The sequence below is a fragment of the Nonomuraea sp. NPDC003707 genome (assembly GCF_053587055.1).
This window is the reverse complement of record NZ_JBSFNK010000014.1, coordinates 1-57671: the sequence shown is the minus strand read 5'-3', so window position 1 is coordinate 57671 and position 57671 is coordinate 1. Positions and strand designations below refer to the sequence as shown.

The 57671-nt window shown below is 70.7% G+C and carries 48 protein-coding genes (1 of these 48 running past the window's edge); 27 read left to right on the top strand and 21 right to left on the bottom strand.

Annotated elements, in window-relative coordinates:
* A protein-coding gene (locus tag ACWDRB_RS32575) for a purine-cytosine permease family protein (RefSeq protein WP_449900174.1) crosses the window boundary here: on the top strand, positions 1-1387 show its 3' portion. It extends 110 nt beyond the left edge of the window; 1387 of the gene's 1497 nt are visible here — the last part of the coding sequence; its start codon lies off the left edge, out of view; it ends in the stop codon at positions 1385-1387.
* On the opposite strand, the gene ACWDRB_RS32570 is transcribed toward ACWDRB_RS32575, so the two are convergent.
* Positions 1384-1875, bottom strand: a complete 492-nt coding sequence (locus ACWDRB_RS32570) for an Lrp/AsnC family transcriptional regulator (RefSeq protein WP_350738965.1) — start codon at positions 1873-1875, stop codon at positions 1384-1386. The two genes, ACWDRB_RS32575 and ACWDRB_RS32570, sit on opposite strands and share 4 nt — an antisense overlap.
* Positions 1876-2071: 196 nt before the next feature.
* Between ACWDRB_RS32570 and ACWDRB_RS32565 the strand changes: the two genes are divergently transcribed.
* From ACWDRB_RS32565 to ACWDRB_RS32530, 8 genes are all read left to right on the top strand, one after another.
* Positions 2072-3502 carry a gamma-aminobutyraldehyde dehydrogenase gene (locus tag ACWDRB_RS32565; protein WP_449900172.1) on the top strand — a complete coding sequence of 477 codons (1431 nt, stop codon included), beginning with the start codon at positions 2072-2074 and terminating at the stop codon, positions 3500-3502.
* A 13-nt stretch (positions 3503-3515) separates the two neighbouring features.
* Complete coding sequence (locus ACWDRB_RS32560) at positions 3516-4586, top strand: ABC transporter ATP-binding protein (RefSeq protein ID WP_449900170.1); 1071 nt, start codon at positions 3516-3518, stop codon at positions 4584-4586.
* Positions 4587-4604: 18 nt separating this feature from the next.
* Positions 4605-5792, top strand: a complete 1188-nt coding sequence (locus ACWDRB_RS32555; RefSeq protein WP_449900168.1) for a polyamine ABC transporter substrate-binding protein — start codon at positions 4605-4607, stop codon at positions 5790-5792.
* Between the two features lie 3 nt (positions 5793-5795).
* Positions 5796-6647, top strand: coding sequence for an ABC transporter permease (locus tag ACWDRB_RS32550; protein WP_350738952.1), 852 nt, complete (start codon positions 5796-5798; stop codon positions 6645-6647).
* Positions 6644-7429: an ABC transporter permease gene (locus ACWDRB_RS32545; protein WP_449900165.1), complete on the top strand. Its 786-nt coding sequence runs from the start codon at positions 6644-6646 to the stop codon at positions 7427-7429. Before ACWDRB_RS32550 ends, ACWDRB_RS32545 begins: the two co-directional genes overlap by 4 nt.
* Positions 7430-7464: 35 nt before the next feature.
* Complete coding sequence (locus tag ACWDRB_RS32540) at positions 7465-8859, top strand: NAD(P)/FAD-dependent oxidoreductase (RefSeq protein WP_449900163.1); 1395 nt, start codon at positions 7465-7467, stop codon at positions 8857-8859.
* Positions 8856-9752 carry an alpha/beta hydrolase gene (locus tag ACWDRB_RS32535; protein ID WP_449900161.1) on the top strand — a complete coding sequence of 299 codons (897 nt, stop codon included), beginning with the start codon at positions 8856-8858 and terminating at the stop codon, positions 9750-9752. Before ACWDRB_RS32540 ends, ACWDRB_RS32535 begins: the two co-directional genes overlap by 4 nt.
* Positions 9753-9882: 130 nt before the next feature.
* A complete protein-coding gene (locus ACWDRB_RS32530) occupies positions 9883-10806 on the top strand; it encodes a serine hydrolase (RefSeq protein WP_449900159.1) in 924 nt (307 codons plus the stop codon).
* A 723-nt stretch (positions 10807-11529) separates the two neighbouring features.
* Here ACWDRB_RS32530 and ACWDRB_RS32525 read toward each other — a convergent pair.
* The 3 genes from ACWDRB_RS32525 to ACWDRB_RS32515 all read right to left on the bottom strand — a co-directional run bounded on the left by ACWDRB_RS32525 (position 11530) and on the right by ACWDRB_RS32515 (position 13795).
* Positions 11530-11772 (bottom strand): hypothetical protein, encoded by a 243-nt coding sequence (locus tag ACWDRB_RS32525; protein WP_449900157.1) that lies wholly within the window; start codon positions 11770-11772, stop codon positions 11530-11532.
* A 258-nt stretch (positions 11773-12030) separates the two neighbouring features.
* The gene (locus ACWDRB_RS32520; RefSeq protein WP_449900154.1) at positions 12031-13245 is read right to left on the bottom strand and encodes a helix-turn-helix domain-containing protein; all 1215 of its coding nucleotides are present in this window, start codon (positions 13243-13245) and stop codon (positions 12031-12033) included.
* Between the two features lie 4 nt (positions 13246-13249).
* Positions 13250-13795, bottom strand: coding sequence for a flavoprotein (locus ACWDRB_RS32515; RefSeq protein ID WP_449900152.1), 546 nt, complete (start codon positions 13793-13795; stop codon positions 13250-13252).
* A 429-nt stretch (positions 13796-14224) separates the two neighbouring features.
* On the opposite strand from ACWDRB_RS32515, the gene ACWDRB_RS32510 reads away from it, so the two are divergent.
* Positions 14225-14635: a bleomycin resistance protein gene (locus tag ACWDRB_RS32510; protein WP_449900149.1), complete on the top strand. Its 411-nt coding sequence runs from the start codon at positions 14225-14227 to the stop codon at positions 14633-14635.
* A gap of 303 nt (positions 14636-14938) precedes the next feature.
* On the opposite strand, the gene ACWDRB_RS32505 is transcribed toward ACWDRB_RS32510, so the two are convergent.
* Genes ACWDRB_RS32505 through ACWDRB_RS32470 form a run of 8 tightly spaced genes read right to left on the bottom strand, consistent with a single transcriptional unit; the run spans position 14939 to position 24313 of the window.
* Positions 14939-16447 carry a DHA2 family efflux MFS transporter permease subunit gene (locus ACWDRB_RS32505; protein WP_449900147.1) on the bottom strand — a complete coding sequence of 503 codons (1509 nt, stop codon included), beginning with the start codon at positions 16445-16447 and terminating at the stop codon, positions 14939-14941.
* Between the two features lie 35 nt (positions 16448-16482).
* Complete coding sequence (locus ACWDRB_RS32500) at positions 16483-19365, bottom strand: BTAD domain-containing putative transcriptional regulator (RefSeq protein ID WP_449900144.1); 2883 nt, start codon at positions 19363-19365, stop codon at positions 16483-16485.
* Between the two features lie 7 nt (positions 19366-19372).
* On the bottom strand, positions 19373-20119 hold the full coding sequence (locus tag ACWDRB_RS32495) for an isocitrate lyase/PEP mutase family protein (protein WP_449900142.1): 747 nt from the start codon (positions 20117-20119) through the stop codon (positions 19373-19375).
* Positions 20116-20871 carry a cytochrome P450 gene (locus tag ACWDRB_RS32490; RefSeq protein ID WP_449900140.1) on the bottom strand — a complete coding sequence of 252 codons (756 nt, stop codon included), beginning with the start codon at positions 20869-20871 and terminating at the stop codon, positions 20116-20118. Before ACWDRB_RS32490 ends, ACWDRB_RS32495 begins: the two co-directional genes overlap by 4 nt.
* A 51-nt stretch (positions 20872-20922) precedes the next feature.
* A complete protein-coding gene (locus tag ACWDRB_RS32485) occupies positions 20923-21594 on the bottom strand; it encodes a DUF998 domain-containing protein (protein WP_350738927.1) in 672 nt (223 codons plus the stop codon).
* Positions 21591-22808, bottom strand: coding sequence for a glycosyltransferase (locus tag ACWDRB_RS32480; RefSeq protein WP_363963031.1), 1218 nt, complete (start codon positions 22806-22808; stop codon positions 21591-21593). The genes ACWDRB_RS32485 and ACWDRB_RS32480 overlap by 4 nt, the downstream gene beginning before the upstream one ends.
* 16 nt (positions 22809-22824) lie before the next feature.
* Positions 22825-23658 (bottom strand): DMT family transporter, encoded by an 834-nt coding sequence (locus tag ACWDRB_RS32475; RefSeq protein ID WP_355210037.1) that lies wholly within the window; start codon positions 23656-23658, stop codon positions 22825-22827.
* Positions 23659-23695: 37 nt separating this feature from the next.
* Complete coding sequence (locus ACWDRB_RS32470) at positions 23696-24313, bottom strand: DedA family protein (protein ID WP_350738918.1); 618 nt, start codon at positions 24311-24313, stop codon at positions 23696-23698.
* Positions 24314-24703: 390 nt separating this feature from the next.
* Between ACWDRB_RS32470 and ACWDRB_RS32465 the strand changes: the two genes are divergently transcribed.
* Positions 24704-25903: a sensor histidine kinase gene (locus ACWDRB_RS32465; protein WP_449900134.1), complete on the top strand. Its 1200-nt coding sequence runs from the start codon at positions 24704-24706 to the stop codon at positions 25901-25903.
* Entirely contained in the window at positions 25896-26837 is a 942-nt protein-coding gene (locus ACWDRB_RS32460; protein WP_449900131.1) for a hypothetical protein, read from the top strand. Before ACWDRB_RS32465 ends, ACWDRB_RS32460 begins: the two co-directional genes overlap by 8 nt.
* On the opposite strand, the gene ACWDRB_RS32455 is transcribed toward ACWDRB_RS32460, so the two are convergent.
* From ACWDRB_RS32455 to ACWDRB_RS32445, 3 genes are all read right to left on the bottom strand, one after another.
* Positions 26745-27386 carry a VC0807 family protein gene (locus ACWDRB_RS32455; RefSeq protein WP_350738909.1) on the bottom strand — a complete coding sequence of 214 codons (642 nt, stop codon included), beginning with the start codon at positions 27384-27386 and terminating at the stop codon, positions 26745-26747. The two genes, ACWDRB_RS32460 and ACWDRB_RS32455, sit on opposite strands and share 93 nt — an antisense overlap.
* Positions 27387-27599: 213 nt before the next feature.
* Positions 27600-28247 carry a leucine efflux protein LeuE gene (gene leuE / locus ACWDRB_RS32450; RefSeq protein ID WP_449900129.1) on the bottom strand — a complete coding sequence of 216 codons (648 nt, stop codon included), beginning with the start codon at positions 28245-28247 and terminating at the stop codon, positions 27600-27602.
* 34 nt (positions 28248-28281) lie between these two features.
* Positions 28282-29490 carry a serine hydrolase domain-containing protein gene (locus ACWDRB_RS32445; protein WP_449900127.1) on the bottom strand — a complete coding sequence of 403 codons (1209 nt, stop codon included), beginning with the start codon at positions 29488-29490 and terminating at the stop codon, positions 28282-28284.
* Positions 29491-29785: 295 nt separating this feature from the next.
* Between ACWDRB_RS32445 and ACWDRB_RS32440 the strand changes: the two genes are divergently transcribed.
* Complete coding sequence (locus tag ACWDRB_RS32440; protein ID WP_449900125.1) at positions 29786-31177, top strand: cellulase family glycosylhydrolase; 1392 nt, start codon at positions 29786-29788, stop codon at positions 31175-31177.
* Positions 31178-31279: 102 nt separating this feature from the next.
* Complete coding sequence (locus ACWDRB_RS32435) at positions 31280-34375, top strand: AfsR/SARP family transcriptional regulator (protein WP_449900123.1); 3096 nt, start codon at positions 31280-31282, stop codon at positions 34373-34375.
* Here the strand turns inward: ACWDRB_RS32435 and ACWDRB_RS32430 are convergent.
* Genes ACWDRB_RS32430 through ACWDRB_RS32420 form a run of 3 tightly spaced genes read right to left on the bottom strand, consistent with a single transcriptional unit; the run spans position 34348 to position 37600 of the window.
* Complete coding sequence (locus ACWDRB_RS32430) at positions 34348-35934, bottom strand: CocE/NonD family hydrolase (RefSeq protein ID WP_449900121.1); 1587 nt, start codon at positions 35932-35934, stop codon at positions 34348-34350. The genes ACWDRB_RS32435 and ACWDRB_RS32430 overlap by 28 nt on opposite strands.
* On the bottom strand, positions 35931-36692 hold the full coding sequence (locus ACWDRB_RS32425; RefSeq protein WP_350738893.1) for an ABC transporter permease: 762 nt from the start codon (positions 36690-36692) through the stop codon (positions 35931-35933). Before ACWDRB_RS32425 ends, ACWDRB_RS32430 begins: the two co-directional genes overlap by 4 nt.
* Positions 36689-37600: an ATP-binding cassette domain-containing protein gene (locus ACWDRB_RS32420; protein ID WP_449900118.1), complete on the bottom strand. Its 912-nt coding sequence runs from the start codon at positions 37598-37600 to the stop codon at positions 36689-36691. Before ACWDRB_RS32420 ends, ACWDRB_RS32425 begins: the two co-directional genes overlap by 4 nt.
* A 161-nt stretch (positions 37601-37761) precedes the next feature.
* On the opposite strand from ACWDRB_RS32420, the gene ACWDRB_RS32415 reads away from it, so the two are divergent.
* The 4 genes from ACWDRB_RS32415 to ACWDRB_RS32400 all read left to right on the top strand — a co-directional run bounded on the left by ACWDRB_RS32415 (position 37762) and on the right by ACWDRB_RS32400 (position 44688).
* The gene (locus ACWDRB_RS32415; protein WP_449900117.1) at positions 37762-39591 is read left to right on the top strand and encodes a M14 family metallopeptidase; all 1830 of its coding nucleotides are present in this window, start codon (positions 37762-37764) and stop codon (positions 39589-39591) included.
* 259 nt (positions 39592-39850) lie between these two features.
* Positions 39851-41428 (top strand): chitinase, encoded by a 1578-nt coding sequence (locus ACWDRB_RS32410; RefSeq protein WP_449900116.1) that lies wholly within the window; start codon positions 39851-39853, stop codon positions 41426-41428.
* Positions 41425-42837: a carbohydrate-binding protein gene (locus ACWDRB_RS32405; RefSeq protein ID WP_449900114.1), complete on the top strand. Its 1413-nt coding sequence runs from the start codon at positions 41425-41427 to the stop codon at positions 42835-42837. The genes ACWDRB_RS32410 and ACWDRB_RS32405 overlap by 4 nt, the downstream gene beginning before the upstream one ends.
* A 54-nt stretch (positions 42838-42891) precedes the next feature.
* A complete protein-coding gene (locus ACWDRB_RS32400) occupies positions 42892-44688 on the top strand; it encodes a chitinase (RefSeq protein WP_449900112.1) in 1797 nt (598 codons plus the stop codon).
* Here the strand turns inward: ACWDRB_RS32400 and ACWDRB_RS32395 are convergent.
* Complete coding sequence (locus tag ACWDRB_RS32395) at positions 44681-46252, bottom strand: molybdopterin-dependent oxidoreductase (RefSeq protein ID WP_397375761.1); 1572 nt, start codon at positions 46250-46252, stop codon at positions 44681-44683. The genes ACWDRB_RS32400 and ACWDRB_RS32395 overlap by 8 nt on opposite strands.
* A gap of 118 nt (positions 46253-46370) precedes the next feature.
* Here ACWDRB_RS32395 and ACWDRB_RS32390 point away from each other — a divergent pair, with 118 nt between their 5' ends.
* Positions 46371-47765: a hypothetical protein gene (locus ACWDRB_RS32390; protein WP_449900109.1), complete on the top strand. Its 1395-nt coding sequence runs from the start codon at positions 46371-46373 to the stop codon at positions 47763-47765.
* Here ACWDRB_RS32390 and erm read toward each other — a convergent pair.
* The gene (gene erm / locus ACWDRB_RS32385) at positions 47754-48578 is read right to left on the bottom strand and encodes an ErmE/ErmH/ErmO/ErmR family 23S rRNA (adenine(2058)-N(6))-methyltransferase (RefSeq protein ID WP_350738871.1); all 825 of its coding nucleotides are present in this window, start codon (positions 48576-48578) and stop codon (positions 47754-47756) included. The two genes, ACWDRB_RS32390 and erm, sit on opposite strands and share 12 nt — an antisense overlap.
* Before the next feature lie 359 nt (positions 48579-48937).
* Here erm and ACWDRB_RS32380 point away from each other — a divergent pair, with 359 nt between their 5' ends.
* The 8 genes from ACWDRB_RS32380 to ACWDRB_RS32345 are packed head-to-tail and all read left to right on the top strand — an operon-like array spanning position 48938 to position 56332.
* Positions 48938-49615: a response regulator transcription factor gene (locus tag ACWDRB_RS32380; protein ID WP_355210078.1), complete on the top strand. Its 678-nt coding sequence runs from the start codon at positions 48938-48940 to the stop codon at positions 49613-49615.
* Positions 49612-51045: a sensor histidine kinase gene (locus ACWDRB_RS32375; RefSeq protein WP_449900106.1), complete on the top strand. Its 1434-nt coding sequence runs from the start codon at positions 49612-49614 to the stop codon at positions 51043-51045. The genes ACWDRB_RS32380 and ACWDRB_RS32375 overlap by 4 nt, the downstream gene beginning before the upstream one ends.
* A gap of 24 nt (positions 51046-51069) precedes the next feature.
* Positions 51070-51606, top strand: a complete 537-nt coding sequence (locus ACWDRB_RS32370; protein WP_449900104.1) for a hypothetical protein — start codon at positions 51070-51072, stop codon at positions 51604-51606.
* On the top strand, positions 51603-52694 hold the full coding sequence (locus ACWDRB_RS32365) for a peptidoglycan-binding protein (protein ID WP_449900102.1): 1092 nt from the start codon (positions 51603-51605) through the stop codon (positions 52692-52694). Before ACWDRB_RS32370 ends, ACWDRB_RS32365 begins: the two co-directional genes overlap by 4 nt.
* The gene (locus ACWDRB_RS32360) at positions 52694-53356 is read left to right on the top strand and encodes an ABC transporter ATP-binding protein (protein ID WP_397375770.1); all 663 of its coding nucleotides are present in this window, start codon (positions 52694-52696) and stop codon (positions 53354-53356) included. The genes ACWDRB_RS32365 and ACWDRB_RS32360 overlap by 1 nt, the downstream gene beginning before the upstream one ends.
* The gene (locus ACWDRB_RS32355) at positions 53353-54549 is read left to right on the top strand and encodes an ABC transporter permease (RefSeq protein ID WP_449900099.1); all 1197 of its coding nucleotides are present in this window, start codon (positions 53353-53355) and stop codon (positions 54547-54549) included. The genes ACWDRB_RS32360 and ACWDRB_RS32355 overlap by 4 nt, the downstream gene beginning before the upstream one ends.
* 54 nt (positions 54550-54603) lie before the next feature.
* Positions 54604-55467, top strand: coding sequence for a hypothetical protein (locus ACWDRB_RS32350; protein WP_449900096.1), 864 nt, complete (start codon positions 54604-54606; stop codon positions 55465-55467).
* A 19-nt stretch (positions 55468-55486) separates the two neighbouring features.
* The gene (locus ACWDRB_RS32345; RefSeq protein ID WP_449900093.1) at positions 55487-56332 is read left to right on the top strand and encodes a DUF6597 domain-containing transcriptional factor; all 846 of its coding nucleotides are present in this window, start codon (positions 55487-55489) and stop codon (positions 56330-56332) included.
* On the opposite strand, the gene ACWDRB_RS32340 is transcribed toward ACWDRB_RS32345, so the two are convergent.
* Positions 56318-57319: an AI-2E family transporter gene (locus tag ACWDRB_RS32340; RefSeq protein WP_449900525.1), complete on the bottom strand. Its 1002-nt coding sequence runs from the start codon at positions 57317-57319 to the stop codon at positions 56318-56320. The genes ACWDRB_RS32345 and ACWDRB_RS32340 overlap by 15 nt on opposite strands.
* Positions 57320-57671 lie beyond the last annotated feature (352 nt).

Genomic DNA, 57671 nt, shown 5'->3' with positions numbered 1-57671 from the left:
CGCCACCTGCGTGCTCGGCGCCTTCCCCATCCTGTTCGGCCTGTCGTTCTGGCAGGGGCTGGCCGCGACCGTGCTCGGGCTCGTGGTCGGCGCGCTGATCCTGGCGCCGCTGTCGCTGTTCGGGCCCCTCAACGGCACCAACAACGCCGTCTCCTCCTCCGCCCACCTGGGCGTGCACGGCCGGGTCGTGGGCTCGTTCCTGTCGCTGCTGACCGCGATCGCGTTCTTCTCGATCTCGGTGTGGTCGTCGGGGGACGCGCTGGTCGGCGGGGCCCACCTGCTGGCCGGGCTGCCCGACACCGACCTGTCGTACGGCGTCGCGTACGCGCTCTTCGCCGTACTCGTGCTGATCGTCTGCGTGTACGGCTTCCGCTTCATGCTGTTCGTCAACAAGATCGCGGTCGCGGCGGCGTCGCTGCTGTTCGTCCTGGGGGCGTTCGCCTTCGCCGGGGACTTCGACCCGTCCTATCCCGGTACGCTCCCGGCCGGCGACCCGCTGTTCTGGCCGTCGTTCATCGGCGCGGCGCTGATCGTGTTGTCGAACCCCGTGTCGTTCGGCGCCTTCCTGGGCGACTGGTCCAGGTACATCCCGGCCATGACGCCGAAGTCCCGGGTGATGGCCGCGGCCTTCCTGGCGCAGCTCGCCACCATCCTGCCGTTCCTGTTCGGCCTGATCACCGCCTCGATCATCGCGACCAAGGCCGCCGACTACATGGACCCGGCCGCCCCCAACTACGTCGGCGGGCTGCTGGCCGTCTCGCCCGGCTGGTACTTCGTACCGGTCTGCCTGATCGCCCTGATCGGCGGCATGTCCACCGGCACGACCTCCCTCTACGGCACCGGGCTCGACTTCTCCAGTGTCTTCACCCGCTTCTCCCGGGTGCAGGCGACGGTGTTCATCGGCACGCTGTCGATCGTGTTCATCTTCATCGGCCGCTTCGCCGCGAACCTCACCCAGAGCATCTCCACGTTCGCCACGCTGATCATCACGTGCACGGCGCCGTGGATGGTGATCATGATGCTCGGCTACGTGACCCGCAGGGGCTGGTACGACCCCGAGGCGCTCCAGGTCTTCAACCGGCGCCAGCGCGGCGGCCGCTACTGGTTCGCGCACGGCTGGAACTGGCGCGGGCTGTCCGCCTGGCTCGTCTCCGCGGGCCTCGCGCTGCTGTTCGTGAACCTGCCGGGCCAGTTCGTCGGCCCGCTGGGTAACCTGGCCGGGGGAGTGGACATCTCGCTGCCGGTGGGCCTGGCCGTCGCGGGCGTGCTCTATCTGGCGCTGCTGACGGCGTTCCCGGAGCCCCGCGAGGTGTACGGTCCCGAGGGCCCGCGCCTGGTGCGCACGGCCGACACGCCGATCCTGCCCATCGTGGAGACGGTGGGCTAGCGAGTGCCCCAGGAGTAGGTCTGCTTACGCAGCTTGAGATAGACGAACGACTCCGTGGCCCGCACGGCGGGGATGGCGCGGATCTTGCTGAGGATCTCCAGCAGGTGACCGTCTCCCTCGCAGACCACCTCGACGATCACGTCGAAGGAGCCTGCCGTGAGGACCACGTAGTCGATCTCGTCGATGGCCGCCAGCTCGTCGGCCACGGCCTCCAGGTCGCCCTCGCAGTTGATGCCGATCATGGCCTGCCGCGGGAATCCGAGCGTCAGCGGGTCGGTGACCGCGACGATCTGCATGACGCCCGCGTCCTGCAGGCGCTGGACGCGCTGACGCACGGCGGCCTCCGACAGGCCCACCGCTTTCCCGATCGCCGCGTACGGCATGCGCCCGTCGGACTGGAGCTGCTCGATGATCTGCTTGGACAGATCGTCGAGCACCACCGGCCCGGCATTGGCGTTGTTGCGGCGTACGCGGGGCGGCGTCGTCATCGACGGAATCCTCCTACTGGTCCGGCGTTACGGGTGCGTTCCCGCTGAGTTGCCGTCCTGGTGCGACATGTTGTCAGTTCCTGGCGGCCTGTCAAGCGAATTCGTAGCAATTTGGTATCTTCACCACGAAATCCCTTGTCGAGATGCACCTGCTCTGTAAGAGTCGCGGCATCTCAGCCACCCACTTGGAGGGCGCATGATCCGTCTACAGAACTTCATCAATGGTGAGTTCGTGGACGCCAAGAGCGGCAAGTTCTCCGACATCATCGACCCGTGCACAGGCGAGGCCTACCTGCAGGCCCCTGTCTCCGGCCCGGAGGACGTCGATGCCGCCTTCGCCGCCGCTGCCGCCGCGTTCGAGTCGTGGGGCAGGAGCACGCCGGGTGAGCGGGCCAACCTCCTGCTCAAGGTCGCCGACGCGATCGACGCGCGGGCCGATGAGATCAACGAGGCGGAGTGCCTCAACACCGGCAAGCCGCGGGCCCGGATGGCCGAGGACGAGACCCCGGTGGCCGCCGACCACTTCCGCTTCTTCGCGGGCGCGGCGCGCACCCTGGAGGGCCCCACGGCCGGCGAGTTCCTCGCCGAGCACACCAGCGTCATCCGGCACGAGCCGATCGGCGTGATCGGCCAGGTCACGCCGTGGAACTACCCGATGATGATGGCGGTCTGGAAGATCGCCCCGGCCCTGGCGGCCGGCAACACGGTCGTGCTCAAGCCGTCCGACACCACCCCGGCCTCCACGCTCAAGCTGGCCGAGATCCTCGGCGCGGTGCTGCCCGCGGGCGTCTTCAACGTCGTCACCGGCGACCGCGAGACCGGCGCCCTCGTGGTGAGCCACCCCACCGCCTCCATGGTCGCCATCACCGGCTCGGTCGGCGCGGGCATGTCGGTGGCCAAGAGTGCCGCCGAAGACCTCAAGCGCGTGCACCTGGAGCTCGGCGGCAAGGCCCCGGTCGTGGTGTTCGAGGACGTCAAGGACCTGCGCAAGGCCGCCGCCGACATCGCCGTCGCCGGCCTCTACAACGCCGGCCAGGACTGCACCGCCGCCTGCCGGGTGCTGGTGCACGAGAGCGTGCACGACGAGTTCGTGGCCGCGCTCGCCGAGGCCGCCGCCGCCACCGTGACCGGCGACCTGGGCAACGAGGACGCGCTCTACGGGCCGCTCAACAACGAGAACCAGCTCTCCAGGGTCCAGGGCTTCATCGACCGGGCCCCGGCGCACGCCAAGGTCCTCACCGGCGGCCACCAAGTCGGCGAGAAGGGCTACTTCTTCGCGCCGACGATCGTCGACGGTCTCAAGCAGGACGACGAGATGGTGCAGAACGAGGTCTTCGGCCCCGTGATCACCGTCCAGACGTTCGCCGACGAGGCCGACGCGCTGGCCAAGGCCAACGACGTGAAGTACGGCCTGAGCGGCTCGGTCTGGACCTCCGACCACGGCCGGGCCATGCGGATGTCCAACCGGCTCGACTTCGGCGTGGTCTGGGTCAACACGCACATCCCGTTCGTCTCGGAGATGCCGCACGGCGGCTTCAAGCACTCCGGGTACGGCAAGGACCTGTCGGTGTTCGGCCTGCACGACTACACCCGGGTCAAGCACGTCATGCACTACATCGGCGAATAGGACAGCGGCTGGGATGACTGAGCTGAATGCGATAGAGCTTGAGGACGTCGTCAAGGAGTACCTCTCGCATGGCGAGGTCGTCCAGGCGGTCAAAGGCATCACCCTGGGCATCGCCGAGGGGGAGTTCTTCTCCCTCCTCGGCCCGTCCGGGTGCGGCAAGACCACGACCATGAGGATGATCGCGGGGTTCGAACCGCCCTCGAAGGGGCTGGTGCGGCTGCACGGCAAGGACGTCACGGACGTCCCGCCCAACAAACGCGACATCAACATGGTCTTCCAGTCCTACGCCCTCTTCCCGCACATGAGCGTCTGGGACAACGTGGCCTTCGGGCTGAAGCAGCGCAAGACGCCGCAGGAGGAGATCAAGCGGCGGGTCGGCGAGATGCTGGAGATCGTCGACCTCACCGGCAGGGAGAAGCGTCGCCCGCGCGAGATGTCCGGCGGCCAGCAGCAGCGCGTGGCGCTGGCCCGCGCGCTGGTCAACCGGCCGCGGGCGCTCCTGCTCGACGAACCGCTCGGCGCGCTCGACCTCAAGCTGCGCCAGGCCATGCAGATCGAGCTCAAGCGCATCCAGCGCGAGGTCGGCATCACGTTCGTGTACGTGACCCACGACCAGAACGAGGCGCTGACCATGAGCGACCGGATCGCCGTCATGAACGACGGCCTGGTCGAGCAGCTCGCCGGGCCGCGGGAGATCTACGAGCGGCCCGCGACCGCGTTCGTGGCCGGCTTCATCGGCACCTCCAACCTGCTCACGGGCACCGCGAGCGGCGGCGAGCTGAAGATCGGCGGCGGCCGGGTGCTGGTGCCCGGGCACGACGGCGACGTGACGGTGACCGTGCGGCCCGAGAAGATCACCATCGACACGGTGGAGCCCGGCCAGGGCCTGAGCGCCGTGCGCGGCACCGTCGCCGAGGTGGTCTACCTGGGGACCTACAACAGCTACGCCGTGAGCCTCGCTGACGGGGCCGAGATCACGGTGTTCCAGCAGAACGCTCTTGACGCTTCGGCCACCGCGGAGCGGGGGGACTCCGTGTGGCTGTCGTGGCAGGCGCAGCACTCATATGTGATTGGAAGTAGATAGCAGCTCATGAACCACCCCATGCTCCGTTCCCGTCGCGATTTCTTCCGGGTCGCCGGGTTCTCCGCCGCAGGGCTCGCGCTGGCCGCGTGCGGCGTTCAAGGACAGAAGGCCGCTCCGCCGAAGGCCGACGCGGTCAAGGATTTCTGGGCCAAGCAGACCAAGCACGGCAAGGTCGTCTTCGCCAACTGGCCCGAGTACATGCCCGAGGACAAGGCCCCGCTGGAGAAGTTCAAGCAGGCCACCGGCATCTCGTACGAGTACAAAGAGGTCATCCAGGAGAACGCCGAGTTCTTCGGCAAGGCCGACCCCGTGCTGCGCGCGGGGCAGTCGCTGGGCTACGACATCGTCGTCATGACCAACGGCGTCCAGCTCCAGCACATGATCGAGCTGGGCTACGTGACGCCGCTCGACCACTCCCAGCTCCCGAACTTCGAGGCCAACGCCGGCCAGAAGTACAAGGAGCGGGCCTACGACCCCGGCAACAAGTACACGGTGCCGTACACGTCGGGAGTGACCGGGATCGCGTACAACACCAAGTTCGTCAACGAGGACATCACCAGCATCGAGTCGCTGTTCGACCCCAAGTACAAGGGTCATGTCGGCATGATGGCCGACGCCCAGGAGATCGCGAACTTCGGCATGTTCGCGCTGGGAATCGCGCCCGAGAAGTCGACCGAGGCGGACTGGAAGAAGGCCGGGGAGAAGCTCAAGGCGCAGCGCGACGCCGGAATTGTCCGGAAATATTACGATCAAAACTACATCGACGCTGTGTCCAAGGGCGACGTCTGGCTCACCATGGCCTGGTCGGGCGACGTCTTCCAGCGCCAGCTCGCCGGCGAGCCCGTCAAGTTCGTGGTGCCCGAGGAGGGCGGCACGATCTGGACCGACAACATGCTCATCCCCAAGAACGCGGCCAACCCGGTGGACGCGCTCATGCTCATGGACTACCTCTACCAGCCGGTCGTGGCCGCCGAGCTGGACGAGTTCATCCAGTACGTCACGCCGGTCCCGGCCGTGCAGGACCTGCTGAGGGAGAAGGCCAAGGCGGCCAAGGGCAAGGACAAGAAGTCCCTCGAAGAGATGATCGACAGCCCGCTCATGTTCCCCACCGAGGCCGACTACGCCAAGCTGCACAACTACACCCCGCTGACCACCCAGCAGGAGCAGGTCTTCAACCCGATCTTCCAGTCCATCACCCAGGCGTAGCGCATGAGGCGGCTCACCCCCTACCTGCTGGCGCTGCCGAGCTGGATGTGGCTGGCGATCTTCCTGGTCGTCCCCATGGCCGCGATGGCCTCGGTCTCCCTGCAGACCGGCAACGCCATCGACGGCTTCGCCATGACGTTCAGCTTCTCCAACTACAGCGACGCGCTCGGCCGGTACAGCACCCAGCTGGTGCGCTCGCTGCTCTACGGCGGCCTGGCCACCGTGGCCATGCTGGTGATCGGGTACCCGGTGGCGTACTGGATCGCGTTCAAGGGCGGCACGCGCAAGTCCGTGTACCTGTTCCTGCTGCTGCTGCCGTTCTTCGTGTCGTTCGTGCTGCGTACGATCTCGTGGAACTTCCTGCTGTCGGACAACGGCATCCTGTTCGGCACGCTGAAGGGCTGGGGGCTGCTGCCCGAGGACTTCCACGTGCTGGCCACGACGGTCGCGGTGGTGGGCGGGCTGACGTACAACTTCCTGCCGTTCATGATCCTGCCGATCTACGTGTCGCTGGAGCGGGTGGACCCGCGGGTGATCGAGGCGGCCCAGGACCTGTACGCCACGCGGACGTCGGCCTTCCGGCGGGTGGTGCTGCCGCTGTCGCTGCCGGGGGTGTTCGCGGGGGTGCTGATGACCTTCGTGCCCGCCACGGCCGACCCGATCAACGCGCAGATCCTCGGCGGCACGGCCAACACGATGATCGGCAACATCATCCAGACCGAGTACCTGACGAACCTCAACTACCCGACCGCCTCGGCCCTGTCGTTCACGTTGATGGCGGTGCTGCTGGTGGGCATCTTCATCTACGCCAGGGCGCTCGGCACGGAGAACGTGCTCGAGGCGGCGGCCCGATGAGAGGGATCAGGCTCGGCGACCGGCTCCTCCACATCTACACCTGGATCATCATCCTCTGGCTGTCCTCGCCGATCGCCGTGATGATCCTCTTCGGCTTCAACGACAAGAAGAGCAAGTCGAACACCTCCTGGCAGGGCTTCACGCTCCGCTGGTACGCCGAGCTGTTCGACATCTCCGACCTGACCGTGGCGCTGCGCAACTCGCTGGTGATCGCCGCGGTCAGCACGATCATCACGGTCGTGATCGGCACCATGCTGGGGCTGGCGATCGGACGGCACCGCTTCCGCGGCAAGGGGGTCACGAACTTCCTGGTCTTCGCCGCCATCTCCACACCCGAGCTGGTCATGGGCGCGTCGCTGCTGTCGCTGTTCGTCTCGGGGAACGTGCCGCGCGACGCGAACACGATCATCGTCTCCCACGTGCTGTTCTCGCTGTCCTTCGTGGTGGTGACGGTACGCGCGCGGATCGTCACGCTGGACCCGTCGCTGGAGGAAGCGGCCAGGGATCTGGGGGCGACGGCCTGGGGGACGTTCAGGCAGGTCACGCTGCCGTCGATCATGCCGGGCGTGCTGGCGGGCGCGATGCTGTCGTTCGCTCTGTCCATCGACGACTACGTGGTCACCAGCTTCGTCAACGGCTCGACCGTCACCTTCCCCCTGTGGATCGTCGGTGCGGTCAAGACCGGGATCCCACCGCAGGTCAACGTCATGGGTACGCTGATCTTCGGCATCGGGGTGCTGATCGCGATCGGAAACGCGGTGGCGGCACGGCGCCGTACCTAAATATCCTCCACGAACTTCGTAGGGAAGTGGGATTTGTGGATCCGCTGAAGGCGCTTGCTGACGCGGAGCGCAAGCCGTACTGGCTGGACAGCCCGGCCAGACCCGAGCCGCGACCGCGGCTCGACCAGACAACGAGCGCCGACCTGGTCGTCGTCGGCGGAGGCTTCTCAGGGCTGTGGACGGCCCTGATGGCCAAGGAACGCGATCCGTCCCTGGACGTGGTCCTGCTCGAAGGACGCAGGATCGGCTGGGCCGCCACCGGCCGCAACGGCGGGTTCTGCATGGCGACCCTCACCCACGGCCTGGCCAACGGCCTGGAACGGTGGCCGGACGAGATCGGGCGCCTGGAGCGCATGGGCGTGGCCAACCTCGACGAGATCGAGCAGACCCTGGAGCGCTACGGCGTCGACTGCTCCTTCGAGCGCACCGGGGAGCTGCACGTGGCCACCGAGCCGTGGCAGCTCGACGGGCTGCGCGAGCATCTGGAGCTGATCTCCGAGCTGGGGCTCGACTACGTGCCGCTCGACCAGGATCAGGTGCGCGCCGAGGTGAACTCGCCGACCTACCTGGGCGGGCTCTGGGAGCGCAGCGGGTGCGCCATGCTCGACCCGGCCAGGCTGGCATGGGGGCTGCGGGAGGCGTGCCTGCGGCTGGGGGTGCGCGTCCACGAACGCACCCCGGTCCGCTCGCTGCGCGACGACGGCACGACGATCACGCTGCGCACGCCGTACGGCGCGGTCGTGGCGCGGCAGGTGGCGCTGGGGACCGGGGTGTTCCCGCCGCTGCTGCGGCGGCTCAAGCACTTCGTGGTCCCCGTGTACGACTACGCGCTGATGACCGAGCCCCTGACGGACGACCAGCTCGCCGAGGTGGGCTGGCGCAACCGGCAGGGCGTGGGCGATTCGGGCAACCAGTTCCACTACTACCGGCTGACCGACGACAACCGGATCCTGTGGGGCGGCTACGACGCCGTCTACTACAACGGGGGTCTGGTCAAACCCGAGTACGAGCAGCGCGACGAGACGTTCGTCAAGCTCGCCGAGCACTTCTACGACACCTTCCCCCAGCTCGACGGGGTACGGTTCACCCACCGGTGGGGCGGGGTGATCGACACCTGCAGCCGGTTCAGCGCCTTCTACGGGCAGGCGCACGGCGGGCGGCTGGCCTACGCCACCGGCTACACCGGGATGGGCGTGGGCGCCACCCGCTTCGGCGCGAACGTCATGCTCGACCTGCTGTCGGGCGAGTCCACCGAGCGGACCGAGCTGCGGATGGTCAAGGAGAAGCCGATGCCGTTCCCGCCGGAGCCGGTGCGGTCCGGGGTCATCCAGTTCACCCGGTGGTCGATCGCGCAGGCCGACCAGCACCAGGGCAAGCGCAACCTGTGGCTGCGCGCGCTCGACCGGATGGGGCTGGGGTTCGACTCGTGATCCTGACCACGCGAATCGAGTTCGTGGTCGACGGCCTCACGCTCGCCGGGGACCTGCGGGTCCCCGGCGGCGCGGGGCCGCGGCCCGCTCTGGTGTTCACGGGGCCGTTCACCGGGGTGCGCTCCCAGGTCACAGGCCTGTACGCGGAGCGGCTGGCCGAGCGGGGGTACGTGACGCTGTCCTTCGACCATCGGAACTGGGGGGAGTCCGAAGGGCTTCCGCGCCTGGACGAGGATCCGCAGGGCAAGCTGCGGGACCTGCGGGGGGCGGTGTCGTTCCTGCGGTCACGGGCCGAGGTGGACCGGGATCGGATCGGGGCGGTGGGGGTGTGTCTGGGGGGTGGCTACGCGCTCAAGTTCGCCGCCTTCGACCCCCGAGTCCGGACATTTGTCGGTATAGCGGGTGCGTACAACAACCCGTACTCCATGCGCTCCGGCATGGACTACCAGGCGGCGCTGGCAGGCTTCACGGACGTCCTCGAACGCCAGGACCAGGGCGGCGCCGTGGAGTACATGCCGGTCGTCTCCTCCTCGCCCCCGGAGGAGGGGGAGGCCGCCATGCCGGGCGACGAGCCGTACGCGTACTACGGCACCTCACGGGGCGCCTCGCCGCACTGGTCCAACTCGGTGACCAGGGCGAGCGTGCGGGAGCTGGTCACGATGGACAACATGATGGGAGCGGACTTCCTGTCACCCAAGCCGGCGCTGATCGTGCACGGGGTCGTCGACCGGTTCTGCTCTCCGGAGGGGGCCGAGGAGGCGTTCCGGCGCCTCGACCAGCCGAAACAGCTCGTCTGGGTGGACGCCAAGCAGCACATCGACCTGTACGACCGCGAACCGTACGTCACGCAGGCCGTGGACGCCACCACCGCCTTCCTCACCGACCACCTCTGACCACCACCCGGCACCCGGATCGGCAAGATCATGTGAAGACTTGACCAGCGGCCCACCGAGCACAATGGCCTGATCCGCACCGCATGGCATCCTCGCTTGCGACCCCCGACGATCCTTCGGAGGTGGACGCGTGCGTACGAGGTGGATGCTCGCCTGGCCGATGCTGCTCCTGACCGCGGGATGCGGCGCCGACCAGGCAGCCGTCATCCCCGCGGCGGCCAAGCCTCCGCCGAAGGTGGCCCGCTGCATGCTGAGGATCGCAGCCCCGCGCGCCGGGGTCGCGGCCCGCATCCAGCTCGTACGCGACATCTCCGCCTACATCGGCACGCGCCCAGGCCGCATCGTCTACGGCGTCCTGGACCTGGTCACCGGGATCCACTTCGGGCAGGGAGAGCACGAGAACGACATCATCACCGCCAGCGGCGCCAAGGTGGACATCCTGACCGCGCTCCTGCACCAGCGCACCCGCGACCTGGACGAGGAGGAACGCGACCTCGCCGTCCTCATGATCACGGAGAGCGACAACCTCGCCGCGGACGCCCTGTGGTCCCGCGTCGGCGCCTCCTCCGCGATGAGCGCCTTCTACCAGAGCGTGGGCCTGACGGAGACGACACCGGGACCCGCCATTTTCTGGGGCGGCACCCTCACCAGCCCCGCCGACCGCATCCGCCTCCTGAAACTCCTGGTCAGAGGCAGGAAAGGCCGAGAGGGCGACCTGACCGCGGCCGACCGCCGGCTGGTGCTCGGCCTGATGTCCCGCGTCCAGAAGGACCAGTCATGGGGCGTCAGCGCCGCCGCCCGCCCGGGAGACCGGGTGGCCCTGAAGAACGGCTGGACGCCACGCCCGTTCATCTCCGGCACATGGGCCATGACGAGCTACGGCCGCATCTCGGGCCCGGGCCGCGACCTGCTGCTGTCGGTCCAGACCGACCACCAGCCGGGCCCGGACGCGGGCATCCAGACCATCGAGGGCGTGGCCCGCCTCATCCGCAACCGCCTCGACTCCCTCGCCCCGACCATCACCCGCCCCTGCATCGGCAACCCCATCGCCTGATCATCCGCGCCCTACCGCCGTCACCCTCACCGGGCAAAGGTCTTCTCGGGGAGGCGCTTCGCGCCGAAGGGCTCAGGCGTTTCTTATTCGGGCGCCTGGCGGCGCAACCCCCGCTCGCTCCGCTCGCCAGATGCCCCACCCGTTGACCGGCGAAGTGGTGGTCCGACCGACGCCCACCCCGGACCGGCGTGCCGCAGGGGTGTCGTTGACCGATGAGGCAAACGCGAATTGGCCTGCTGGACCGGGCCCATCGAGCCCGCTTCGCCGCACCGCGGTCCGTACTCCCGCCCCGATACCGCGTTGTTCATGGCCTTCGGTCGGCGTCAACTCGGTCTGTGCGGCGTGGGAGGTGGGCCGCGTGGAACGCCGACGGGCACGGCATCCGAAGACGGAGTTGACACCTCGGTCGGGACGGAGCGGCCCGAGCCGTCGTGCCCGTCTATCGGGCTTGGCCTGACAGGAGTGCCGTCCAGACCGCGCGAGCTTCAATGATGGAGCACTGGTGGGTCTCGTGAACCACGTCCCCGGCTTCGGTCTGCAGGGTGCGGCGGATAAGAGTCTGGCCGCCGCCCTCGCACAGCTCGTAGAACATGGCCCTGCATGTACATGTCCACGCCACGACGCGGACGCGATCCAAGGCACCAAATGGTTCCAGCCACGTGAGCCGGACGTGATCACGTTGGGCCATGGGTACGTGCGGACTCAGGCAGCCTTCGCCGGCCCTCATGACACACCTGCGGCCACGATGCTCGGCGCTTCGCGAAGTTCGGCGTATCGAGCAGCGATCCTGCGCGCGGCCCGCTCCGGCTCGAACGCGGAATGATGTGCGTACAGCCAGCGGCCGGTCTGGGAGCGGCGTCCTGTCCACCATCGGTACCAGAAGCCGTCCGTCCACACCACGAGCCCGGTCCACACCGACACCAGCGCGAGGCCACGCCCTTCGTGGACGTCGGCGGGGATCCTCATGCACGCCAAGGCTGCGTGGAGTTCGTGGGCGGTTTCCAGCGCTGACAGGGGCCGTATGGGTTCGAGACCGACCGGTTGACGCGGCTCGGGGCAGCAGGCGCACCGATTCCACGCGTTCGACTGATCGTGCCGCATGTGACGTTCCCTCCTGTTGGGGGACGTGGCCTCGGGTCATGCCACGCAGGAGGAACGGTAGGTGCGGGTCAACGGCGGAACCCGCATGGTGGTGAAGGTCAAGGAGCCGCACAAAAGTGCGGGTCAGACGATGCCCGCCCGGTGAGCCAGCCCGCGAAGCTGCGGAGTGCTGACACGGTGCTCCCGCTTGAGCAACTGAGTCAGCAGTTCGCGGGGACGGCCACCGTAGCGGACAAGCTCGGGTGAGAGCCGTTCGGCTTCGAGGAGCATGTTGACCGACGCGGCGTCCTTGCGCTGCATGGCGTAGGCACGGGCGAGGTCGAGATGCACCTGGGCGCGACGTCTGACCAGGCCGTCAGACAGGTGTGCCAGGTTGAGGGCATCGCTGCTGCCGATCGCTTGGCGGGTGTCTCCGAACTCGACGGCCGCCGAGATCTCGTGAATGGTCACGTTGGTCGTGCCGAACGCGGTCCAGAAGTCGTTGCGGTCTTCGCCGAGAGAATCGGCGATCTGCCGGGCGCGCGCGAGGAAGGTGCGCACCCCGGCCTGGTCGTACGCAGCGGCAGCGGCCGTGACGGCGACCAGGTAGAGCGCGCCCACGATGGGCAGAGCGCGCGGCGTGGGGCGCTTGGTGGCGCGCTGCAACGCGTCGGCTGCCTGGAGAACCAGGTGCAGCGCGCGTTCCGTCTCGCGAAGCCGTATCAGGACGTAGCCGAGCCGGTAGGCGCTCACCGCGGCGAGAAGGGGCCTGTCGGCTTCCTGCGCGGCGGCCAGCGAGCGGTCTGCGGCCACCCAGGCGAGTTCCGCCTCTCCCACGCGGCGCAGGGTCGTGGTGGCGGAGTGGTAGGTCAGCGAGCGAAGGGTCTGGTACGCCCGGCGCTGGGCGGCGGGGGCATGGCGGCTGCCCAGTTCGGTGGCCACGATTAGGCGAGGCAACCGCCTGCCGACCTCGTCGTACTGGGTGGCCTGGTAGAGCCGGTTCACGCGGCGGATCTCGTGCCGCAGCCACACGACGCTCTCGGGGGAGCCTTGCGCGTGCTGGGGGTTGATGAGGGCAGAGAAGCCGTCGTAGCCCATCATCGCCTGCCGGATGGCCGATGCTGCCTGGTAGCGCGTCATCGCGTTCGTCTTCTTCATGGTGAGTTCGTCCACGGGCAGGCCGAGGATGTCAGCGAGGGCGTTGAGCACGGTGTGGTTGTCCACGGCACGTTGCCCGCGCTCCACCTGGCTCAGCCAGCTCTCGGAACGGCCGACGAGACCGGACAGGACCGCTTGGGACAGTCCACGGCGACGGCGTGCCCGGGCGATCCGCCGGCCGATCTCCCCGCGGGCGTCCATGCCATCACCCCTGTGTCTGTCGCTCCCCGACAACGGTGTGTAGCTCCTGCATGATGCGCTCCCAGGATGGCATGCGGGACTGTGGCGGGGCGGCGGGATCGAACAGGACCCGCACGCCCATCTCCCGAAGCGTGTCGAGACTCCGCTGGAACGCGAGATGCCGGGCGAGCGCGTCCTTCAGCAGCGGTACGGCCAGGATCGGGACGCCGAACCCCATCACCTCGCACAGCAGCCCGACTGCGAAGGTGTCGGCGATGCCGTTCGCCCACTTGTTGATCGTGTTGAACGTGGCCGGAGCGACGATCACCGCGTCTGCAGGAGGGAGACCCTTGGGATCCTCTGGCATGCGGTACGTGCTGCGGACCAGATCACCGGTCAGACGCTCCAACTCCGAGACATCGACAAAGCGTTCCCCCATCGGTGTGGTGACCACATGCACCTGCCACCCGGCTGCCCGAGCCATGGGGACCAGGTGATGGAGATCGGCGGCGGCAGGTGCGGCACAGGCGATCACATAGAGAACACCGCGCGTGCCCTCGTGGGGTTCCATGCTGGTGATCCTAATGAGCGGCCGATGTCCGCTCTCGGTGACCGCCCTGAGAATTCGTGCAGGGCATGTGAGCCGACCAGCGGGAATGATGTTGCCATTTCCCCAGGCAGGACTCGCCCCTACCGAGGTTGCCCGGGCAGCAAGGACATAGACGAGGTTCGGCCGTGTGCCCGCTGCGGTCTTCGGGGCCCGCGTCAGGCGGAGTCGGCGCGTATGGTTCGCCTGGCTTACGGTGCTCCGCACCGGCCCGCGCCGGGTCGGCGGGAAGTGGGATGGTGGAGTGCGGCGCGATGTGGACGGCGCTCAGCACGGCGTATCGGCACTCGGCCGGCGCCCGGGAGGCCTGTTCGAGGCTTACTGAGTCCGAAGGAACGGCGGTCGAATGGGCGCAGGTTTGGCAGACGGGCCGGGAACTGCCAGAGTGACGAGATGTCACGACTTGTTCCTGAATTGATCTGCTCCGACATCCAGGCCAGCTTGGCCTTCTATCGCCTGCTGGGCTTCGAGATCCGCTACGAGCGGCCCCAGGAGCGCTTTGCCTACCTGGAACGTGACGGGGCGGACCTGATGCTGGAGCAGCCGCTGAGCCGGGACCGCCTCTACCCGCGCGCGGAGCTGGACCACCCCTATGGGCGCGGGATCAACCTCACTGTTGACGTGGATGACGTAGACCGGATTCACACCGCGCTGCTTGCTGCCGGCCATGAGATGTGGCTGCCGTTGGAGGAGCGCTGGTACGAGCGCAGCGTCGACGCCGTGGGCGTGCGCCAGTTCGCGGTGCAGGACCCGGACGGCTACCTACTGCGGGTCTCTCAGCAAGTGGGAACCCGCCCTCGATAGCCACCGATGTCATTGCCGTAGGTGATCGTTTCTGCCAAAGCGCCAGCAGGCCAACGCCGACGAGCATGCGGTAACCGGGGTCGCGTCCGAGGGGTGCGGGGACCGGCAGGTCCCCGCCTGGGGGTGTGGGGGCTTGCCCCCACAGGGCGCTGCCCGAGCGCTCCATCGCACGTAGCGCGCCCCCAATCGTGAGGACCGAGCAGTTGGGGGGTCGAAGGGGGGCTCTGCCCCCCTGGGAGGCGCTGCCCGAGCCAATGTCGGGCGTAGCGCCCCCCGTTGTGAGGACCATGCTGGTTTCCGGGATCAGGCGTGGGTCAGGACTTCTTCCGGGATGACCTTCGGTACGCCGCGCAGCCCGATCAGGGCCAACACGGCCACTACGGCCAAGAGGGCAGCAGTGACCAGGGCGGTCACGTGCAGGCCCTCGATGAAGGCCGTCTGTGCTGCTCGCATGAGTTGGCCCGCCTGGTCCGGTGGCAAGGTCGTGGCTGTGCTTACCGCGCCTGCGATCGATTCCCGGGCGGATTCGACGGTGGAGAGGCCGGTGGGGAGTTGGAGGTTGGTTCGGTAGGCGGTGTTCAGGACCGTGCCGAGGATGGCGATGCCCAGTGCGCCGCCCAGTTCGAAGGCCGTTTCCGAGACGGCGGCGGCCGCTCCCGCTCGCTCCCTGGGGGCCGTGGCGAGGACGTTGTCGTTGTTGACGGTGAAGGTGAAGCCGACCCCCAGGCCACCGATGATCATGACGGGGAGCAGGGCGAAGTAGTTCAGGGAGGGGCCGAGCGTGCTGTAGTAGAGGAACGCGCCGGCGTTCATGGCCAGGCCCAGGGCGACCACGCCGTTCCTGCCGATGCGGTGGATCAGCTTGGCGGCCATGATGCCGCCCACCGCGCCGCTCAGGCCGCCCGGCAGTTGCGCGAGGCCCGCCTGGAGCGGGGACCAGCCCAGGACGAGCTGCAGGTACCAGCCGAACATCAGCATCATGGCCGACATCGTGAAGATCGCCAGCAGGTTCGTGACGATGGACGCGCTGAACGCCCGCCGCCTGAAGAGCCGGACGTCGATCAGCGGCTCGGGCAGCCGCGTCTGGCGCCACACGAACAGGCCCAGCAGCAGAACCCCGGCCGCGCCCGCCACCAGCACGTCGGCGTGCTCCAGGCCCTTGTGCGCCGCCTCCTTGACCGCGTAGACGGCCGTCACCACGCCGGCGAACGAGAGGACGACGCTGATCAGGTCGGGCCGGCCCGCGTGCGGGTTGCGCGATTCGGGCAGCACCAGGATCCCGCCGACCAGCACCAGCAGCATGATCGGTACGTTGATCAGGAAGACCGAGCCCCACCAGAAGTGGTCGAGTAGCAGACCGCCCACGACCGGGCCGATGGCGAACCCGGCGGCGCTCATCCCGCTCCAGATGCCGATGGCCGCGGTGCGCTCGCCCGGGTCGGTGAACACGTTCCGGACGATTGACAGGGTGGACGGCATGATCGTCGCTCCGGCCACGCCGAGCAGGGCCCTGGCCGCGATCAGCAGCTCGGGGTTGGGCGCGTACGCCGTCACCACCGAGGCGGCGCCGAACGCGGCCGCGCCGATCAGCAGCAGGCGCTTGCGGCCGATGCGGTCGCCGAGGTTGCCCATGGTGACGAGGAGGCCGGCCAGCGCGAAGCCGTAGATGTCGCCGATCCAGAGCAACTGGGTGGAGTTCGCGCCGAGGTCGGTCACCAGCCTGGGCAGGGCCAGGTGCAGGACCGTGAGGTCGAGCGAGAGCAGCAGGGTGGCCAGGCAGGCGATGGCCAGGCAGGACCATTTGTTCTTCATGCCGCCTACTGTCGGGAGCGCGGCTGACGGCCTGCCTACCGCTCGCTGACCGCCTCGCTGGAAGGCTCGGCTGGCGGCTCGCTGACCGCCTCGTTCGGGGGTCCGGCTGAGCGGGCGTTCACCTCGTCGAGGGCGGCGGTGATGCGGGCGCGGGTCTCCTCCGTGATGTACCAGTCGCCCGGCACCTCGTCACGAGCCTGGACGAGCAGCGCGCGGGCCTCGTCCAGGTCGCCCTGGAACAGCGCGACCTGGCCCAGCCCGAGGCGCGCCCACGCCATCGTCTCCGTCGAGCCGTTCCTGCGTGACATCTCGGCGGCGCGCAGATAGTCGGCCCGCGCGCCCGTCGCGTCGGCCTGGTTGAGCCGGGCGTCGCCCCGCTGGCACAGGGCCTCGGCGATCTCCGTCTTGGCGCCCAGCTCGGTTGCCACCGCCAGCGCCTCGTCGGCCAGCGCGACCGCGGTCGTGAAGTCGCCCTTCGCCTGGTGGAGAGAGCCGAGGCCGGACAGCGTCATCACCATGCCCCACCGCTCCCCGATGGCCTTGAACGCGGCCAGGCTCCGCTCGAAGTTGACCAGCGCCTCGGCGGCCCGGCCGGTCGACTGCAGCAGGAACGCCACACCGCCGTAGGACAGCGCCTCCTGCCAGGGCTTGAGCTCGTCGGCGCGGCTGATGAGCGCGATGTAGACCTCGTCGTACTCGCCGGGCGGCCCTGTGTAGGCCGAGAGCAGCATCGTGAGGAACTCCAGCCGCATCGGCAGGGCGTAACGCGGCAGCAGCTGCCGCGCCTCCGCGAGCCGCGCGCGCAGCTCCTCGTCGATGCCGCCGGTCCAGGCCCTGATGAGCACGCACATGACGTACTCCTCCTCCATGCCCGGCGGATGCCGGAAGCCGAGCGCGGCCATGAGGTCGGCGGCCAGGTGGGCGCTGGTGACGCGGTTGCCGCGCATCCACCAGTAGCAGCCGCAGGTGGCCAGCAGCCGCAACCCCAGCTCCGGCTGCCCGGACGCGGTCGCCCAGCGGATCGCCGCGTCGAGCTCGTCGCTCTCCTCGTCGAGCCGGACCAGCCACTCCAGCTGCTCACCGGTGCGCAGCAACGGGTCGGCCGTCATGACCAGGTCGAGGCAGTAGCGGGCGTGCGCCTCGGAGATCGACTCGGCCTCGCCCGACTCCGCCAGCCGTTCCGCGCAGAACGCCCTGATCGTCTCCAGCATCCGGAAACGGCCGCCCACGAACTCCACCAGCGACTTCTCCGCCAGCGAGAAGAGCACGTCCTCGGGCAACCCGCACACCTGCTCGGCCGCCTCCGGCCGTGCGCCGCCGACGAACACGCTCAGCCGCCTGGCCAGCCGCTGCTCGCTCTCGTCCAGCAGGTCCCAGCTCCACGCGACGACCGCGTGCAGCGTCTGGTGCCGGGGCAGCGCCGTACGGCTGCCCCTGGTCAGCAGCCTGAACCGGTCGTCGAGCCGGGCCGCGACGTCGGCCACCGGCAGGGTGCGCAGCCGCGCCGCGGCCAGCTCGATGGCCAGCGGCAGCCCGTCGAGCGCCCGGCAGATGCGTACGACCGCCGCGGCGTTGCCCGCGTCGACGGCGAAACCAGGCCGTACGGCGGCGGCGCGGTCGGCGAACAGCCGGGCCGCCGGATAATCCAGGGGGCTGCCGGCCTCGGGCGGCGGTAGCCGCAGCGGCGCCACGGGCAGGATCGACTCGCCGGTGATGCCGAGCGCCTCGCGCCCGGTCACCAGCACGCGCAGCTCGGGGCAGGAGGCCAGCAACAGGTCGGCCAGGTCGGCGGTGGCCGCGACGACGTGTTCGCAGTTGTCCAGGACCAGGAGCAGCCTGCGGCCGGCCAGCGCGGTGACGAGCCGGGTGGCCGGGTCGACGGTGAGCCGGTCGGGGCTGGGCGGGGCGTCGCGGATGTCCAGGGCGGACAGGACGGCCCCCGGCACGCCGGCGTCCTCGGAGACCGGCGCGAGCTCCACGAAGCACACGTCGCCGGGCTCCTGGTCGGCCGCCTCGGTCGCCAGTCGCGTCTTGCCCGCGCCGCCGGGCCCGATCAGCGTGACGAGCCGGTTGGTCCGCAGCCTGGCGGCCACCTGCTCGATCTCCTCGGCCCTGCCGACGAAGCTGGTGAGCTGGGCACGCAGGCCCTGCCGCCGGGACGCGGGGGCGGCGTCGGGAGCGGGGGCGCCGAGCGCCGGGTCGGCCCTGAGCACGGCCAGGTGGGCGGCGGCCAGCTCGGCCCCCGGCTCGACGCCGAGCTCCTCGTCCAGGATCTTCCTGGCCTCGTCGTAGACGGTCAACGCCTCGGCCTGCCGGCCGCTGCCGTAGAGGGCACGCATGAGCAGGGCGCGCAGCCGCTCGCGCAGCGGGTGGGCGGCGGCGAGCTGGCTCAGCTCGGCGACCAGCTCGCGATGCCGGCCCAGGTCGAGGTCGGCCTGCACGCGGTCCTCGGTGGCGGCCAGCCGCAGCTCGGCCAGCGCCGCCGCGGCGGCCTCGGCGTGCGGGGCGTCGGACAGCGGCGCGCCCCGCCACAGCTCGAGCGCCTCGCGCAGGAGCGCAGCCGCCCGGCCGGGATCACCGCCGGCGAGGGCCTGCCTGCCCTGCTGCGTCAGCAGCTCGAACCTGCGCGCGTCCACGTCCTGAGGGTCGGCCACCAGCCGGTATCCCGCCGGATGGAACTCCACCAGGTCCCTGCCCAGCGCCCGGCGCAGCCTGGAGACCTGCGACTGCAGCGCGTTGGCCACGCCCTCGGGCGGTCTCGGGCCGTACATGCCGTCCACGAGCTGCTCGCCGCCGACGATGCGACCGGCGTGCAGGGCGAGCAGCGTCAGCAGCGCGCGCACCCGGGGACCGCCGAGCGCGACCGGCTCGCCGTCCTCGTCCAGCGCGCTGGTGGGCCCGAGGATCTGGAAGCGCATGCGTCGATTATCGCGGTTGCGGCAGCAGCGCGGTGATCTCCGCGTAGGTCGGCAGCGGAGGGGCCTGCCTGCCCTGGGCGGCGGACACCGCCGCGAGCGCCCCGTGGAGCGCGGCCCGGTACAGCAGCGACCCGGTGCTCACCCTGGCCACGCCGGCCTCGGCGAGCTGGGGGAGCGTGGGGCCGTCCGGCTGGTAGAGGACGTTGAGGGGGAGCGGCGTGCTCGCGGCCACCTCGGCGATCTCCCGCAGATCGCTCATGCCGGGCACGAAGATCCCGTCGGCGTGGCCGTAGGCGGCCACCCGGTCCCGCGTGTCGCCGGTCTTCAGCCAGTATGTGTCCGTACGGGCGTTGACGAACACGCCGTGCCCCTTGGCCGCCTCGATGATCCGCTGGTGCAGCTCGATCGGGCGCAGCGTGCCATCAGGGCGGCCGTCCTCCAGGTTGATCCCCGCGACTCCGAGCGCGGCGAGGCCCGCGACCAGGTCGGACACCTCGGCGGGGTCGTCGCTGAAGCCGCCCTCGATGTCGACGGTGACCATGACGCCCAGGTCCTTGATCGATTCGGCCAGCTCGATGGTCTCCGCCCTGGTGGCGCCGGCCGCGTCCGGTCTGCCGAACGCGGCGGCCACGCCGAGGCTGGTCGTGCCGATCGCCGGGAAGCCCTCCCGGGCCAGGAGGGCGGCCGAGCCGTAGTCCCAGGCGTTCGGCAGCAGCAAGGGATCGCCGGGGCGGTGCAGGTCGTGGAAGTTCATGAGCGGCTCACGTCGAGAAGGGCTTCGAGCACGCCCGCGGCCAGCGCGAGCGCGTGGGCGGGCCCGGGGCAGGGGCGCACGCCGTGGCCGAAGGTCAGATGGGGGGCATGGCCGCGCGAGAGGTCGAACCGGTCGGGATCGGCGAACACGTCAGGGTCGCGGTTGGCCGACACCAGGTCGATGGTCACCTCGTCGCCGGTCCGCGTGTCGAGCCTGCGGGTGGCCTTGAGCGGCGGGTCCTGCCTGAGCGTCTCGTGCAGCAGCGCCTCGGGGTCGGCGCCGGGTCCGGCGTGCCCGAGGGCGTTCTCGATGAGCGCCTCCGTGGCGGCGTGCCCCTGCAGCAGCAGGGTGATCTCGGGGATGGTGGCCTGTTCGAGCAGCTCGGCGACGGCGGCGTCGGCCTCCGGGCTCTCCTCGCCGGACAGGTAGCCGGTCGCGGCGGCGGCCACGGCGCCCGTGTCCTTCACGCCCAGCGCGGCGCCGAGCACGGCCGTGGGGACGCCCCGCCAGTCGCCGCCCCGCTCCAGCGTCATGGCCCTGGCCGCCGTTCTCAGCTCGGCGGGATCAAGGGCGGCCAGCCGCTCCTCCAGCAGGCGGCGCCGCCCGGCGTGCGTCTCTCCGGTGCTGAACCTCGACACCTGGGCGCGGAGCCAGGCCAACGTGCCCTCCTCGGCGTCCTGTCGTACGGGAGGCGGCACGTACCTCGGGTCGGCGAGCACCGCCTCAGCGGCTGAGTGGCGTGTGATGAGCATGGTTCCACGCTAGAACGGCGTCATTTCGTCGCGGGTCGAAGGATGGGGGCATCAGGCCGCCAGGCGGTCTGTCCGCTCGGGGCGTTCGGGCTCGGCCGGGACGGCCTGGGTGCGCACGGCGGGCCGCTTCGCGACCGACACCAGCGCCATGGCGACGAGCAGCGCCATCTCGGCCAGCACCACGCCCCGCTCCAGCGGGCCGTAGTAGCCGGCGCCGCCGATCAGCGGCGAGGTGATCGAGGCCGGGTGGGCCGCCAGGTAGAAGGCCAGCATGGCCGCCGAGGTCACGCTCAGGGCCCGGACCGCGTTCCACAGGGGCGCCGCCTCCCGGCCCCTGGCCAGGGTCCAGCCGGCGACCGGCAGCGAGGTGAACACGACGGCCGCCGCCCACCGGTGGATCTCGCCGGTCAGCGAGCCGACCTGCGAGTTGCCGGGGTCCGTGGGGAAGATCGCGCTCATCATCAGCCCCGCCGCCCCCGCCAGCAGCAGCACCCTGGTGGCCGCGGTGCGCGCCGGGTCGCTCGCCGCCAGCCCGTACGCGAGACACAGGCACGCCCCCGCCAGTGCCAGCATCCCCACGAGGACGGGCACGAGCCCGCCGGAGACCAGCGCATAGTCGCTGAGCAGCGGCTGCGTCGGCAGGGCGACCTGCGCGTACGCCAGAGCGCACACGGACACCACCGTGCCGGAGACAGCGCCCCAGGCGCTTTGGACTGGGGTCATCGGGCCACCTCATCGTAGATCTGCTCGAACCGGGCCAGCGACGACCGGTCATCGTGGGTGAGAGCAAGCTCCCTGCTGGTCTTGCCGAGCCGGGCCCGCAGGTCGTCGTCGGTGAGAATGTTCGTCAGGTGCCTGGCCAGCGAGATCACGTCGCCCGGCTGGAACAGGTATCCGTTCTCGTCCACCAGGTGCGGCAGCGCCATCGCGTCGGCGGCCACCACGGGCAGCCCCATGGCCATGGCCTCCAGCGTGGCGATGCTCTGCAGCTCGGCGATGCCCGGCATGGCGAACACGTCGGCGGCGGCGAATGTCTGGGGCATGAGCTCGTCGGGCACGAAGCCCAGGAAGGAGACCCGCTCGCCGACGCCGATGCGGGCGGCCAGCCGCTCCAGCTCCGCGCGCTGGTTGCCGCGGCCGACGAACACCGCCTGGGCGTCGGTCCGGTTCAGCACGAGCGGCAGCGCGCGGACGATCTCGTCCAGGCGCTTCTCCTCGTCCAGGCGGCCGACGAACAGGATGGTCGGCCTGTCGGGCAGGTCGAACAGCTTGCGCGCCCACGCCTTGGGTTCGGCGCGCGGGTGGAACCTGGTCAGGTCGATCCCGCAGGAGACCGCCTCGACCTCGCGGCCGAAGCCCTGGTCGGCCAGCAGCTTGGCGGCCAGCGGGGTCGGGGTGGTGATGCGGTCGGCGCGGTTGAAGATCCGGCTGAAGTCGCGCCACGCGAGCCGGCCGGCCTTGATCCGGAGCCGCTCGGGGATGTGGCAGAACTGGAAGAGGTTGTCGGGCATGAAGTGGTTGGTGGCCACGATGGGCACGTCCGCGCGCCGGGCGGCGGCGATGGCGGCCCTGCCGACCACGAAGTGGCCCTGGGCGTGCAGCACGTCGGGACGGATGCCGGCGATGAGCCGGTCGAGCCTGGCCGGCACCGTGAACCGCATCGTGGGGTGGACCGGTATCGGCGCGGAGCGCAGGCGGTGCACGATCACGTTGTCCACGACGTCGGCGGTGGGCGGGCCCACGTCCGACTGGCAGACCACGTGCACCTCGTTGCCGCGCGCGGCCAGGCCGGTGGCCAGGCGGTGGGTGAAGTAGGCGGCGCCGTTGACGTCCGGCGGGTAGGTGTCGGTCGAGATCAGGATCCGGCGCGGCCGCTCGGGGGCCGGGGTGGGGGCGGTCTCGGCGATCTGGGGGAGAGAACGCAGGGGCATGGCCATGGAAGTGACTCCGGTTTCACAAAGGGGTGGGGGAATGAGTCGGGGGATTGTTGCGGGACTCCAGCGGGCTGGTGCGGGCCAGCGCGACGGTCCCGGCCGCGGTCAGGAGCGCCGCCGCGACCGGCACGATGCCGGTCGGCACCGGCTCGCCGAGCAGCAGCGCGCCGAACGCCACCGCCGTGAGCGGGTCGGCGATCTGGAGCGAGGCGAACGAGACGCCGAAGTGCCCGACCGCGTAGGCCCGCTGGAGCATCACCAGCGCCAGCAGCAGGGGCACCGGCAGCGCCAGCACGTACCACCAGTTCCAGGTGCCGTCCAGCAGCACGCGCATGAGCGTGGCCGTCGCGCCGTAGAGCACGCCCGAGCTGGTCGCGAGCAGGGCGGCCCGGCCCGCCGGCGAGGCCGCCCGCGAGGCGGCCCACAGCAGGACCGCCGCGACTCCGGCCACGCCGAGCAGGGTGAGCACTCCGTCCGGGCCGAGGTAGGTGGGACCTTCCGAGTTCGGGACCAGCAGGACGAGCCCGACCAGCCCGGCCGCCACCACACCCGCGGCCGCCAGCTCCTTGGGGGAGGGCTTGCGGCCGTGCAGCGCTGCGGCGAGGGGCAGGGCGAACAGCAGGCTCGCCACGCCCATCGGCTGGACGACGGTCAGCGGCCCGAGCCCGAGTGCCACGATGTGCAGGCCACCACCCGTCAGAATGGACGCGCCGCCGATCAGCCAGCGCGGTTTCCGCAGCAGGGCGAGCAGCCCCGGTTTGGCCGACCCGGCTGCTTCGAACTGCTGCAGAGCGGCTCCGAGCGCGAAGAACAGCGAACCGACCAGGGCGATCGCCGCGGCCAGCACAGTCATTTCGCACTCCTTTCAGACGGATGGTTGCCAGACAGGGTCAAACGGACGTGTCCGCGGGAAGACGTTCTGGGGAAGCCTGGATGGCGCGTCGCTTCCTGAGCCATCTCACGAGCTCGACGAGCGCGGTGATGGACACCGCGATGCCCAGGCCGAGGAGCAGGCCCTTGATCGGGTCGTTCTCGAAGGCCATGCCGCCGAAGAAGCCGATCAGCCCCGAGTACACCGCCCACGAGCTCGCCGCGATCGCGTCGAAGAACGTGAACGAGCGCAGTGGATGCCGTACGGCGCCCATGGTCAGCGTGGTCGCGGTGCGACCGCCGGGGATGTACCTGGCCACCACGAGGACGAGGCCGCCCCGCTCGGCCAGCGTGTCGCGGGCCCAGACGAACGCCTTCTTGTTCCGCAGCCTGCCTGCCGACTTGTTGCCGATCAGGTAGGAGATGTGGTCACCGGCGAAGGCACCCAGAGCCGCCGCCACGATGACCAGGGCCAGGTTCGTCTCGCCGGAGGCGGCGAACACCGCGGCGGTGATCACTGACGTCTCGGCCGGCACGATCGGGAAGAACCCGTCGAGCAGCGCGAGCCCGAACAGCGCCGCGTATAACCAAGGTGATGACATCACCTGCTGGACCAGGTCGAGAATGGCATGCGACATGAGTGTTCACTCCGATCGTTAGGGCACCCACACAGCGTGTCTGCGTGGCACGGCCGGGGACATCGGGGATGCCCCGGGTCGAACGCGGACCCATCCCTTACGCGGATCAGGGCCGGTACCCCATGAAGGTAGAAACTCCGCAGGTCACGGCACATCGGACGATCGGCACGCACCGCCCCCTACTTTCGTCGGGGGCTCGGTTCCGACCTCCGGGTGACACCATCGATCAAACCGGTTTCCGCAGGCCGAAACAGGAGTGGAGGTAGGCGCTTTCGGGGTGGGGCTAGCTCTACCGCGGCAGGGGGCGCCGCCCTACCCTGACTTTCGTCAGGGTCGCCGGCTGACTTCCGGCGGCATCCGCGGGCGCGGGAGGCGGCTACCGTCGGTCCGGTGAGACGTCTTCGCCGGGAGAGCCGCCGCCAGGTGGTCTACGACCTGCTGCTCTGGGCCGTGCTCGGCATCTTCGTGGCGGCCATGGGCCCCGACCCGTTCGTGGATCCGGCCGCCTTCGCCATGGTGAGCCTGCCCAGGATCGGGCTGGCCACGGTCGCGGTGCTGGTGGGCCGCCGCTGGCCGCTGGCCGCGCTGGTGCTGCTGTTGCCGCTGGGGCCGTGGCAGTTCAGCGAGGGGTTCGCGACCGTGGACCTGAGCTGGCTGCTGCCCAGGCGCAACGTGAAGATCCTGCCGCTGCTGGCCAGCTCGCCGTTCATCATGTGGTACGCCTACCTCACCGGGCGGCGCCTGGCCGTGCTCTGGCCCGCGCCGCTGGCGTTCTGCCTGATCTCGGCCGTCGGCGTGGGCGTGGTGCTGGCCAAGGGCGGCGACCTCGCTCTGTGGGTGTCCATGGTGACCGCGCTGCTCGGCACGTACGTGGTGCCGTACCTGCTGGGGCTGCTCAGGCGCAGGCTGCTGCAGGGGCGCACGCAGGCGAGGCTGGCCGCCGAGGCGCAGGCGCGGCTGCGCGAGCGGGCCAGGATCGCGCGGCAGATGCACGACTCCCTCGGTCACGACCTGGCCTTGATCGCGGTGCGGGCGGCCGGGCTGGAGATGGCCCAGGGGCTGGCCGAGACGCAGGTCAGGGCGGCGGGGGAGCTGCGGCTGGCGGCGGCCGACGCCACGGACCGGCTGCGCCAGATCATCGGGCTGCTGCGCGAGGACTCCGACGCGGCGCCGCTGTCACCCGTGAACGAGGACGTGACCGAGCTGGTGCGGCGGGCCAGGGACTCCGGCATGCCGATCACCCTGGACCTGGTGCCGGGGCCGGTGCCCGACCTGGCGCACGCGGTGGTCCAGGAAGGGCTCACGAACGCCGCCAAGCACGCCCCCGGAGCCCCGGTCGGGGTACGGGTCTCGCCGGAGCGCGTCACCGTGCGCAGCGGCCGGCCGCGCGCCCGGCCCCTCGCGCTGCCCGGCGGGCTGGGGCTGGCGGGCCTGCGCGAGCGCGTCCGGCTGGCCGGGGGCACCTTGACCGCCGGCCCGGCCGGCGAGGGCTTCGAGCTGGACGTGAGCATCCCCCGCGCGGGGGAGCAGGATCCCCGCGGCTCGGGAGGGAATCACCGGCCCGCCGGGCGACGCTCGGAGCATGACTGAACGCAGACCGGGGATAGGCCGCGTCACCGCCGCGATCGTCGCGATCGCCGCGATGCTGCCGTACCTCACGCTGAAGACGCTCTGGCTGACGGGACACCCGGTGGGGGTCGCCGATCCGGCCTTCATGACCGACCCGGCGATGATCGGGCTCAACACGATGACGTTCGGCATGGAAGCGGTCGGGCTGGTGCTGGCGCTGGCGTTCACCATGCGGTGGGGACTGCGGCTGCCGGCCTGGCTCGTGCTGCTCCCGCTCTGGGTCGGCACGGGCCTGCTGGCCGTGGTGATCGTCACCGCGCCGATCATGGTGCTGACCGGGGGGTTGGCGGTCTTCGAGACCGGCGGGGCCATCGAGCCGTGGATCTACATGATGGTCTACGGCGGGTTCGTCGCGCAGGGCGTCGGCCTCATGACGGCCTTCGTGCTCTACTCGCGCGATCGGTGGCCGGGCGTCTTCACCACCCGGATCGATCACGCGTTCGCGAGCCCGACCCGGTCGTTCCAGACGGTCGTGGCCTGGGGCGCGCTGCTGGTGGCCGGGCCGATCGGCGCGGCCAAGCTCGCCGGGGGCCTCCAGGACCGCGTCGAGGGCCTGCTGGCCGTCGCCGGGGCGGTCGCGCTCGTGCTGGCGGTCCGGCGGCGCGGGCGCGGCCCGTTCTGGGTCCCGCTGGTGGCGGCCTGGCTCGGCTCCGGCTCCCTGTTCAGCGGCGGGCTCTACGCGATGATCATCAGCTCCGTACGGGCGCCGCTCGGCGCGCCGGGGGCGGAGCTGACCGAGCTGTTCGGCATGCTGGCGGGGCTGGTCATGGGGATGTGCGGGGCGTTCCTGCTGGCCGAACGGTCAGGTGTGGGCGACGTTCAGCCGGCGGAGCACCCGCTTGAAGGCGAAGATGGAGAACGCGATCGCCAGCCCGCTGATCACGGCCACCGCTGAGGTCCTCAGCACCATGAACCCGCCGAGCGACCCGGCCAGATATTCATGGACGGCCAGGGCGATGCTGAGCGTCGAGTTCATGAGCAGCACGAACGCCCACAGCAGCGTGATCCTGGCGAAGAACCTGCGGACCCGCTCGTGCTTGAGCACCGCCGACGGCAGATGGATGTAGTCGAGCGTGAGCTTCTGCACGAGCGGCCGGTTGAGCCGGACGGAGGCGAGGAACGCGATGCTGATGCAGATCGTGCCCATCTCCGGCTGGATGAAGAACCACATCCACGTGCCGGTCCAGAACGCCACGAGGGCGCGGACCGTGATCGCGAACGCGGCCAGGAACATGGTGGCGGGCACCTTGACCCGCCTGATCAGCCGCCACCCCACCCCGATGTAGACCCAGGCGACGGTGGCGATGAGCGCCCCCTTGAATCCCAGGACCATCATGGCCAGGTAGAACACCGCCAGCGGCGCCACGACGCCTTCGAGCAGCCTGGGGGCCGCCTGCCGGGCGAGTGCCGTCAGGCGTGGAAGGTGGACCGGGGGATGGTTCAAGGCTGCTCCGCAGATAGGCCGATGATCAGCGTCTACCCGGGCTTCGGGGGACATGGCTTGCCAGATGGACCGCTCGCCGTAACCAGCGCGGCATCACCCGCGTCCCGGGAAGCACGCCGGTGGCTTACCGTACCCGAGGAGAGGTGATGCGACTGCCTCTTTTGACGCGTTCCATCTGTTTCCACGAAAACAGCGAGGTCTTACGGCAGGCTTTCAACTGAGTGACGAAGTGGCGAGCTTCGCGCCGAATCCGAGGAACAGAGCGCCGACTCCGGTGGTCAGACCGGCGCTGAGCTTCTTGCGCCGGCTGAACTGGTTGGCCAGGAAGGTCCCGCCGAAGATCAGCGCCGTCAGGTAGAGGAAGCTGAACACCTGGATGATCGCGCCAAGGATGAGGAACGACAGCGCGGGAGTCGCGTAGCCCGGGTCGACGAACTGGACGAAGAACGAGACGAAGAAGAGGATGGCCTTCGGGTTCAGCAGGCTGATCACCAGGGCCTTGCGGAACGGGCGCGGCTGGCGCTCCATCTTGACCTGCGGCTTCTCCTCCTCGGTCGCCTTCCTCGATCGCCAGGCGCCCCTGATCATCTGGAAGCCGATCCACGCCAGGTAGCCGGCGCCGGCGTACTTGACGATCATGAAGAGCAGCGGGTTGGAGCGGAGCAGGGACGCGGCGCCGGCGGCGGTGAGGAACATCAGCACGGTGTCGCCGATGAAGACGCCGGCCGCGGCCCGGTAGCCCTGGCGGACGCCGTTCTGGGCGGCGAAGCTGAGGACGTACAGGGAGTTGGGGCCGGGCAGCAGAATGATCAGCAAGGCGCCGATGACATAGGTCCAGAAATTAGTGATGCCGAAGAACATGCGTCTTACTCCAGGGGGAGGACCAAACCGCACATCACGATATCTCGCCCGGCGCGTACCATATCCCGCCGTATACCTGCCTGTAGCCGAGCGCCCGGTACGTGGCGTCCACCAGCGCCTGGCCGCGCGCGTTGATCCCGAGGCCGATGCCCTGCTTGTTCATCGAGTAGCCGAACGCCAGGCGCGCCGCCGGATCGCAGAAGCCGACCGAACCGCCCATGCCCACGTGCCCGAACGCGCTCGCCGACAGGAGCGCGCCCTCCTGGTCGGCGGGCGGCAGGTGCCGGTTGTCCGCCGCCTTCACGAAGCCGAGCGAGAACCGCGACGGCACCGCCAGCACCGCGTCGGTGCCCGCCGAGGCGGTGAGCGACATGTGGACCAGGTGCTCCCCGGTGACCAGGCCGCCGCCGCCCAGCGACAGCGGCCGGTACATCCCGGCCAGGCCGCGGGCGTTCGTGATCGCCCCGATGGCCCCGAACTCGGCCGCGTGCGCCGCCCGGCTGTCCGACTCGCCGGGTGTCATGTAGCCGCCCTCGTTCGCCAGCAGCAGCGCGGGCATCGAGGCCGGGTCCGTGAACGCCTGGACGTAGAAGGAGGGCGGCGTCGCGGGCGGGTCGGCGGGGATCGTCGGCGCGACCCTGTGCTCGTACTCCTCCGGGAGGCCCAGCCAGAACTCCAGACCCAGCGGCTCGGTTACCTCCTCGCGGAAGAACGTCCCGAGCGAGCGCCCGCTCACCCGCCGTACGACCTCCCCGACCAGGTAACCGAACGTCAGCGCGTGGTACCCGTGCCTGCTGCCCGGCTCCCAGAACGGCTCCTCGCCCGCGAGCCTGTCGGCCATCAGATTCCAGTCGTAGAACGCGCCGGGCGGCAGCTTCTCGCGCAGCACGGGCAGCCCGGCCTGGTGGGCGAGCAGGTGCCGGACGAGCGTCCCGCCCTTGCCGCCGGCGCCGTACTCGGGCCAATAGCGGGTGACCGGCGCGTCGAGGTCGAGCTCGCCCCGCGAGGCCAGGATGTGGGCGCAGAGCGCCGTCGCGCCCTTGGTGCACGACCAGACGTGCCCGATCGTGCCGCTCTGCCACGGGACGCCCGGTGCGGCCTCGCCGCCCCACAGGTCGACGACCACCTCGCCGTCGACGATCACGCACACCGACGCGCCCACCTCGCCGCGGCGGGCGAGGTTGCCCTCGAACTCCTCCGCGACCTGGGAGAACCGGGAGTCGCAAGTGCCCTGCACGCTCATTTCCCGAATCCATCACGAAAGCCGGACCCTGTAAACCTTCGGGCTTTACCGCCAATCCCTATGTGTTTAATATGGAATACAGGTGGGCTCGCTGATGCGCTGGGGCTGGCGGCGCTGCTGTCCGTGGGTTCGCCGTTCGAGATGGGCGCGGTTCGCGTGGCTAGGGGTGGCCACGTGGACCGCGCCCTTTGACTGCTCGCGTCAATTTGGGTCTTGTCCTCTGGTGGAGGTCCGATCTACGCTCCCCATACTCGTTAGTAAGGTTTCCTAATGAACGAGTGAGGAGCTCACCCCCATGCATCGATCCGTGCGGCTCGCCGCCATCGCCGCGATCGTCGCCGCCTCCTTGCAAGCAGCCCCAGCGCAGGCCGCGACCACGTACGAGGCCGAGAACGCCACCGTCTCCCAAGGCGTGGTCGAGTCGAACCACGCCGGCTACAGCGGCACCGGGTTCGTCAACTACGACAACGTCACCGGCTCGTACGTCGAGTTCGCCGTCGACGCCGCCACCGCCGGCCCCGCCACCCTCACCCTGAGGTACGCCAACGGCACGACCGTGAATCGTCCGATGGCCATCGCCGTGAACGGCACCGCCACCACCAGGGACTTCCCCGGCACCGGCGCCTGGACCACCTGGCAGGAGGCCACGGTCACCACCACGCTCAACGCCGGGACCAACACCGTCCGCGCCACCGCCACCACCGCCAACGGCGGCCCGAACCTCGACCGCCTGGTCCTCGGCACCCCCTCCGGCACCGGCACGCCCGTCCAGGCCAACGGGCAGCTGCAGGTGTGCGGGGTCAAGCTGTGCAACGAGCACGGCAAGCAGATCCAGCTGCGCGGCATGAGCAGCCACGGCCTGCAGTGGTACTCCCAGTGCCTCAACACCGCCTCCCTGGACGCGCTGGCCAACGACTGGAAGGCCGACGTCCTGCGGATCTCCATGTACATCCAGGAGGACGGGTACGAGACCAACCCCCGGCTGTTCACCGACCGGGTGCACAACCTGATCGAGCAGGCCACCGCCCGCGGCATGTACGCCATCGTCGACTGGCACATGCTCGATCCGGGTGACCCCAACTACAACCTGTCGCGGGCCAAGACGTTCTTCACCGAGATCGCCCAGCGGCACAACGGCAAGAACAACCTGCTCTACGAGATCGCCAACGAGCCCAACGGCGTCTCCTGGTCCACCATCAGGAACTACGCCAACCAGCTCATCCCGGTGATCAGGCAGTACGACCCGGAGACCCCGATCCTGGTCGGCACCCGCGCCTGGTCGTCGCTGGGCGTCTCCGACGGGGCGACCGAGTCCGAGATCATCAGCAACCCGGTCAACGCCGCCAACATCATGTACACCTTCCACTTCTACGCGGCCTCTCACGGCAGCGAGTACCTCAACACGCTGTCCAGGGCCGCCGACCGGATCCCGATCTTCGTCACGGAGTTCGGCACCCAGACGGCCTCCGGGGACGGGTCGAACAACTTCACGCGGTCGCAGCAGTACCTCGATCTGCTGGCCCAGAAGAAGATCAGCTGGGTGAACTGGAACTACTCGGACGACTTCCGCTCGGGCGCCGTCTTCACCGAGGGCACCTGCCCGAACGGCACCTTCGCCGGCACCTCCCGTCTCAAGCCCGCCGGGGTCTGGGTCCGGGACCGCATCCGCACCCCTGACGACTTCTGACCCCCTTCCCGGTCCGGCCAGGGTCCTCCCGGACCCTGGCCGGTCCTTTTCCCCCACCCGCGCGTTGCCAGAGGGGCGGAGGGGCAGGGCAGGATGTGACATGTGCGGATTTGCATTCTCGGGCCGCTGGAGGTCGAGGGCGACGGGGGACCGATCGCGGTCGGTGGGTTCCGGCTGCGGGCGCTCCTGGCCGTGCTGGCGCTCGAAGCCGGCCGTACCGTCACGACCGAGCGGCTGATCGACGCCCTCTGGCCGGACGACCCGCCCGCCAACGCGGCCAACGCGCTCCAGACGCTGGTCAGGCGGCTGCGGGTGGCGCTTCGCCCGTACGAGGTGGTGGAGAGCAGGCCGGGCGGTTACGCGCTGGCCGTGGCCCCCGACGACGTGGACGCCCTGCGGTTCAGGCGGGCGGCCGCGAGAGGGGCCGGAAAAGGGGCCGGAAAAGGGGACGGCCTGGAGCTCTGGCGGGGGCCGGCGCTGGCCGATCTGACCTCCGTGCCGCTCCTGGCGAACGCGGCCGCCGCCCTGGAGCAGGACCGGCTCTCCGCCGTCGAGGCCCGAGCCGAGGCCGGGCTGGCGGCGGGCGCGCCGGTCGATCTGACGTCGGAGGTCGCCGCGCACCCGCTGCGTGAGCGGCTGGGCGCGCTGGCCATGCGGGCGCTCGCCGCGGAGGGACGGCAGGCGGAGGCGCTGGAGCTGTTCGAGCGCACCCGCCGCACGCTCGCCGACGAGCTCGGCGTCGATCCCGGGCCCGAGCTGCGCGCCGCCCATCTGGCAGTCCTGTCGGGAGAGGTCCCGGCACGCCCCGCGCCCCCGATGGCCCAGGTCAGGCAGCGGGGCAACGTACGCACCCCGCGGACCAGCTTCATCGGCCGCGAGGCCGAGCTGGACCAGCTGGGCACCCTGCTCGGCCGGGCCAGGATCGTCACGCTCGTCGGCCCCGGCGGCGCGGGCAAGACCAGGCTGGCCACGGAGGTGGCGCTCCGGTCGGCCGAGGCGGTCTGGATGGTCGAGCTGGCCCCGGTCAGCGACCCGGCCGACGTCGCGGGAGCCGTGCTCGACGCGCTCGGCCTGCGTGACGATCGCCCGCCGTACCGGCTGCCCGCCGGGGTGAGCGGCCCGGTGGAGCAGGTGGCCGAGGCCCTCGCGGGCCGCTCCGCGCTGCTCGTCCTGGACAACTGCGAGCACCTCGTCGACGCCGCCGCCGAGCTGGCCGAGCGGCTGCTGACGGAGTGCCAGGACCTGAGGGTGCTGGCCACCAGCAGGGAGCCGCTCAACCTGCCGGGCGAGCACCTCGCTCCCGTCCCGCCGCTGGAGCCGCCGCCCGTGGGGGCGAGCGCCGAGCAGGCGGGGGCGTACCCGTCGGTCCGGCTGCTGCTCGACCGGGCCGGGGCCGCGCGGCCGGGGTTCGCCGTCGACGGCGGGAACGTGGCCTCCGTGGTGGCGCTCTGCCGCAGGCTGGACGGCATGCCGCTGGCCATCGAGCTGGCCGCGGCCCGGCTGCGCACCATGACGCCGAGGCAGCTCGCCGACCGCATCGACGACCGGTTCAAGCTGCTCACCGGCGGCAGCAGGACCGCGCTGCCGCGCCAGCAGACGCTCAGAGCGGTCGTGGAGTGGAGCTGGGAGCTCCTGGGCGAGCAGGAGCGGGTGCTGGCCAGGCGGCTGGGCGTGTTCGCGGGCGGCGCGACGCTGGAGACCGTCGAGGCGGTCTGCGGGGGAGCGGCGGACGTGCTGGGCGCGCTGGCCGACAAGTCGCTGGTCCAGGCCTCGGCCGAGGGCCGCTACTCGATGCTGGAGACCATCCGCGCCTACGCGCTCGAACGGCTGGCCGAGGCGGGCGAGGTCGGCGAGTACCGGCGGCGGCACGCGGCATACCTGGTGGACCTGGCCGAGCGGGCGGTGCCCGAGCTGCGGACGGCCGCGCAGATCGCCTGGATCGAGCGGCTGTCCCCCGAGCGCGACGACTTCGCCGCGGCGCTGCGGTACGTCATCGACGAGCGGGACGCCGGGTCGGCGCTGCGGTTGTGCGCGGCGCTGAACTGGTACTGGTGGATGACCGGCTACCGAAAGGAGAGCGCGACCTGGGCCATGCAGGTGATGGAGCTGGTGGGTGACGATCCGCCTCCCGGGCTGGCCGCCGCGTACACGGCGTGCATGTTCGCGTACGGCGTGGACAAGTTCGGCACGATCGTCAACGACCGGCCCGCCATGCTGGCGCTGTCGGGGCTGATGGACCGGCTGATCGGGCGGGCCGAGCGGGAGGGGCCGCTGCACCCGATGATCAGGCTCAGCAGGGCCGTCATGGCCGCCGCCGCGGGGGAGGACGACCGCGCCGCCGAGCTGATCGAGGCGTACATCGAAAGCGACGATCTCTGGTTGTCCAGCTCCGCCCTCATGGTCGGCGGCCGGATGCGCAGCGAGGAGCGGCTGGAGCGGTCGGTGGCCGGGTTCAGGCAGCTCGGGGACCGGTGGGGGCTGACCGAGGCGCTGCTGGGCCTGGCCGAGGTGCGGGCCGCCCGGGGCGCGCCGACTGGCGACCTGATCGCCGAGACCTGGTCGCTGACCAGCCGTTGGGTCGGCTCGGACGAGGCGATCTCGACGCTGCTCAGGCTGGCGGAGCTGCGGTTGCGGACCGGCGACCTGGACGGCGCGCGCGAGGACCTGGACAGGGCCAGGGCCAGCATCGACGGGGAGACGACGGCGTACACGCGGCTGCTGCTCGGCCTGGCCGAGGCCGCGCACGCCTGCCACCTCGGCGACCTGGACCGGGGTCTGGAGATCTACCGCGGGCTGTTCGCCGTGCTCGCCGAGGCCCCGCCGATGGCGCAGCTGGCCGCCGCGCTCAGGACCGCGTACGGCCGGGCGCTGGCCCGCGCCGGCGACCTGGCCGCCGCGCTCGAACAGCACCACCTGGCCCTCGAAGTGCTGGGCACGTCCAGCCCGGACCGGCCGCTGCAGTCGCAGGTGCTGGCCGGGTTCGCGCTGGCCGCGCAGGTCGAGGGCGACCAGGAGCGGGCGGCCGTGCTGTTCGGGGCGTCGGCGGCGATCGAGCCGTGCGACATCTCGCCCGACACCGTGGAGGGCGCGCGGACGGCCAGGGCCGCGCTCGGTGACGAGCACTACGACGAGTGCTTCGCCAAGGGCGCGGCCATGTCCAGGCAGGAGGTCTACGGGATGGTCGGCAGCACGACGTAGGAGGGGCCGTGCAGGGTGGTGGTGCCCTTGTCCAGATTCCGCCCGAATCGGGGGAAGTTCGAGCCCGCCACGTCGATCCTGATCCGGTGCCCGGGCAGGAAGGCGTTCGAGATCGCGCCCAACTGCACCGTCACCTCGCGCACCTCGCCGGGCACCAGGCCCGTCAGCCTGGCGATGCCGTCGGTCAGCAGCTCGGCCCGCCCGTCGGGGTGGACGTCGATCAGCTTGGCCGTCACGTCGGCGCTCGTGGCGGTCGAGGAGACCCGCGCGACCAGCTCGACCGGGCCGCTCACCTCCACCCGCTCGGTGAGGGGCGCCGTCCGGTGGCGCAGGACGTCTCCTCGCCCGTCGAGCGGCCGCTGGTCGAGCGGGCCGAACGCGGCGAACGTCATGACCGCCCCGCCGACCGTCGGCACCGGGCCGCCCGGGTCGCTGACGAACTCCGCCACCCCGCCCTCCCCGGGCGTCGCGCCGAGCCCGCCGTCGAAGCCCAGGTGGTACGGCACGGGCCTGGCCCGCCGGACGGGCCAGTCGTCCTCCTCGCGCCACGCGTCGTCGCCCATCACGAAGATCTTCACCTTCGCCCGGTCGCGCAGGGGCGCCCCGCGCAGCCAGTGGTCGAACCAGTCGAGGTGCACCCCGGTCCAGTCGATCGCCTCCTGGCTCGCCTGGTCGCCGTAGTCGCGCCCGCAGATGTCCCGCTCGTGCGTGAAGTGCGTCCACGGGCCGACGATCAGCCGGGACTCGCCGCCCAGCCGCTCGAAGTGCTCGATGGAGCCGTCGCGGAAGTAGTCGTACCAGCCGGTGCTGACCAGCGCGGGCACCTCGATGTCGCCGTGCCGGACGACGCCGCCCCTCCAGAGCGGGTCGAGGGGGTCGGGGGTGTCCATCCACGTCGAGTAGAAGGGCACCAGGTCGGCCAGCAGCGGCTGGTCGCTGAGCGGCAGCCGCTCCGACAGCTCCCGCAGGCGCTCGTCGAGCCCGTGGGGCAGGCCGATGGCCGCCAGATACCTGCCCTTGTCCTCCTCCGTGGCCGTGCCGAGCGCGATCCGGCGGTCCAGCTCGTCCACGGCCAGCACCATCGCGCTGACGGTGAGGATGATGTTGAGGTTGGGGACGCCGCCCGGCTGGTAGACGCACTCGTACAGGCCGGCGGGGGAGACGTGCGGCGCGACGGCCTTCAGGCCCTCGGGGCGCTCCTGGGCCGCGAGGAGCTGGGTGATGGCCAGGTATGAGTCCCCATACATCCCGACATTTCCGTCGGACCAGGGTGCGGTCGCCGCCCAGCGGACCGCGTCGTATCCGTCGGCCGCCTCGCCGCCGATGAACCGGAACTCGCCCTGCGAGGCGCCGGTGCCGCGGACGTCCTGGATGACGACCGCGTACCCGGCCGCCACCAGGCGGGGCACGTCGAGGTGGTACCCGGGGCCCGTGGCGCCCCGGCCGTACGGGGTGCGCGACAGCAGCACGGGGAAGCGCCCGCTCTCGGCCGGCCGCCACAGCGTCGCCAGCAGCTCGGCGCCGTCACGGGTGGTCATGGTCTCGGTGGTCTCGATCATCGGACTCTCCTGTTGTAAGCACGAAGGGCGAGGGGCGCGAAGAGGGCGAGCAGGGCGGCGGTCCAGCCGAGCGTGATCCACACGTCGGAGGCGTGCAGGCCGCCGGTCAGCAGCCCGCGCAGGGCGCCGGCCAGGTGGGAGACGGGGTTGACGCCCATCCACCAGCTCAGCCAGCCGGGCATGTCGGTGGCGGGGACGAAGGCGCTGCTGCCGAACGTGAGCGGCAGCAGCACGGCCGTCGCCATCCCCTGCATGGACGTGACGGACTTGGCCACCAGCCCGATCCAGGCCGAACCCCAGCTCAGCGCCATGGCCAGCAGCAGCACCAGCCCAAGCCCGGCCAGCGCGCTCAGCGGGCCGGTCGTGACGCGGAAGCCGACGGCGTACCCGACGACCATGGACATCACGATGGTGATCAGCAGCGTGAGCAGGTCCGCCAGGATGCGGCCCGCCAGCGGCGCGGACCTGGCGATCGGCATGGTCCTGAACCGGTCGAACACGCCGTTGCCGATGTCGGTGGCCAGGTTCATGCCGGTGGTGATCGTCGACATGAGGGCCACCTGGACGAGCACGCCGGGCAGCATGTACGCCACCGCGCCCGCCCGGTCGCCGCCGGCCGCCCCGCCGAACAGGTACACGAAGATGACGATCATGAACACGGGCTGGAAGAGCAGGCCGAAGAGCTGGCCGGGATGGTTCTTCAGGGGGATCAGGCTGCGCCAGGCGAGCGTGAGGCCCTGGGAAAGCGCGGTGGTCATCGGTGGTCTCCGGTCAGGGTGAGGAAGACGTCGTCGAGGGAGGGCAGGCGCAGGGCGTGCTCGGCGAGCACGATGCCCGCGTCGTCCAGGTCCCTGAGCAGGGCGGGCGGCGCCGAGAGGTCGTGCACCGGGACGCTGACCACGCCGTCGGCGGCCTTCGCGCCGAGGAGGGCCTCGGCCTTCTCCAGGTCGGCGGCGCGCAGCGGCCGTACGTCGAGCCGGTGCCCGCCCGCCAGCGCCTTGAGCTCCGCGGGCGTGCCGGACGCCGCGACCCGGCCCCGGTCGATGACCAGCAGGTCGTCGGCGAGCTGGTCGGCCTCCTCCAGGTACTGCGTGGTCAGCAGCACGGTCACGCCGTCGGCGGTCAGCTCCCTGACCACGTCCCACAGCTCGCCCCGGGCATGGGGGTCCAGGCCGGTGGTCGGCTCGTCGAGGAACAGGATCCGGGGGCGGCTCACCAGGCTGACGGCCAGGTCGAGGCGGCGGCGCATGCCGCCCGAGTAGCCGCTCGCCGCGCGGTCGGCCGCCTCCTCCAGGCCGAAGCGGGCCAGCAGCTCCTTGGCCCTGGCCCTGGCCGCCGGCCGCGACAGGCCGAGCAGGCGGCCTATCAGCAGCAGGTTCTGGGTGCCGGTGAGCTTCTCGTCCACCGAGGCGTACTGGCCGGTCAGGCCGATCAGCTCGCGGACCTTCGCGGCCTGGCGGGTGACGTCGTACCCGCCGACCAGGGCGCGGCCCGCGTCGGGGCGGGCCAGGGTGGCCAGGACGCGCACCGCCGTGGTCTTGCCCGCGCCGTTCGGGCCCAGGACGCCGAGCACGGAGCCGGTCCGCGCCGCCAGGTCGACGCCGTCGAGCGCGCTCTTGTCGCCGTATCTCTTGACGAGCCCTTCGGCTTCGATCGCGTACTTCATGTCTCCGAGGGTGTCCGGGCCCGCTGGCATCCACCTGGCATCGACCTGTCAGGGGGATGGTGCATGTCCGTAACTTTGGGCCTTTCCTCCGTGCGGCAACGTCTTCAATCTCGGGTCAGGCGCCGGACACCATCCGATCCCGAGCGCCCGAGGAGGACGAGGTGCGACACCGATTAGTCATCCTGCTGGCAGCCCTCAGCCTGATCAGCCTGACCGGCATGTCAGGGGCGGGCGCCGCCGCGGAGCCCCCGGCCAACAAGCAGTACCGCGTGCAGGGCCCGGCGGACGCGCGGCAGCGCAGCGCCGTCGCGGCCACCGGAGCGGCCATCGAGGAGGTGGCCAAGGATTCGGTCCTGGTCACGGCCACGGCAGCCGAGGTCTCCGCCATCAGGCGGCTCGGCTACCGGGTGGCGGAGGTGCCGCGCCCGACATCCCCGTCCGGCGTCGGGACGCTTGACTTCCCGCCGGCGGACTCCGGCTACCACAACTACGCGGAGATGAACGCGGACATCAACGCCCTGGTCGCGGCGCATCCGAACATCGTCAGCCAGTCCACGTTCGGCACCTCGTACGAGGGCCGGGCATTGCCCCTGATCAAGATCAGCGACAACGTGGGCACGGACGAGAACGAGCCCGAGGTGCTCTTCACCGCCCACCAGCACGCCCGTGAGCACCTGACGGTCGAGATGGCGCTGTACATCATGCACCTGCTGGCCGACAACTACGGCACGGACTCCCGGATCACCAACCTGGTCAACACCAGGGAGATCTGGATCATGCCGGACCTCAACCCGGACGGCGGCGAGTACGACATCGCCACCGGCTCCTACCGCTCCTGGCGCAAGAACCGGCAGCCGAACTCCGGCTCGTCGGCCGTCGGCACCGACCTGAACCGCAACTGGGCCTACAACTGGGGCTGCTGCGGCGGCTCGTCGGGCTCGACGTCCAGTGAGACGTACCGGGGCGCGAGCGCCGAATCGGCCCCCGAGATCAAGGCGGCGGCCAACTGGGTGCGCAGCCGGGTCGTCGGCGGCGTGCAGCAGATCAAGACCAACCTCGACTGGCACACCTACAGCGAACTGGTCCTGTGGCCCTACGGCTACACCCTCAGCGACACCGCGCCCGGCCTGACCCAGGACGACCGGGACGCGCACGCCACGCTCGGCCAGAACCTGGCCTCCACCAACAACTACACGCCCGAGCAGGCCAGCGACCTCTACATCACGGACGGGACCATCGACGACTGGATGTGGGGCGCCTACAAGATCTTCAGCTTCACGTTCGAGATGTACCCGACCGGCTCGAACCCCGGCTTCTACCCGCCGGACGAGCAGATCGTCCCGCAGACCACCCGTAACAGGGAGGCCGTGCTCCGCTTCCTCGAATACTCGGACTGCGTCTATCGGATCATCGGCAAGGAGTCCCAGTACTGCGGCACCGGCAACCCGCCGCTGACCGTCTACTCCGACACCTTCGAGACGGCCGCGGGCTGGACGGTCAACCCGTCGAGCACCGACACCGCCACCCTCGGCCAGTGGGAGCGCGGCGACCCCGAGGCCACCACCTCCAGCGGCGCCAAGCAGCTCGGCACCACGGTCAGCGGCACGAACGACCTGGTCACGGGCCGCCTGGCGGGCTCGGCCGCCGGTGACTTCGACATAGACGGCGGCGTCACCTCGATCCAGTCGCCGCCCATCACGCTGCCGTCCACGGGCGCGCTGAACCTGTCGTTCTCGTGGTACCTGGCGCACGGCTCGAACGCCTCCAGCGCCGACTACTTCCGGGTCCGCGTGGTCGGCACCACCACCACGACGGTCCTGAACCAGGCGGGCGCGGCGTCCAACCGCAACGGCGCCTGGGCCACCGCGACGGCCGGCCTGAACGCGTTCGCGGGCCAGACGGTCCGCATCCTCATCGACGCCGCCGACGCCTCGGGCGCCTCCCTGGTGGAGGCCGGCGTGGACGACGTCAAGATCACCCAGCAGTCGTAATCCGCTGCGTCACCCCGCCGCACAGGATCCCGGTCCTGTGCGGCGGACTCATGTTTGGGTCTTGTAAGGACGGGCTGTCAAGGCTACGATCGCGACAACTCTTAGGAAACTTTCCTAAAAGTAAGCCCCACCGACATCACCGGTCCGCGCATACACCCCCCAAGGGCCCGTGCCCACCTCCACGGGCCCGTGCCGTACGGCTTGCGCTCTCACCCCCCGGTGCAAGCCGTACGGCACGCCACCCCTGAAGGAAGAACTCGTGAGACCTCGCGCGATCCTCCTGGCACTCTCCACCCTCGCACTCACCTTGTACGCCCTCCCGGCCCAGGCCGCCCCTCTCGCCCCCGGGGCCACCGCGACCTTCGTCAAGGTCTCCGACTGGGGCTCCGGATTCGAGGGCAAGGTCACCGTCACCAACGGCACCACCACGGCCATGAACGGCTGGAACGTCCAGTTCGACGTCCCGGCGGGCTACTCGATCCCCTCCGCCTGGGACGCGGTCATGTCCCGCAGCGGGCAGCACTACACGTTCACCAACCCGAGCTGGGCCTCCCCCCTCGCACCCGGGGCCAGCGCGAGCTTCGGCTTCAACGGCAGCCCCGGCAACTTCCCCGGCATCACCGGCTGCACGCTGAACGGGGCCTCGTGCGGCGGCTCGACGGCAGGGGCCCCGGGCCGGCCGGGCGCCGCCTCGGCCACCGCGACCGGCAACGCCATCTCCCTCACGTGGGGGGCGTCCTCGGGCACGGTGACCGGCTACCGCGTCTACGAGGGCAGCGTTGTCAAGGCCACGGTCACGGGCACCTCGGCCACGATCGGCGGGCTCGGCTCGTGCGAGACCCACACCTACACCGTCAAGGCGTACAACTCCGTCGGGGAGTCGGACGCCGGCGACCCGGTCACCGCCACCACCACCGGCTGCACCGGGGGCGGCGGGACGCTGCCCAAGCACTTCCTCACCGGCTACTGGCACAACTTCGCCAACGCCGCGGCCGAGCTCAAGCTGTCGGCCGTCCCCAACGAGTACGACCTGATCGCCATCGCGTTCGGCGAGGCCACCGCCACGGCGGGCGAGGTCGTCTTCGCGCTCGACCCCGGGCTGTCCTCGGCGGTCGGCGGCTACACCGACGCCCAGTTCAAGGCCGACGTGCAGGCCCTGCACCAGCGGGGCAAGAAGGTCATCCTGTCCGTGGGCGGCGAGGCCGGGCGCGTGCAGGTCGCGAGCGCCGCCGCCGCGACGAAGTTCGCCGACTCGGTGTACGCGCTGATGCAGTCCTACGGCTTCGACGGCGTGGACATCGATCTGGAGAACGGCCTCAACGCCACCTACATGGCCCAGGGGCTGCGGGCGCTGCGAGCGAAGGCCGGCTCCGGGCTGATCATCACGATGGCCCCGCAGACCATCGACATGCAGTCGACCGGGGCGGAGTACTTCAAGCTCGCCCTGAGCATCAAGGACATCCTCACGGTCGTCCACACGCAGTACTACAACTCCGGGTCCATGCTCGGCTGCGACCAGGCGCAGGCGTACGGGCAGGGCTCGGTAAACTTCATGACCGCCCTCGCCTGCATCCAGCTCGAGAACGGCCTGCGCCCCGACCAGGTGGCGCTGGGCCTGCCGGCCGGGCCGGGCGCGGCGGGCGGCGGCGTCGTCTCTCCCTCCCTCGTCAACCAGGCGCTCGACTGCCTGGCCAAGCGCACCAGCTGCGGGACCTTCGTGCCACCGCGCGCCTACCCGGACATCAGGGGCGCGATGACCTGGTCCATCAACTGGGACGCGAGCAACAACTGGTCCTTCTCCAAGACCGTCAAGCCCCACCTCCAGGGAATGCCATGAAATTTCGCAGCAAACTCATCGCATTACTCGCCGGGATCGCCCTCGCGCTGACCGGCGCCGGATTCTCGACCGCCACGCCCGCCGCGTTCGGGGCCGTGCAGCAGTTGGCCGCCGCCTGGGCCCCGTGGACCTCGTACGCGATCGGCGCGGTCGTCACCTACAACGGCGTCGACTACGTGTGCATCCAGGCCCACACCTCGCAGCCCGGCTGGGAGCCGCCCAACGTGCCGGCCCTCTGGAAGGTCGGCTCGGGCGGCGGCAACCCCGGCGCGCCCGGGCAGCCCGGATCGATCAACACGTCCGTGACGAACTCCAGCATCTCGCTGAGCTGGGGCGCCTCGTCCGGCACCGTGACCGGCTACCGCGTGTACGAGGGCTCGACGCAGCGGGCCCAGGTCACCGGCACCAGCGCGACCGTCTCCGGGCTCGGCACGTGCACGACGCACACCTACACGGTGAAGGCGTACAACTCGGCGGGCGAGTCGGCCGGCCGTGACGCGACCGCCACCACCAGCGGCTGCACCGGCGGCGGCGGGACCAAGATGCCCGGCGCCCCCTACCTCTACATGGGCTGGGGCGACCCGCCGAACCCCGGCACCGTGATGGACGCGACCGGCGTCAAGTCGTTCACGATGGCGTTCATCCTGTCCGGCGGCGGCTGCAGCCCGGCGTGGGACGGCAACCGCCCGCTGACCGGCGGCGCCGACCAGCAGGCCATCAACACGATCAAGTCGAAGGGCGGCAGCGTCCAGGTCTCCTTCGGCGGCTGGCAGGGCAACAAGCTCGGCCCCAACTGCTCCACGCCGCAGGCGTTCGCCAACGCGGTCCAGCAGGTCATCAACGGCGTCGGTCCCGCCGTCGTGGACTTCGACATCGAGAACACCGACGAGTTCGAGAACTACACCGTCCAGGACCGCATCCTGAACGGCCTCAAGATCGTCAAGCAGAACAACCCGAACGTCAAGGTCGTCGTCACCTTCGGCACCTCCAAGACCGGCCCCACCGCGCCCGGCGTGCGGCTCATCAACCAGGCCAGGGCGCTCGGCGTGCCGATCGACAACTACACGATCATGCCGTTCGACTTCGGCGGCTCGAACATGTACCAGGACACGGTCAACGCCTCCGAGGGCCTGAAGAACGCGTTGAAGAGCGCGTTCGGGTGGAGCGACGCCCAGGCGTACGCGCACATGGGCATCTCGGGCATGAACGGCCTGTCCGACCAGCAGGAGACGACCTCCCCGTCCACGTGGACGCAGATCCGCGACTGGGCCAACTCGCACGGCCTGACCAGGCTCGCCTACTGGGCCGTCAACCGTGACCGCCCCTGCCCGGGCGGCGGCGTGGTCTCCAACTGCAGTGGCATCTCCCAGTCCAACTGGGAGTTCACCCGCATCACCGCCGGATTCTGACCCGCTGAGCGGCCCGCCCCCCGCGCCGGGGCGGGCCGCGCGTGGAGGTATCGCATGAATCTCCGAGGACCGGTCGCGCTCGCCCTGGCGCTCGTCGCGCTGCACGCAACCCCGGCAGCCGCCGCCAACATCCTGGCCAACCCCGGCTTCGAGTCCGGGCTGAGCGGCTGGACGTGCGGCACCACGTCCGGCGCGCAGGCCGTGTCGTCACCCGTGCACGGCGGCACCCGCGCGCTCCAGGCCACCCCGCAGGGCAGCGACTACGCGCGCTGCCAGCAGACCGTCACCGTCAAGCCGAACACCGCCTACCAGCTCTCGGCCTGGGTCCAGGGCAACTACGTCTTCCTCGGCGCCACCGGCACCGGCGGCACCGACCCGCAGACGTGGGGCGCGCCGGGCGCGGCGTGGAGCCAGCTCAAGACCTCCTTCACCACCGGCGCCTCGACCACGTCCGTGACGGTGTACGTCAACGGCTGGTACGGCCAGGGCGCCTACCTGGCCGACGACGTGGTGCTCGACGGCCCCGGCGGCACCCCGGACACCCAGGCGCCGACGGTCCCCGGCAACGTGTCCGTCAGTGGCGCCACGAGCTCCAGCCTCACCGTGAGCTGGGCGGCGGCCACGGACAACGTCGGGGTGGCCCGCTACGAGGTCTCCCGCGACGGCGGGGCGCCGGTCGCCGTCACCGGGACGAGCCACCAGGCCACCGGGCTCGCCGCGGCCACCACGTACCGCTTCAAGGTCCGCGCCTGCGACGCCGCCGGAAACTGCTCGGCCTACACCCCCGAGGCGAGCGGCACCACGACGAGCGGCGGCGGGGGCGGCGGCCTGCCGAAGCGGGTGATGGTGGGCTACCTGCACGCCTCATTCGCCAACGGATCCGGATATATCCGGATGAGTGAGGTGCCGAACGAGTGGGACATCATCAATCTCGCCTTCGGCGAGCCCACCTCGGTCACCTCGGGCGACATCAGGTTCCGGCAGTGCCCGGCGGCCGAGTGTCCCAACGTCGAGCCCGAGGCCGACTTCGTCGCCGCCATCAGGGCCAAGCAGGCACAGGGCAAGAAGGTGCTGATCTCGATCGGCGGCCAGAACGGCCAGGTCCAGCTCACGACCGCGGCGGCCCGCGACAAGTTCGTGGAGTCGGTGTCCGCGATCATCGACAGGTACGGCCTGGACGGCCTGGACATCGACTTCGAGGGCCACTCGCTCTACCTCAACCCCGGCGACACGAACCTCGCGAACCCGACCACCCCGGTCGTCGTCAACCTGATCTCGGCGCTGAAGTCGCTCAAGAGCCGGTACGGGGCCACATTCGTGCTGACCATGGCGCCGGAGACGTTCTTCGTCCAGCTCGGCTACCAGTTCTACGGCCCGGGGCCGAACGGCACGGCCGACAGCAGGAGCGCCTCGTACCTGCCCGTCATCCACGCTCTGCGGAACGACCTGACCCTGCTCCACGTGCAGGACTACAACTCGGGGCCGATCATGGGCCTCGACGGCCAGTACCACACGATGGGCGGCCACGACTTCCACGTGGCCATGACGGACATGCTGCTGGCCGGCTTCCCGATCATGGGCAACGCGGGCAACGTGTTCCCGCCGCTGCGCCAGGACCAGGTGGCCATCGGGCTGCCCGCCGCACCGAACGCGGGCAACGGGTTCACCACGGTGGCGGAGGTGCAGAAGGCGTTCGACTGCCTGGCCAAGGGGGCCAACTGCGGCACCTACCGGCCGCGTGGCGTCTACCCGAACCTGCGCGGCCTCATGACCTGGTCGATCAACTGGGACAGGTTCAACGGCTTCGAGTTCTCCCGGAGCCACCGGGCGTACCTGAACGGTCTCACCTGACGAGCTGCGTGGGCTTGAGCGGGATGCCGAGGCCGGGCGGCCGGTAGGTGGGCAGCGCCTCGCCGTACTCGTGCATCCAGGCGTGGTCCACCAGCAGCCGCATCCGCCCGCCGCCGGGCGGGCCGCCCTCCTGCACCGGGGCGGCCCGCCCGGCCAGGCGCGCGACCGCCTCCGCGACCAGCCCGGTGTCGGGCGGCGACAGGTCGCAGTGGTCGTCCGGCCCGATGATCAGGTCCACGTCGGGCGGCAGCGGGTAGATCGGCCGCGGCAGGGCCAGCACGCGCGGCGGCGGCGCCATCGGCCAGCCGTCGCGCACCGCCTCCAGCAGCACCGAGCGCGCGGTCCGGCGCGCGAACAGCCCTTCGGCCAGGGCCCAGCTCAGCGCGCCCACGTCCGCGCGGTCCTCGCCGCAGGCGTGCAGGCACAGGTACGGCACCAGCGGGATCCCGGCCCCGCTCGCCTGCGCCCACCCGCTGCCGCATCCGGTCAGCACCAGCAGCGCCAGCATCGCCCGGTAGGCGGTGTCGGCGTGCGGCGTCTCGAGCCGCCCCGGCACGAGCAGGCAGCGCCCGCCGGTCTTCTCCGCCGTCACGCCGAGCTCCCGCGCGATCTTCAACGTCCGCGACGCGGCCACCCCCGTGCACGCCTCCTGCCAGGCAGGCGTGTACGGCTCACCCGGGTCCGCGTACCCGGACGGCCACACGCCGGGCAACCCCGGCCGGCCCACCCCGTAAACGGCCAGCAGCAGGTCGAACACCGTCGTCACCAGCTCGTCGCCGTCCCGCAGCACCGGCACGCCCCGCCGCAGCACGCCCGGCCCGTCGTCGAAGCGCGGCAGCAGCACCTCCACCGCCTCGCCGCCGTACACGCTCAGCCGGTCGCACCCGCGCCCCAGCAGCCCGCCCGGCACGTAGGCGTCCTCGCGCGCCCGCAGCCGCACCAGCGACGGCAGGTCCGTGCGCTCCATGGCGTGCTCGGCGAACGGCGTCCTGTCCAGGAAGAACTCCTTGAGCAGCACATGCCCCATGGCCATCGCGAGCGCCCCGTCCGTGCCGGGGCGCACGACCAGCGTCTCGTCGGACAACCGCGTCGGATGCGTGCCGATCGCGACCACCTTCTGGCCCTTGTACCGCCCGGCGATCACCCAGGGGGTGTCCGGCGTGCGTACCAGCCGGTTGTTCTCCCCCCACAGCAGCACGTACGCCGCCCGCGCCCAGTCGTCGGCCGCCGGGCCCGCGAACCGCGGTCCCAGCACCTGCTCCGGCGCGCACGGGTGCTCGGTCAGCACCGCGCCGCCGAGGTCGGCGATCAGCCCCGCCAGCGGCGAGGTGGACAGCGCCGCCACCCGATCGGGCCCGTGGGACGCGGCGGTGTGCACCATCGCCGCCGCCGCCAGTTCGGCCGCGGAGGCGTCGTCGAGCGGCACCCGCCGCTCTCCTCTGAACGGCCGATATTGCTGAGAATTCGCTGTGAGTTTCGCCCAGGCGGCAACCGGGTCACGGACCCCGTCCCGCACCTCGAAATAGAGCCTGACCAGTGCCTGGTTGACCTGCGATCCCCCCATGGAAAAAGTTCAACACAGACAGTGATGCTCTATCGCCATACGTATCGGCATGTCGGGGATAAGAATTGGAAGCCCTGGTGGAAACCACTGCCGGAGTTACGGCAGGCTAGAGGCCGCCATGGATTACGCAGTTCTCACGGGGATAGTCCTCGTCGCCGGTGTCGTACTCGCTCTAGTCGCCCAATGGCGGGATTGGCGTCCACCGCTCGTCGTCGCCATCGTCGTCGGCGTGGCCGTACGCCTGCTCATCATGTACACGTCGGCCATCGATTCGTGGCAACCCGTCGACTTCATGGAGAGCTTCAAGCCCGCGGGCGAGGCCGTGCTGCGCGGCCAGGACCCGGTGCTCGCCAGCGAGGGCGGCTGGCACTTCCTGCCGACCATCCCGTACGTGTACGGGATCCTGCTGTGGCTCGGCATCCCGTGGGAGTACGCCGGGCGCCTGGTCACCGTGGTCGCCGACATCGCGCTCATCCCGCTGGTGGCCAAGCTGGCCGGCGGCCCCAAGGCATCGCTGCGGGCGCTCCAGTACGCGCTCAACCCCCTCGCCCTGATGATCGCCGCCATCCATGGCCAGGTCGAGCCGGTCGCGCTCGTGTTCGGCGTGGCGGCGTTCGTGGTCGCCCGCGGCCCCGGCGCGCTGGAGCGTCCCGGCATCGCGACGGATGTGGTCGCCCGGGTGCGCGCCGGCGTGGCCGCGTACGGCGTGCGCTCCTCGATCCCGCGCGTGCTCGGCCGCGGCGGCATGCTGCACCGCGCGCTGCTGCCGGCCCCCGGCGACAGGGCCGACCTCAAGCGGGGCGCGCTGGCCGGCGTGCTGATGGGCCTGGCGCTGTGCGCCAAGAGCTGGCCGATCTGGCTGATCCCCGGCATGCTGCTGCTCCTGCCCAACCTGCGCTCCCGGGTCGCCGCGATGTTCACCACCGGGATCGTGCCGCTGTTCTTCCTGGTCACGCTGCCGGTCTTCGCGGGCACGTCCCTCAACCAGATCCCCGCCGTCATCAACACCATCCGCGACATCCGCCCCATCGTCGGCGAGTGGGGCTGGACCCCCTGGTACACCGGCGGCGACTGGGCGCTGCGGCCCGACCTGGCCTCGTTCGGCACGAACCTGATCTACCTGTGCGTCGTCGCGGCCGTGCTCTACTGGCGGCGCGCCGACCCGATCGACATGACGACGGCCATCCTGCTCGTCTTCATGGTCGTGACGCCCCGGCTCGGGGCCCAGTACCTGATGTGGTTCATGCCGTTCCTGGTCGCCCGGCCCACCAGGTTCGCCTGGCCGGCCATCGTGGGCGTGTCGATCTGGTCCGGATACGGCTACCTCTACATGACGCAGTTCGACGTCAACAGCTGGTGGTACCTGCACCAGGACTGGTCGCGGGCGTCGATCGTGCTGCTGCCCATCCTGGCGCTGGCCATGCCCTGGGGCCGCCGCGTCGCGACCACGGCCCCAGGACTGGCTCCTTTCGTCGGCCCGTCGAAGCAGGCCAAGGTCAGCTCACCGGCATAGGCCCTCCCACAGGATGATCCACTGGTCGGGGTGGACGTGGGCCACGACGGTGTCGCGGGCGACGCCCGCCGCCTTCAGCGCGGCGTCCACCCCCTGGTAACGGGTCTTCAGCGAGGCGCGCACCGAGCCGCCGACGCCGCCGAAGCCCAGCTCGACCAGCTCCTGGTAGGAGCGGCGGGAGGCGACGAGCGGCTCGGGCCTGCGCTGGACGCGCAGGATCGCCGAGTCGACGGACGGGACGGGGCGGAAGCTCTCCCTGCCGATCGTGTCGCCGAGCCGCCAGTGGAACCACGGCCACGACTCCACCGTGACCAGGCTCCAGCGGCCGTAGTCGCCCGACCGCTTGCGGGCGTACTCCCGCTGGGTGAGCAGCGTCGCCGACGTCAGGGCCGGCGCCCGCAGGCACCAGTCCACGATCTTCGACGTGATCGAGTACGGGATGTTGCCCACGACCGCGAACGGCTCGCGCGGCGCCCGCGCGGCCGTGAAGTCGCCCCTGACCACGTCGATCCTGGGATCGCTGCGCGTACGGGCGGCCAGCCGCCCGGCGAGCAGCGGGTCGATCTCGTAGCCGACGACTCGCGCGCCCGCCTCGGCGAGCGCCAGGGTGAGCACACCCTCCCCGGCGCCGGGCTCCAGCACGAGCCCGTCGGGAGCGGCGGCCTTCACCATCAGATCGACGGCATGCCGGTCGGCCAGGAAATTCTGCGAGAGCGTGCGCCTCGCCCGGTCTCTGGGCGTGCGACCGCCGCCGCCATTCCTGGCTTTACGCTGAGTATGCGAATAGTTTCCGTGCGCGAAATTCTGCGCCACAGCACTTGCCCTTTCGGGTCCTCGAGATTGACAGGTCTCGAAGGGCCCTGGGCGCGCGTGCGGACGCTACAGCCTCAGGTGTTCGCGTCCGCTAGCGGGCCAGAGCCCGGCCGTGGCGGATGCGAATGAAAACCGGGCAGGAGAACATGCATGTCATGCCGGTCACAGTAGGCAGCGGTCCGCCGTCCGGGCAACGGAATTAAATGTGATGCGCGGCCGGCGCCGGGTTCGGCCCGTGTTCCCGTGGGGCGCGCCCGGCCCGCTCACCGCGACGTGCCGTTCCGGCCGCGCGGGCCGATCTTCGGCGGGAGATGAGCGCTTTGAGCCCGCTTTGAGGTGGTTCGGGTAGACCTTTACCCATGGACCGACCGGCCAGGGTGCTCGTCGTGGACGACGAGCCGAACATCCGCGCCCTGCTCTCCCAGACGTTGCGGCTGGTGTCTTTCGAGGTCAGGACCGCGGAGACGGGTGCGGAGGCGGTGACGGCCGCCAGGGAGTTCGACCCCGACATCGTGGTGCTCGACGTGATGCTGGAGGACTTCGACGGGTTCGAGGTCGCCAGGCGGCTGGGCGAGCGCGTCCCCGTGCTGTTCCTGACCGCCCGCGACCGGGTCGAGGACCGCGTCCAGGGCCTCACGCTGGGCGCCGACGACTACGTGGCCAAGCCGTTCAGCCTGGAGGAGGTGGTGCTGCGCATCCGCGCCATCCTGCGCCGAAGCCGCTCGACGCCCCGCAACGACGTGCTCCGCTACGCCGACCTGGAGCTGGACCCCGCGGCCCACCAGGTCTCCCGGGCCGGAGTGCCGGTGGACCTGTCGCCCACCGAGTTCAACCTCCTCGAATACCTCCTCACCAACGCCGGCAGGGTGGTGAGCAAGGCGCAGATCCTCGACAGCGTCTGGCACTACGACTTCGACGGCGACTCCAGCATCGTCGAGTCGTACGTCTACTACCTGCGCAAGAAGATCGACAAATGGGAGCCGCAGCTCATCCACACCGTGCGCGGCGTCGGCTACACGCTGAGGACCCCGCGGTGAGGCCCGAGGTGAGGCCCGCCGCCTGGACCCTGCGCACCCGCCTGGTCATGGCCGTGCTCGGCGTCGCCACGCTCGGGCTGGTGCTCTCCACCGTGGCGGGCGTCGTACTGCTGCGCGGCAGCCTGACGGACCGGGTGGACAAGCAGCTCGAACAGCTCACCAAGATGGCCACGATCAAGAACGGCCAGCTCTTCGGGTCGATACGGACGCTCACGGCGTCCCCGATGAACGACGTCGTCTCCGAGGTGCTCACGAAGCGGGTCGCCGCCATCCAGCAGATCATGGTGTTCGGCTCCGACGGCACGCTGCAGTACAGGTTCGGCGCCTCCGGCCAACCCGGCCCCGTCGTCGACGAGGGCAGGACCGGCGAGAACTACACCGCGCCGGGCACCTCGGGGCCCTCCTGGCGCGTGCGCGCCGTGAAGGCGTCCGACGGCAGCACCCTGGTCTTCGCCCAGTCGCTCGCCGAGGTCGAGCAGACCCAGACCTCCGCCATCGCCATCTTCGTCGCGGTGGGCGCGTGCGTGCTGCTCCTGATCGGCCTGGCCGCCGGCGCCCTGGTACGCCTCGGCCTGCGCCCGCTGACCAGGATGGAGGCCACGGCCGGCCACATCGCCCGCGGGGACTTCGACCGCCGGGTGCCCGCCGACGACCCGCACACCGAGCCCGGCCGCCTGGCCCGCGCCATGAACGTCATGCTCGACCGCCTCCAGTCCGAGATCGCCGCCAGGACCGACTCCGAGGCCCGCATGCGCCGCTTCCTCGCCGACGCCTCCCACGAGCTGCGCACCCCGCTCACCTCCGTGCGAGGCTTCGCCGAACTGCACCGCAGGGGCGGCGACGCCGGCGAGGCGATGCACCGGATCGAGGACGAGGCCGCCAGGATGGGCGTGCTGGTCAACGACCTGCTCACGCTGGCCCAGCTCGACGAGGAACGCCCGATCGAGCGGCGGCCCGTGGACCTGCTGGAGGTGGCCGCCGACACGATCCGCGACGCCCGCGTACGCGCGCCGGACCGGCAGGTCAGGCTCGCCGCCCTCGACGGCCCCCTCGCACCCGTGACGATCACGGGCGACGACGCCCGCCTGCGCCAGGTGGCCGCAAACCTCGTCGGCAACGCGCTCTGCCACACGCCCCCCGACGCGTCCGTCACCGTCAAGGTCGGCAGATCGGACGGCCTGGCCGTGCTGGAGGTGTCCGACACCGGGCCCGGCGTGCCGCCCGAGCACGTGCCGCACCTGTTCGACCGCCTCTACCGCGTCGGACGGGGCAGATCCAGGGCCGACGGCGGCGCCGGGCTCGGCCTGGCCATCGTCTCCGCCATCGTCAGCGCCCACGGGGGCCGCGTCGAGGTGGACACCGCGCCGGGCGAGGGCGCGACGTTCCGCGTCCTCCTACCTGGCTCCGAGGCGGCTCCCAGCTCGCTTTGAACGGCGCTCGGCACATTCGGAGGCATGACGAAGACACTCATCGCGCCCCCGCTGCTTATCGGGTTGCTGGCCGCGTTCGCCGTCGGCTGCGGCAGCCAACAGGGTGACACGGGAGTCGCCTCCGTGGCCGTGGGCTCCTCCGCGAAGCCCTCCGCGAGCCCCGCCCCGACCGGCACGACGGACCCGCAGGAGCAGGGCAGGAAGTTCGCGCAGTGCATGCGCGACCACGGGATCCCCATGGAAGACCCGGACCCGAACGGGGGCGGCGGCCTCCAGGCGATCGGCGAGAACGCCGACAAGAAGAAGGTCATGGACGCCGTCGCGGCCTGCCAGGCCTACGCCCCCTTCAAAGACCGCAAGAACCTCGACCCGGAGCAGGTCGACAAGCTCCGCGAGCTGGCCAGGTGCATGCGCGAGAACGGCGTGGACTGGCCCGACCCCAACCCCGACGGCACCTTCTCCAGCGGCACCGCGCTGAAGCTGGACCGGAACGACCCCACGTTCAAGAAGGCATTCGAGATCTGTGGCAAGAAGTTCCCGAAGCTGGGGGAGCGGAAGTGACGCAGGTCAAGGAGCCCTCGACGGCCGCCCGCGCCTTACCGCCCCGCCGTCGCCGCCCTCTGCGGGCACTGGCCTGGACGGGCGGCGCCGCGCTGCTCGCCGCCGCCGTCGCTGCCGCCGCCGTGGGCTTCGGCGGAGACGGCACCGGTACGGCCGCCGCCACCCGTACACCCCCGGCCACCGCCAAGGTGACCCGCACGACCCTCACCGAGACGAAGACCGTGGACGGCACCCTCGGCTACGGCGACCCCCTGACCGTCACCGCCAAGTCCCAAGGCACGATCACCTGGCTCCCCGGTGAGGGCACCACGATCACCCGGGGCCACGCCGTCTACAGCGTGGACGCCGACCGTCGCCCCCTCCTGTACGGCACCATGCCCCTCTACCGCACGCTGGAGGACGGGGTCGCGGGCAAGGACGTCGAGCTGCTCGAACGCAACCTCGAGAAGCTCGGCTACACCGGATTCGACGTGGACGGCGAGTTCACCTGGGCCACCAGGGAGGCGGTCGAGGACTGGCAGGACGACCTCGGGCTCGACGTCACCGGCAAGATCCAGCCGGGGGACGTCGTGGTCGCCGACGGCCCCATCCGGGTCGCCGACCTGAAGAAGGCGCTCGGCGACAGCGCGGGCGGTCCCGTGCTGACCGCCACCGGCACCACCCGCCAGGTGCTCGTCAACCTCGACGTTGCCGACGAGCACCTGGTCAGGAAGGGCATGAAGGCCACCGTCGAGCTGCCCGACGGCACCGAGGTGAACGGCAGGATCACCCGCGTGGGCAAGGTCGCCACCGAGACCGGCAGCGGAAACGACACGACCACCACCGTGGAGGTCGAGGTGTCGGTGAGCGGGCTGAAGAAGTCGTACGACGCCGCCCCCGTGGACGTCACGATCGTCTCCGACCAGCGGAAAGACGTCCTGGCCGTGCCCGTCGGCGCGCTGTTCGCCCTGGCCGAGGGCGGCTACGGCGTACAGGTCGTCGAGGGCCCGGCCACCCGCTACGCCGCGGTCGAGACCGGCATGTTCGCCGACGGCCGGGTCGAGGTCACCGGCGTCCAGGAGGGCACGACCGTGGCGGTGCCCAAGTGATCGTCGAACTGCACGACGTGAGCAAGGACTACGGCGACGTGGCGGCGCTCCGTGGCGTCTCCCTGGGCATCGAGCACGGCGAGCTCGTCGGCATCGTCGGCCCGTCCGGCTCGGGCAAGTCGACCATGCTCAACATGATCGGCACCCTCGACCGCCCGTCCGGCGGCCTGGTCCGCATCGCGGGGCACGACGTGGGCTCGCTCACCGACAAGCAGCTGTCCGCGCTGCGCGCGAACGTCATCGGCTTCGTCTTCCAGCAGTTCCACCTGGCCGCCGGGGTCAGCGCGCTGGACAACGTGGCCGACGGCCTCCTGTACGCGGGTCCGTCCCTGCGGGAGCGGCGGCTACGGGCGTACGAGGCGCTCGAACGCGTCGGCCTCGGGCACCGGCTCGGCCACCGCCCGCACGAGCTGTCCGGCGGCGAGCGCCAGCGCGTGGCCATCGCCCGCGCCGTGGTCGGCGAGCCGCGGCTGCTGCTGGCCGACGAGCCCACCGGCAATCTCGACTCCCGCTCGGGAGCGGGCGTGATGGAGCTGCTGCGCGAGCTGAACGCGGGCGGCACCACCGTGGTCGTCATCACCCACGACCGCGACATCGCGTCCTCGCTGCCCCGTCAGGTCGAGATGCTGGACGGCCTGGTCGTGGAAGGAGCCCGGGTATGACTCTTCTGGTTGCGGCCCGGATGCGGCCGCGCGACGTGATCAGAGTCGGCGGGGCGGGCCTGCGGGCCAGGCCGCTGCGGGTGTTCCTGTCGGCGCTCGGCATCGCCATCGGCATCGCGGCCATGCTGGGCGTCGTCGGCATCTCCGCCTCCAGCCAGGAGGACCTCAACCGGCAGCTCGAAGCGCTCGGCACGAACCTGCTCACCGTCTCGCCCGGCCAGACCCTGTTCGGCGAGGCGTCCCACCTGCCCGCCGAGTCGGAGGGCATGATCGGCCAGATCGACCCCGTCACCGCGGTCACCGCCACCGGCACCACACCGGCCAAGGTCTACCGCAACGACCACATCCCCGAGGCCCAGACCGGCAGCGTCTCCGTCACCGCCGCCCGCCTCGACCTCATCGAGGACGTCGGCGCCACCGTCGTCAGCGGCACCTGGCTGAACGAGGCCACCCACCGCTACCCGGCCACCGTGCTCGGCGCCAAGGCGGCCGACCGGCTCGGCGTCGTCCAGGCCGGTCCCGACCAGCGGGTGTGGCTGGGTGGGCAGTGGTTCACCGTCGTGGGTGTGCTCGCGCCCGCGCCCCTGGCCCCCGAGCTCGACACGGCCGCCCTGGTCGGCTGGCCGGTCGCGGAGGAGCGCCTCGGCTTCGACGGGTACGCGACCACGATCTACACCAGGGCCCAGGAGCAGTACGTCGCCGCCGTCCGCGACGTCCTGGCCGCCACCGCGAACCCGGAGACGCCCAACGAGGTCGAGGTGTCGAGGCCGTCCGACGTGCTGGCCGCCAAACAGGCCACCGACGCCACGCTGAACGCGCTCCTGCTCGGCCTCGGCGGCGTCGCCCTGCTGGTCGGCGGCGTGGGCGTGGCCAACACGATGGTCATCTCGGTGCTGGAGCGGCGCGCCGAGATCGGCCTGCGCCGCTCCCTCGGGGCCACGCGCGGCCAGGTCCGGGTGCAGTTCCTCGCCGAGTCGCTGCTGCTGTCGGCCATCGGCGGCGTGGGCGGCGTGCTGCTCGGCATCGGCGTCACGGCGGCGTACGCGAGCCTGCAGAGCTGGCCCGCGATCGTCCCGGTCTGGGCGATGCTCGGCGGCGTCCTCGCCACGCTGGTCATCGGCGGCATCGCTGGCTTCTACCCGGCCGTACGGGCCGCGCGGATGTCGCCGACGGAGGCGCTGGCCACTCCATGAGCATGTCCGATTTCGACAAGAGAACGGCCCAGAGGAAGGAGTAGCTTCGCCGTCATGGACGTGATCGACCGTGCTGAGACATATCTGCAGCTCCACGGCCGCCTGCTCGACAGGTTGCGGTTCGCGGCGCTGTTCCGGGACGGGCCCCGCGAACGGGTGCTCGACGTGCTGCGCTGCTACCAGAACACCGACGGCGGCTTCGGCCACGCGCTCGAGCCCGACCTGCGCGGCGCGGGCAGCCAGCCGGAGCCGGTCGAGGTGGCGTTCTGGATCCTCGACGAGCTGGACGCGTTCGACTCGCCGATGGTGGCCGCCGCGTGCGACTACCTGGCCGGGGTCGGCACGCCGGACGGCGGCGTGCCGTTCGTGCTGCCGTCCGTCCGCGACACGCCCCGCGCGCCGTGGTGGGAGACCCCCGACGACCCGCCGGGGAACCTCGTCCCCACCGCGTCGATCGCGGGGCTGCTGCACAAGCACGGCAGCACGCATCCCTGGCTCGCCGCCGCCACCGACTTCTGCTGGTCGCGGATCGCCGCCCTCACCGAGATCAGCCCGTACGAGGCCCGCGCCGTCGTGACGTTCCTGGACCTGGTGCCGGACCGCCCTCGTGCGGAGGCGGAGTTCGCGCGGCTGCGTGACGCGCTGCTCGCGAACGTCTCGTTCGATCCCGACGCGCCCGGTGACGCTCACTTCCCCCTGGATTTCGCGCCGTCGCCGCTGCGGCTCCCGATGTTCACGGAGGACGTCCTGGACGCCCACCTCGACGCCCTGCTCCGCGCGCAGTCCGACGACGGGGGCTGGAGCGGGAACTGGCTGATGTGGACGCCGCTGGTGGAGCACGAGTGGGGCGGCTACCTCACCGTGCACCGGCTCAGGACGCTGCGGGCGTACGGGAGGCTGCCGGGGTTCTGTCAGTGAGGCGGAGTACGTTGGAGGCATGTATGTGGAACGGCCTCCGACCGCCGACCTCGCGGGCCGTCTCGCCTGCGTGTGGCATCAGGTCAGCGAGGCCGACGCCACGCAGCTCGTGGTGCCCGACGCCTGCGTCGACCTGATCTGGGGGCCTGAGGGGCTGTTCGTGGCCGGTCCGGACACCGGGCCCATGCCGACCCCGATGGCCTCCGGCGACACCTTCGTCGGCATCCGCTTCAGGCCGGGGGCGGTGGGCGACTTCTTCGGCGTCCCGCTCCAGGAGCTGCGCGACCAGCGCGTCAAGGTGTCCGAGCTCCCGTCCCTGCGTGACCAGCGCGTCCGGGTGCCCGACCTCCCGCCCCCGCATGATCAGGCCGTCGGGGTGTCCGAGCTTTCCTCCCTGCACGGTCAGCGCGTCCAGATGCCCGACCTCCGGCTGTCCCTCCGCGATCAGCCCGTCCGGCTCTCCGAACTCCCGTCCCTGCGCGTCGTGGACGCCGCGCCTCCCGGGCGGCTCGACGCGATGCTCGCGGCGGTCAGGGGCCGCCTGGCCCGCGAGGTCCCCGCCGATCCCGCGGGCGCCGCCATCGCCGGCGCGCTCAGGATGGGCCGCTCGGTCGGCGAGGTTGCGTGGGACCTGGGGTTCAGCGAGCGCCAGCTGCACCGCCGCAGCCTGGTCACGTTCGGCTACGCGCCCAAGATCCTCCAGCGCATCGTCCGGTTCCAGCGCGCGCTGGCCCTGGCCCGCGCCGGCGTCCCCCTGGCGGAGGTGGCGGTCACGGCGGGCTACGCCGACCAGGCGCACCTGTCACACGACGTCAAGCGGCTGAGCGGGGTGTCCATGCGCCACCTGGTCTCACCCGCGGGGTAGCTTGCCCGACACCAGCGCCTGCGCCCATCCGGCGGTCGGGTCGCTGTCGATGAACAGCGCCCGCGCCAGCAGGCTGAGTGGAATGGCGAGAATGGCGCCCAGCGGGCCCAACACGAAAGTCCACACGATCAGCGAAAGAAATGTCATCGTCGTCGACAGCCCCACGGCGTCCCCCAGGAACTTGGGGAGAATGAACGACTGCGTGACGACATTGGTCACGGTGTACGCGGCGACGACGAGCAACATTTTCTGCACGCCGCCGTCCAGCAGCGCGAGCATGGCGGGGGGCAGCAGGCCGATGATGAAGCCGATGTTGGGGATGTAGTTGGCGATGAGCGCCAGCACACCCCAGAGCAGCGGGAGCGGTACGTCCAGCAGCGTCAGGGCGATCACGTCGAGCACCGCGTAAATGATCCCGAAGACGGTCGAGACGATCAGGTAGCGCCGAGTTTTGTGCGCGAACGTGGCCAGCGCGGGAACGAGCCGCGCCCCGTTGCCCGTGCCGGAGGTGAGTATTCTCGCCGTCACCGGAGCGTCGAGACACATCGCCAGCAACAACACGACAATGAGAAACATCGACGACAGAATGGCGATCACACTGCCCAGCAGAGCCTGCGCGAATTCCACGATCTTGCCGGGGTCGAACGCCGCCAGCCCTTTGTTGAGCACGTCGTTGCTGACGCCGTGCGTGGTGGCCCAGTGCTGGGCGTCGGAGAGCAGTTGCTGGAACTGGGCGGTGTACGAGGGCAGCAGCGAGGCGAGCTGGGTGGCCGAGATGACCAGGATGCCGACCATGCCGAGAAGCACGAGCACGACGATGAGGAACGGCACCGCGACCTGGAGCCAGGTGGGCGCGTGCCAGGCGGCGAGCCTGCGCCGCACGGGGGAGACGGCGATGACGAGCACCAGCGCCAGCACGATGGGGCCGGCTATCGACGCGACCTCTCGGATTCCGTAGAGGACGATGACGGCGGCCGCTATGCCCACCAGGATGATGAGCGCCCTTGGCGCCGCTTGCTCTCGCACGCCCGGTACGTACCCCTGGTAGGCGTGCGTACCGTCGATTTGACGGTTCCCGGAGGCGTACATAGAGTTCACCAGTCCCGAGAGGGCGGCGCTTGATCGTCGATCTCACTCGGGGGCAACCTCCCTTCCACTTCGGTGCGAGACGTGCGCGTCTGGTTCTGAGGGCTGGTAAGTTAGAGGGGTTGTCCCGGAAACGGGGCGGGTCTTAATTCCAGCAGGTCGAGCAAGTCGGGTCAATTTGACAGGGACTTGAACGGCTGAAAGAATAAAGACACAACGAAATGAACGCCTCCGAGCGAAAGACCGGAACGGT

Coding starts and splice junctions, on each gene's coding strand:
- ACWDRB_RS32520 (WP_449900154.1), bottom strand. CDS start 13,245: ATGGACGCCCGCGGGGAGATCGGCCGGCGGATCGCCCGGGCACGCCGT.
- ACWDRB_RS32570 (WP_350738965.1), bottom strand. CDS start 1,875: ATGACGACGCCGCCCCGCGTACGCCGCAACAACGCCAATGCCGGGCCG.
- ACWDRB_RS32515 (WP_449900152.1), bottom strand. CDS start 13,795: ATGGAACCCCACGAGGGCACGCGCGGTGTTCTCTATGTGATCGCCTGT.
- ACWDRB_RS32420 (WP_449900118.1), bottom strand. CDS start 37,600: ATGAAGTACGCGATCGAAGCCGAAGGGCTCGTCAAGAGATACGGCGAC.
- ACWDRB_RS32505 (WP_449900147.1), bottom strand. CDS start 16,447: ATGAAGAACAAATGGTCCTGCCTGGCCATCGCCTGCCTGGCCACCCTG.
- ACWDRB_RS32405 (WP_449900114.1), top strand. CDS start 41,425: ATGAAATTTCGCAGCAAACTCATCGCATTACTCGCCGGGATCGCCCTC.
- leuE (WP_449900129.1), bottom strand. CDS start 28,247: ATGTTCTTCGGCATCACTAATTTCTGGACCTATGTCATCGGCGCCTTG.
- ACWDRB_RS32495 (WP_449900142.1), bottom strand. CDS start 20,119: ATGAACTTCCACGACCTGCACCGCCCCGGCGATCCCTTGCTGCTGCCG.
- ACWDRB_RS32500 (WP_449900144.1), bottom strand. CDS start 19,365: ATGCGCTTCCAGATCCTCGGGCCCACCAGCGCGCTGGACGAGGACGGC.
- ACWDRB_RS32485 (WP_350738927.1), bottom strand. CDS start 21,594: ATGACCCCAGTCCAAAGCGCCTGGGGCGCTGTCTCCGGCACGGTGGTG.
- ACWDRB_RS32395 (WP_397375761.1), bottom strand. CDS start 46,252: ATGGGGGGATCGCAGGTCAACCAGGCACTGGTCAGGCTCTATTTCGAG.
- ACWDRB_RS32475 (WP_355210037.1), bottom strand. CDS start 23,658: ATGACTGTGCTGGCCGCGGCGATCGCCCTGGTCGGTTCGCTGTTCTTC.
- ACWDRB_RS32350 (WP_449900096.1), top strand. CDS start 54,604: ATGGACGTGATCGACCGTGCTGAGACATATCTGCAGCTCCACGGCCGC.
- ACWDRB_RS32445 (WP_449900127.1), bottom strand. CDS start 29,490: ATGAGCGTGCAGGGCACTTGCGACTCCCGGTTCTCCCAGGTCGCGGAG.
- ACWDRB_RS32490 (WP_449900140.1), bottom strand. CDS start 20,871: ATGCTCATCACACGCCACTCAGCCGCTGAGGCGGTGCTCGCCGACCCG.
- ACWDRB_RS32480 (WP_363963031.1), bottom strand. CDS start 22,808: ATGGCCATGCCCCTGCGTTCTCTCCCCCAGATCGCCGAGACCGCCCCC.
- ACWDRB_RS32355 (WP_449900099.1), top strand. CDS start 53,353: ATGACTCTTCTGGTTGCGGCCCGGATGCGGCCGCGCGACGTGATCAGA.
- ACWDRB_RS32525 (WP_449900157.1), bottom strand. CDS start 11,772: ATGAGGATCCCCGCCGACGTCCACGAAGGGCGTGGCCTCGCGCTGGTG.
- ACWDRB_RS32555 (WP_449900168.1), top strand. CDS start 4,605: ATGCTCCGTTCCCGTCGCGATTTCTTCCGGGTCGCCGGGTTCTCCGCC.
- ACWDRB_RS32510 (WP_449900149.1), top strand. CDS start 14,225: ATGTCACGACTTGTTCCTGAATTGATCTGCTCCGACATCCAGGCCAGC.
- ACWDRB_RS32400 (WP_449900112.1), top strand. CDS start 42,892: ATGAATCTCCGAGGACCGGTCGCGCTCGCCCTGGCGCTCGTCGCGCTG.
- ACWDRB_RS32390 (WP_449900109.1), top strand. CDS start 46,371: ATGGATTACGCAGTTCTCACGGGGATAGTCCTCGTCGCCGGTGTCGTA.
- ACWDRB_RS32460 (WP_449900131.1), top strand. CDS start 25,896: ATGACTGAACGCAGACCGGGGATAGGCCGCGTCACCGCCGCGATCGTC.
- ACWDRB_RS32380 (WP_355210078.1), top strand. CDS start 48,938: ATGGACCGACCGGCCAGGGTGCTCGTCGTGGACGACGAGCCGAACATC.
- ACWDRB_RS32425 (WP_350738893.1), bottom strand. CDS start 36,692: ATGACCACCGCGCTTTCCCAGGGCCTCACGCTCGCCTGGCGCAGCCTG.
- ACWDRB_RS32560 (WP_449900170.1), top strand. CDS start 3,516: ATGACTGAGCTGAATGCGATAGAGCTTGAGGACGTCGTCAAGGAGTAC.
- ACWDRB_RS32370 (WP_449900104.1), top strand. CDS start 51,070: ATGACGAAGACACTCATCGCGCCCCCGCTGCTTATCGGGTTGCTGGCC.
- ACWDRB_RS32565 (WP_449900172.1), top strand. CDS start 2,072: ATGATCCGTCTACAGAACTTCATCAATGGTGAGTTCGTGGACGCCAAG.
- ACWDRB_RS32550 (WP_350738952.1), top strand. CDS start 5,796: ATGAGGCGGCTCACCCCCTACCTGCTGGCGCTGCCGAGCTGGATGTGG.
- ACWDRB_RS32440 (WP_449900125.1), top strand. CDS start 29,786: ATGCATCGATCCGTGCGGCTCGCCGCCATCGCCGCGATCGTCGCCGCC.
- ACWDRB_RS32545 (WP_449900165.1), top strand. CDS start 6,644: ATGAGAGGGATCAGGCTCGGCGACCGGCTCCTCCACATCTACACCTGG.
- ACWDRB_RS32345 (WP_449900093.1), top strand. CDS start 55,487: ATGTATGTGGAACGGCCTCCGACCGCCGACCTCGCGGGCCGTCTCGCC.
- ACWDRB_RS32430 (WP_449900121.1), bottom strand. CDS start 35,934: ATGATCGAGACCACCGAGACCATGACCACCCGTGACGGCGCCGAGCTG.
- ACWDRB_RS32470 (WP_350738918.1), bottom strand. CDS start 24,313: ATGTCGCATGCCATTCTCGACCTGGTCCAGCAGGTGATGTCATCACCT.